Source organism: Klebsiella sp. RIT-PI-d, assembly GCF_001187865.1.
GTDB lineage: Bacteria > Pseudomonadota > Gammaproteobacteria > Enterobacterales > Enterobacteriaceae > Superficieibacter.
Genome location: NZ_LGIT01000004.1, coordinates 1 through 56,320 on the forward strand (window position 1 = coordinate 1; position 56,320 = coordinate 56,320).

Sequence of the window (56,320 nt, forward strand, 5' to 3'; positions counted from 1 at the left end):
ATTCAACGTGAGAGGTGTTGATGGTGATACCACGAGCTTTTTCTTCCGGCGCGTTATCGATCTGATCGAATGCGCGAGCAGCACCGCCGTAGGTCTTAGCCAGTACGGTAGTGATTGCAGCGGTCAGGGTAGTTTTACCGTGGTCGACGTGGCCGATGGTGCCAACGTTGACGTGCGGTTTTGTACGTTCAAATTTTTCTTTAGACACGGCTATATTCCTTACTATAGCGCCCCCTCTTTGAGGGGGCACGGGACATTGGTTTTAACCCTGCGGCTTATTTACCGCGGGCTTCGATTACGGCCTGAGCAACGTTGTTCGGCGCATCATCATACTTCAGGAATTCCATGGAGTAAGATGCACGACCTTTGGTCAGTGAACGCAGCTGAGTTGCATATCCAAACATTTCAGACAGCGGAACTTCAGCATGGATCTGAACACCAGTAGCGTTAGATTCCTGACCTTTCAACTGACCACGACGACGGCTAAGGTCACCGATGACGTCACCAGTGTTCTCTTCCGGCGTTTCTACTTCAACCTTCATGATCGGCTCAAGCAGAACTGGTTTCGCTTTCTTAAAGCCATCTTTAAAGGCGATAGAAGCGGCCAGTTTAAACGCCAGCTCAGAGGAGTCAACGTCATGGTAAGAACCGAAGTGCAGACGCACGCCCAGATCAACAACCGGATAGCCAGCCAGCGGGCCAGATTTCAGCTGTTCCTGGATGCCTTTATCAACGGCAGGGATGTATTCGCCAGGAATTACACCACCTTTGATGTCGTTGACGAACTCGTAGCCTTTCGGGTTTGAACCCGGCTCCAGTGGGTACATGTCGATGATAACATGACCATACTGACCGCGACCACCTGACTGCTTCGCGTGTTTACCTTCGATATCGGTAACTTTCGCACGAATCGCTTCGCGGTAAGCAACCTGAGGTTTACCGACGTTCGCTTCAACGTTGAATTCACGCTTCATGCGGTCAACGATGATGTCGAGGTGCAGCTCACCCATACCAGCGATAATGGTCTGGTTAGATTCTTCGTCGGTCCATACGCGGAATGACGGGTCTTCTTTAGCCAGACGGCCCAGAGCCAGACCCATTTTTTCCTGGTCAGCTTTGGTTTTCGGTTCTACCGCGATGGAGATTACCGGCTCCGGGAATTCCATACGCTCAAGAATGATCACGTTGTCCGGATCACAGATGGTGTCACCTGTAGTCACGTCTTTCAGGCCGATTGCCGCAGCAATGTCGCCCGCGCGAACTTCTTTGATCTCTTCACGCTTGTTAGCGTGCATCTGAACGATACGACCAAAACGCTCACGAGCAGATTTAACCGGGTTGTATACGGTATCACCAGAGTTAACCACGCCAGAGTACACGCGGAAGAACGTCAGGTTACCTACAAACGGGTCGGTAGCGATTTTGAATGCCAGTGCAGCAAACGGCTCATCATCACTTGCGTGACGCTCAGACGGGGTATCTTTACCGTCGTCCAGCATACCGTTGATCGCAGGAACATCAGTCGGCGCCGGCAGGTAATCAATTACCGCATCCAGCATCGCCTGAACGCCTTTGTTCTTAAACGCAGAACCACAGGTTACCAGGATGATTTCGTTGTTCAGAACGCGCTGACGAAGAGCAGTTTTGATCTCTTCTTCAGTCAGTTCTTCACCGCCGAGATATTTTTCCATCAGCTCTTCAGAAGCTTCAGCTGCGGACTCGATCAGGTTCTGGTGCCATTCTTCAGCCAGGTCCTGCATGTCAGCCGGGATATCTTCGTATTCGAAGGTAACGCCCTGATCTGCATCGTTCCAGTTGATGGCTTTCATTTTCACCAGGTCGATAACACCGGTGAAACCTTCTTCAGCACCAATTGCCAACTGCAGCGGAACCGGGTTCGCGCCCAGACGGGATTTGATCTGACCAACAACTTTCAGGAAGTTAGCACCCATACGGTCCATTTTGTTAACGAACGCGATGCGTGGAACTTTATATTTGTTTGCCTGACGCCATACGGTCTCAGACTGCGGCTGAACACCACCAACTGCGCAGTAAACCATTACCGCACCGTCAAGTACACGCATAGAGCGTTCTACTTCGATGGTGAAGTCAACGTGCCCCGGGGTGTCGATGATGTTTACGCGGTGCGGCTCATATTGCTTAGCCATACCAGACCAGAATGCAGTGGTCGCTGCGGAAGTGATAGTAATACCACGTTCCTGCTCCTGCTCCATCCAGTCCATGGTTGCCGCGCCGTCATGCACTTCACCGATTTTATGGTTTACACCGGTGTAGAACAGGATACGTTCGGTAGTTGTGGTCTTACCGGCGTCGATGTGCGCACTGATACCAATGTTACGGTAGCGTGCGATGGGTGTTGTACGAGCCATTTGATTCCTCGTTTATCTTTTTAGACGTTCAATTAAGTAGCCCAAAGCGGGCTGCTTCGCTGAAGCGCCCGCCTGGAAACTAATACTCCGAAGGGATTACCAACGGTAGTGTGCGAACGCCTTGTTGGCTTCTGCCATACGGTGAACGTCTTCACGTTTCTTAACTGCTGTACCTTTGTTGTCAGCAGCATCAGAAAGTTCGTTCGCCAGGCGAAGAGCCATGGATTTATCACCGCGTTTACGAGCAGCTTCTACGATCCAACGCATTGCCAGAGCATTACGACGAACCGGACGGACTTCTACTGGAACCTGATAAGTCGAACCACCAACGCGGCGAGACTTAACTTCGACAGTCGGACGCACGTTTTCGAGCGCGATTTCGAAAGATTCCAGTGCATCTTTACCAGCACGCTGAGCCAGGGTCTCCAGCGCGCTGTATACGATAGATTCTGCAGTAGATTTTTTACCATCTACCATCAGGATGTTAACAAATTTAGCCAGCAGTTCTGATCCGAACTTAGGATCCGGCAGGATTTTACGCTGACCAATGACGCGACGACGTGGCATGGAAATACTCCGTTGTTAATTCAGGATTGTCCAAAACTCAAAGAGTTAAGTTTGACATTAATATAAAACGTTTGGCCTTACTTAACGGAGAACCATTAAGCCTTAGGACGTTTCACGCCATACTTGGAGCGTGATTGCTTACGGTCTTTAACGCCGGAGCAGTCAAGCGCACCACGAACGGTGTGGTAACGAACACCCGGGAGGTCTTTTACACGACCGCCACGGATCAGGATCACGGAGTGCTCCTGCAGGTTGTGACCTTCACCACCAATGTAGGAAGTCACTTCAAAACCGTTGGTTAAACGAACACGGCAAACTTTACGCAGTGCGGAGTTCGGTTTTTTTGGAGTGGTAGTATATACACGAGTACATACGCCACGTTTCTGCGGGCATGCTTCCAGCGCAGGCACGTTGCTTTTTGCAACTTTGCGTGCGCGTGGTTTGCGTACCAGCTGGTTAACTGTTGCCATTAAATAGCTCCTGGTTTTAGCTTTTGCTTCGTAAACACGTAATAAATCGCCTCATGCAATATGAGGACGCGAAATTTTAGGGCTATGCCGAAAGGGTGTCAAGAAATATACAACGGTCTTGTCATTACCAGGCCAATTGGCCGGCATGTTTTAGCGTAAGCCTGACGAAACCAGTATAGTCAACCCTGAGGACGCTGTTCGAAATTTGAGCAGCAAATCCCCGGGCATTCATGTCTTCTTCAAGTACATAGAGAGATATGGGGGCCGTCTTCAGCATTTCAAGATAACGATTACCTTCAATGCCTGCCTGCACGCCATCGGAGATCAATAAAAGATCGTCACCGTCGCGCAGCATTCGCAATAAAGTCGTCATATCGCAATGCCAGGGAGAATGGCGCAGGGTATGCAGCATGTCAGCCTCAAAACGTCATGATGACGTCATAGTTATTCAATTTTTCACGTAGCGCGTCCGGCTCCAGCGCCTCAACGTCCAGTACCATAGAGGTTTGCGCGTTAAATCCGCGCTCGCGAAGCGATGCTGCACAAAGCCAGCAATTTTCGATGTCGTAAAGCGGAAGCACTTTAAACGTGGCGATATAATCCCGGGCCAGAATGGCCGCAGGCTGCTGACCTGCCAGCAGTTGCAGTACGCCGTCACCGACAAAAAATACGCCGATATCGTCCTTTAATGCCGAGGTTGCCAGCAGTGCGTCAAGCCCCTCTCGCCCGGCGGAAGAACCGTGCGGCGCAGAGGTGAAAACAAAAGCGATACGGTTCATCAGAATTGCACCACTCTGTCGCAGGTGAGCGCCGCCTCAGCCAGCGCACCCAGGCCGGTAAGCGAAAAACCGTCCGCCAGATTCGCGCAGGATCCTGCTACGTGTTCGGCGCTGGCGTCATCGGTGACTCCTCGACGCAGGGCCGCCGCCACGCAAATATGCAGCGCAACGCCCCGCTCCTGAGATAAACGCTGCCACGCGCGCACCAGATCGAATTCATCACTGGCCGGGGCAGTAAGCTGATTGGCGTTATAAACGCCCTCGCGATAGAAAAAAACGCTTTTCAGTTCATGACCTTCTGCCAGTAGCGCCTGGGCAAATTGCCATGCGCCTGACGCCTGCTGGGTGCCGTAGGCCGGTCCCGTGACCAGAAGGGCAAAGCGCATTACTTATCCTGCCCCAGAAAATCGCCGCTTTTAAACTGGCGGATGTAGAGATAAACCGTGTGCTTAGAAATATTAAGGCGGTCGGCGACCTGATTAATGGCATCTTTAATATCAAAGATACCTTTCTCATAAAGGTTCAGCACGATCTGACGGTTTTTGGCGTTGTTGGACACGTTGCGATCGGCATTCACTTCTTCGATAGTGAATTCAAGGGTCTGAGCGACCAGATCATCTACCGAAGAGGCAAAGTTAACGGATGAGCCTACGTCGGGTGTTTCCGGTGGAATAAAGGTATTCATGATCTGTGAGAACGGAACATCGAGGTTCATATTGATGCACAGAAGACCAATAACGCGTTGATCGCGATTGCGAATAGCAATGGTCAGCGACTTCATCAATACGCCACTTTTGGCCCGGGTAAAATAGCATTTTGATACGCTGCTATCTGCACCGGTCATATCGTGCAGCATGCGTAGCGCCAGATCGGTAATAGGAGAACCTACCTGCCGCCCGGTATGCTCGCCGTTGGCAATACGAATTGCCGAACACTTCAGGTCCTGCAATGAGTGCAGCACAATTTCACAGTGGGCACCAATAAGCATCGCTAACCCGTCCACTACCGCTTCGTAGGATTTCAGGATGTCGAAATCGGTCTGATCGAATGGACGTTGATCCAGTAAATCAAGCTCGCTGGTTTCGTTGGTTAAAAGCGACCTGGACATTAAAGAAAGCACTCCTTTTCAGGAACCTGTCGTTATGTTTTCAGGGCAGGCTCGATTAACACGGATAACTCTTCGCAAAATCTTTCAGGATGCGGCAAGGAAGTGAGCGCCGGGCGCTTACATGCGTTAGTCGTTAGATGAACGAGCGTAGCCAATGCAGGAGCAGCCTGAAGGATGACGAGTATAAACTAATACAGCGAAGGTTCCGCTTACCAGAATTAATTATAACGTCCTGCAATAAAAAACCGCCGCCTGAAGCGGCGGCGGTTAGCATTTTTTACTTTTTAGCCGCGTCTGCGGCTTTGGCATCTGCCGGGGCCTGCGCCGCGTCAGCGTTAGCAGCGGTCGCCGGTTTGATATCCAGCAGCTCTACGTCAAAGACCAGCGTAGAGTTAGCCGGGATACCCGGAACGCCGTTTTTACCGTAAGCCAGCGTCGGTGGGATAACCAGTTTGATTTTGCCGCCTTTCTTGATGTTTTTCAGACCTTCAGTCCAGCCTGGGATCACGCCATCAAGACGGAAAGACAGCGGCTCACCACGGGTGTAAGAGTTATCAAACTCTTTACCGTCGATCAGCGTACCTTTGTAGTTCACAACAACCGTATCGCTATCTTTCGGCGCATCGCCTGAGCCGGCTTTTTCTACTCTGTACAGCAGGCCGGTAGCGGATTTTTTCACGCCTTTTTCTTTAGCAAAAGCGTCGCGGAAGGTTTTACCTTTTGCGTCGTTTTCAGCTGCGTCTTTTTCCATCTTCGCCTGAGCGGAGGCTTTCACGCGGGTCTCAAACGTTTGCAGAGTCTGTTCAATTTCCTGATCGGACAGTTTGCTCTTGTCAGCAAACGCATCCTGCACACCAGCAATCAGCTGATCTTTATCCAGCTTGATGCCCAGCTTTTCCTGCTCTTTCAGAGAGTTTTCCATGTAACGGCCCAGCGATGCACCCAGCGCGTAAGCAGACTTCTGGTCGTCATTTTTGAAGTTTGCCTTGCTGTCAGCGGCTGGTGCAGTTGCTGGCGCAGCGGCAGTGGTTGCAGGTGCAGCAGCGGTCGCAGTTTCTGCGGCAAAGGTCAGCGGTGCGTTCAGCGCGACAGCCATTGTCGCTGCCAGCAGGGTAACTTTAAACAGTGATTTCATCCATATCTCCAGGGCCGGGGCATCTCACCCCAGGTTAACTTTCAAATAAGAAGCGTACTATAAAACGTTGCAGAACAAATCTACAGACGGACTCTCCTTAATTACCGATCTTTTCAGACTATTTTTGTTTAAATTAGTTTCCCGTTAATGACGTCAATGCTGCGCAGAGGACTAAAGTTAAGTAGAATCCGCCCGCCAGCTACTAAAAGTCGCAGAGAAGAGGTGAATTATGCAGGATAAAACAATGGAAGCGCGTCTGGCAGAACTGGAAAGCCGACTGGCATTTCAGGAGATCACGATTGAGGATCTTAACCAGACCGTCACCGCTCACGAGATGGAGATGGCGAAACTCCGTGAACATTTACGCCTGATGGCGGAAAAAATAAAGGCCAGCCAGCCGTCACAAATGGCATCGCCAACGGAAGAAACGCCACCGCCGCATTATTAAGACGTAAAAAAAGCGGGTTACCCCGCTTTAGCATGATACGACAATTAGTGACAGCCGCAGCCGCCGTTGCCGCCGCAACCACCTTTACCGTGGTCGTGATCGTGGTCATGGCCGTGACCGCCACAGCAGCCGTCATGGCCGTGATCGTGGTCATGATGATCATGTGCACCGTGTACGTGACCGTGCTCCAGCTCTTCAGCCGTTGCTTCACGAATAGCAACCACTTCTACGCTGAACTTCAGGTTCTGACCTGCCAGCATGTGATTACCGTCAACGACAACGTGATCGTCTTCAACGCCAGTGATTTCAACCGGTACCGGGCCCTGATCGGTTTCTGCCAGGAAACGCATACCGACCTGCAGTTCGTCAACGCCCATAAAGACGTCCTTAGGAACGCGCTGTACCAGGTTTTCATCGTACTGGCCGTAAGCGTCATTCGCTTCAACAGCAACGTCAAATTTGTCGCCTGGCTCATGACCGTCCAGGGCATTTTCCAGGCCTGAAATCAGGGAGCCGTGACCATGCAGATAATCCAGCGGCGCGCTTACCGGAGATTCATCAACCAATACACCGTCTTCTGTACGTACCTGATAGGCCAGGCTGACCACCAGGTCTTTTGCTACTTTCATGATATCTCCTGAGCAAGGAAAGAATAGTGGCGCAGATTGTAGCGGAATTCTGCACCTGTGTACCCCTTAGCGTAAAAAAAGCTGCCCGATCTCGCTAGTCCGGATGAAAAATACCGATCACCTGCTCTTCTTTGCGAACATGATCGCGGGCGTCTTTATCGACTTCACGCATCTGGTGACCACATTTAACACATTCAACGATATCAATATTATTTTCCCGCCACATCGCCAGCGTATCCTGAGCCTGACAGGAGGGACATTTTGCGCCTGCAATAAAACGTTTACGGACTGACATCATTTACTCCTGATCAAATTCATCCCAGCCGTCAAGCTGGTGGCGTTCCAGATGCATTTCGCGCTGGAAGATCTCCTCCAGTTCACGTCGTGCTTCCTGGACGCGCGAAATCTGCACCGTATCGGTATGAACTGGCATTAGCTCGCGCAACATACGCATATCCAGGCGGCGGAAATGAAGCTGGGCGCGATGCGCCTGATGCGGATGAACACCCAGTGAAATTAACGCCTTACGGCCTAACTCCAGCGCACTGGAAAACGTCTCACGCGAGAACTGCGTTACGCCCGCCTGGAGCAATTCATGAGCCTCAACACGACCGCGCGCGCGGGCCATAATGTGCAGCTGCGGAAAATGCTGCTGACAAATTTCCACCAGTTTCATGGTGTCTTCCGGCTCGTTACAGGTGATGACAATGGATTGCGCCTGCGCCGCGCCCGCCGCGTGCAATAAATCCACCTGCGTGGCATCGCCATAATACACTTTGTAACCATATTTACGCATCAGGCCGACCGCGCTGATATCACGCTCCAGAACCGTAATGCGCATTTTGTTGGCCATCAGTAAACGGCCAATAACCTGACCAAAGCGACCGAATCCAACGATAATAACCTGCGGTTTATCATCATCGACCCACGGTTTTTCGTCCTCATCATCCGGGCCGTTAAACTGGCGCGATAGCCGTTTATCAATGACTTTCATCAATAGCGGCGTGGTCATCATCGACAACGTAACCGTAACCAGCAGCAGCGCCATCTGATCGTTCTGGAACAGTTTTTGTGACGATGCCGTAGAGAACAGAACAAAAGCAAACTCCCCGCCCTGACTGAGTACGCCAGCAAACTGCACGCGCTCGGAGCTACGCAGGCCGTAAATGCGTGCCAGTAAATACAGCACCATCATTTTGACGGCGACCAGCGCGAATACGCTGAACACCACCCACAGGAGATGCGTATAAAGTACGCCAAGGTTGAGCGCCATGCCAACTGAGATAAAGAACAGTCCCAGCAGCAGACCTTTAAACGGTTCGATAGAGGATTCAAGCTCGTGACGATATTCGCTTTCCGCCAGCAGTATCCCGGCGATAAAGGTGCCGAGCGCCATCGACAATCCCAGCGCATCCATAAACAGCGCCGATCCCAGCACCAGCAGCAGCGTGGCGGCGGTAAAGACTTCACGTACGCCAGATGCGGCGATAAAGCGAAAAACCGGCCGCAGCAGGTAGCGTCCACCAATCAGCATCCCGGCAAACGCCAGCACTTTCATGCCGATTTTGATCCAGTCAAAATGATCGTCGCCGGAGCCTGCCAGCAGAGGCACCATCGCCAGCGCCGGGATCACCGCTAAATCCTGAAACAGCAGTACCGAAAACCCAAGTTGTCCGGACTCGCTGCGATTCATGCCCTTTTCGCGCATCAACTGGAGCGCCATCGCCGTTGAGGACATCGCAAGGCCAATACCGCCGACAACCGCCGCTTGCCATGAGAAGTCGGTCAGCATCAGCAACCCGCCAAGTATTGCTGCGCTGAAGATGACCTGCGCCGCGCCAACGCCAAAAATCGAGCGCCGTAGCTGCCAGAGTTTACCGGGGTTCAGTTCCAGCCCGATGATAAACATCAGGAACACCACGCCCAGCTCGGAGAAATGCAGGATCTCGTCGACGTCGCTGATAAATCCCAGCCCCCATGGGCCAATGGCAATGCCTGCCAGCAAATACCCCAGTACCGCGCCAATGCCTAAACGTGCCGCCAGCGGTACAGCGACCACCGCCGCAAAGAGAAACAGGACACCCGCCAGTAACAGATCGGAACCTTCCATTACTGACCTCCATGAATAACAGGTGATGCCAGCCATTCTGCGTAAGCGTTGGCCTGGCTTGCCAGCTCAACCGGCGTTTGCCGTCTTGCCCAGTAAACAATCATAGGATTAAGCCAGTGCATACGGCACATCGCTGCGGTTAACTCAAAAGGGCGTAAAATATCGCTCATCGGATAACGATTGAGCGCGTCATGCCGGTAAGCGCTTTCTGGCTCGCCGGTCGTTATTACACTTCGCCAGTACTTTCCCGCCAGCTGGTTTCCACCCGGTCCGCTGGAAAATCCGCGGCTTAATACCCGATCAAGCCACTCTTTAAGCAGTGCCGGACAGCTATAGGTATAAAGCGGGTGCTGAAACACGATGACATCGTGCTCAAGCAGCAGCGCCTGTTCGCGCGGAATATCGATAAAAAAATCGGGATAATGTGCATAAAGATCGTGCACAGTAACATTTTGCAGCTGCGTGGCCGGTTTAAGCAGAACCCGGTTGGCTACCGAGTCCTGTGATTCCGGATGGGCATACAGCAGCAGGACTTTCGCTGTCTGCGACATCATTCCCCTCCCGGGTTTGTCGTTCTGTCTCGTTCAGGCCACATTGCGACCAGAATGATTTTGTCTATCGTCTTCATTATGGGCTACCATTGCGGCCCGGTGCGGCATTTTGCCAGCAACCTACATTATCATAATGACAAATTAACATAGTCTGAACATACGGCACCTTATGATTGTTTTCTCCTCGTTACAAATTCGCCGCGGTGTGCATGTCCTGCTGGATAACGCTACGGCCACCATTAATCCAGGCCAAAAAGTGGGCCTGGTGGGTAAAAACGGCTGTGGTAAATCCACACTGCTGGCCCTGCTTAAAAATGAACTGAGCGCCGATGCCGGAAGTTTTACCTTCCCGGGCAACTGGCAGCTGGCGTGGGTCAATCAGGAAACGCCTGCGCTACAACAACCCGCGCTGGATTATGTTATCGACGGAGATCGGGAATTTCGCCAGCTCGAAGTCCAGTTACAGGCCGCAAATGATGCCAACGATGGCCACGCGATAGCGACCATTCACGGTAAACTGGACGCCGTCGACGCCTGGACCATCCGCTCGCGCGCGTCCAGTCTGCTGCACGGGCTGGGTTTTAGCAGCGAACAGCTTGATCGTCCGGTAAGCGATTTTTCCGGCGGCTGGCGTATGCGTCTCAACCTCGCGCAGGCGCTAATTTGTCGCTCCGATTTACTGCTGCTTGATGAACCGACCAACCACCTCGATCTGGATGCGGTGATCTGGCTGGAGCGCTGGCTGAAAAGTTATCAGGGGACGCTGATCCTGATTTCCCACGACCGCGATTTTCTCGACCCGGTAGTGGACAAAATTATTCATATTGAGCAGCAGTCGATGTTTGAATACACCGGCAACTACAGCTCATTTGAACGCCAGCGTGCCACGCGCCTTGCCCAACAGCAGGCAACCTACGAAGGCCAGCAGCAGCGCGTGGCGCATCTGCAAAGCTTTATCGATCGCTTCAAGGCGAAAGCCAGCAAGGCAAAACAGGCGCAAAGCCGCGTGAAGATGCTGGAACGAATGGAGCTTATCGCCCCGGCACATGTCGATAACCCCTTCCATTTTAGTTTCCGCCTGCCGGAGAGCCTGCCTAATCCACTGTTAAAAATGGAGAAAGTCAGCGCAGGCTACGGTGAGCGCACCATCCTTGATTCTATTAAGCTCAACCTGGTTCCCGGTTCGCGCATTGGTCTTCTGGGGCGTAATGGCGCGGGTAAATCAACGCTGATTAAACTGCTGGCCGGTGAACTTGATCCCACCAGCGGAGAAATTGGTCTGGCGAAAGGGATCAAACTGGGATACTTCGCCCAGCATCAGCTCGAGTTTTTGCGCGCCGACGAGTCGCCATTACAGCATATGGCACGCCTTGCACCGCAGGAGCTGGAACAGAAACTGCGTGATTATCTTGGTGGTTTCGGCTTTCGGGGTGATAAAGTCACCGAGGAAACCAGACGTTTCTCCGGCGGCGAAAAGGCGCGGCTGGTACTGGCATTGATTGTCTGGCAGCGGCCAAATCTGCTGCTGCTTGATGAACCGACCAACCACCTCGATCTTGACATGCGCCAGGCCCTGACCGAAGCGCTGATTGAGTTTGAAGGCGCGCTGGTTGTCGTGTCGCACGACCGGCATTTGCTGCGTTCCACTACCGACGATCTGTATCTGGTGCACGACGGCAAAGTTGAACCTTTTGATGGCGATCTGGAAGATTATCAGAAATGGCTAAGTGACGTGCAGAAGCAGGAGAGCCAGCCGGAGGACACGACTAAAGACAACGCCAACAGCGCGCAGTCGCGTAAAGATCAGAAGCGTCGCGATGCGGAATTACGTACGCTGACCCAGCCTCTGCGTAAAGAGATCGCCCGTCTGGAAAAAGAGATGGAAAAACTCAACGCTCAACTGGCGAAAGCCGAAGAGATGCTGGGTGATAGCGGACTATACGATCAGAGCCGTAAAGCCGAGCTGACGGCCTGTTTGCAGCAGCAGGCCAGCGCAAAATCAGGCCTTGAAGCGTGCGAGATGGCCTGGCTGGACGCGCATGAACAGCTGGAAGCCATGACCCAGGGCGAATAATTTTTATCATCCGGAGCGGATAGCCATGATCCCGAGTATCTCCAGCGACATTACCTTTCGCAAGCTCGCTATCTTCATGACGTTTATGGAGAAAGGCACTATCGCCCGTACTGCCGAGGCGCTGGCGCTCAGCGGCGTCAGCGTCCATCGTGCTCTGCATACGCTGGAAGAGAATGTACGCTGTCCGCTATTTATTCACAAAGGCCGTAATCTGATCGCGCTTCCGGCAGCGTTGACGCTGCTGGAATACTGTCAGGAAGTGACGCAGCTTATGGCGCGAGGGCTGGAAGAAACGCGTAAAACCGCAGGTGTCGGGCAGGGACGCCTGCGGGTGGGCACGCTCTACTCGCTGACGCTGGAAACCGTTCCGCGCCTGATTATGGGCATGAAACTGCGGCGTCCGGAGCTGGAAATGGATTTGACGATGGGCTCCAATGCGGCGCTGCTGCGGATGCTGGAAGATGGCATGCTTGATGCGATCCTGATCTCTATTTCTGAAAGCGATATTGATCGTAATAGCCTGGAAGTCCTGCCGCTATTTCATGATGATATTTACCTTGCAGCCCCTGCCAGCGCCTCGCTGGATACGTCTACGCTTGCCGATCTACGCGATTACAGCGACCAGAAATTTGTCTCGCTGGCGGAAGGTTTTGCCACTTACGTGGGCTTTCAGGACGCGTTTCATATCGCCGGTTTTGAGCCAGAAATCGTGACCCGGGTGAATGATATTTTTTCTATGCTCAGTCTGGTGCAGGCGGGCGTCGGCTTCACGTTAATGCCTGGCCGTATGAAGAAAATGTATGAAGGGTCGGTGAAACTGCAAAAATTGTCGCAGCCCTACCAGATGCAGCAGCTTATCGCCATTGTCTTTGCCCGCAATCGCGAGCTGGACCCCGGTCTGTTAGCGCTGGCCGCAGAGGGCCGAATGTATGCCAGAAGTCTACAGGAGTCGGGGTAAATGGCTGCGGTGTCAGAAGGTAATCCCTGGCGCCGCAATGCCGGGTATTAGCTCTGCACTTGCAGACGGTTTGCCAGGTGTACCGCGACCTCAATACCGCTACGCTCCAGCGAAATCGAATCGCCCTCCCAGGCAGCCTGCCGGGTAAGACAGGTTAATACCCCGCCTGGCGGCATTTCGATAGCCAGCCGGGATTCGCGTTCATTGGCAGCAATGACCGCTTCCTGCCAGCGTACCGTGCGGGCCATGTTCATCGCCAAATCATCCGCGATTTTTTCCGGCTGCCATAATACGCGTCCGGTACTGCCGCTAAGATAGGCGCAGCGCGGGCGAGCAAGGGTCACACCCGCAAACGCCGCCACTAACTTCTGCGCGGGTTCCGCTAATAGCGCGCAGTGTGAGGGCACGCTGACCGCCAGACGATGTACTTTGTTGGCCCCTTTCGCAAGCGCACGCTTCGCAACATCGGCCATCGCTTCATCGCTCCCGGCAATCACGATTTGCGTTTCGGCATTCAGATTAGCAATATAGGTCCCGCTGCCTTCGGTCAGGGCTTCCACCTGGCTCAGCGTTAGCCCCATGATGGCCGTCAGGCCGTAGCCGTGAGGGTAGGCCTGCTCCATGACATCACCACGCAGCGCCACCAGTCTTAGCGCGTCGGCAAAATCCAGCGCGCCCGCGACTACCGCAGCTGGATACGCGCCGATAGACAGGCCGCTGACAATATCCGGCTCGATACCGCGCCGCTGCAACTCTCGCCCCCAGGCTACGCCGCAAATTAACAGCGCAAGCTGGACCGCCCGGGTATGACGCAGTGCCTCTGGCGAATCGAGCGTCAGGGCTTCGTCGCCTAACACCGCGTGCGCCTGCGCCATTTCATCGCCGGGAAGCTGTTGTAGCATACCGGGACGCTGTGTCCCCTGCCCCGGAAAGGTAAACAGAATTTTCATGATCCCTCCCTGTGCCACGGGTCGCGAACCAGAAGCGGCCCCCGGCTGGTTTTCAGCAATACTTTGCCGTCGCGTAACCACTCCGCCAGCGCGAAACCGCCGTTGGGCGTCTCGACCTGGGTGTCCGCACGGCAAAGGACTGTCGTTAATTGTTGCTGCCAGCGTTCCAGTTGCTGGCGTGGCAGCTGTTGTGGTGCCCGGATCAGCAGATCCAAATCGCTTTGAGCATGGATAACCGGGATACCGGTCGCCAGCGCATACGCCACGCTGCCCGTAATTCCCCACTGCCACGGCCATGCCTGCTGCGCAAGCTGAAGCGCGACCTGCACCGGCGGCTGCGAGATAAACGGTGAACGTATTAAGGTCTGCGGATTGACCAGATCTTCTGGCGCAATGCTGCGTACAACATCGCCAGGGTTTACCCAGCCCGCCGCACGCTGGTCGCGACGCATTCCGCGCACGCCTGCGGGAATACGTCCCTGAACATCAACATCGCGCCGCACCACAACCGGCAAACCGGTATGCCAGACGTCATCCACCCACGATTCTGTAATATCTTCCAGTGCGTTTCGGGTGGTCAGCCAGATAAGCTCGTGCGGGCGTGATGTTGAAGTCATGATTACATTCCTGAAGTCAGCGAGATAAACAGCGGCAGCGACAGGATACACAATACAGAACTGAGCAGCAGTACGGCTTCTGCATCCGGCGACTGCACACCAAAGCGGTTACCGAATACCACGCCGAAGAAACCGGCAGACAGCGCGATCATCAGAATTGCCGTAATGGCCACTGAACCATGCAGACCAAATGCCAGCACCAGACCCCAGGCAATCGCGGGTTGGATCAGCAGCTTCGCAATGGTCGAGGTAATGACCATAGTGTTGATTTTCAGTTTACGCGCAGACAGGATAACCCCGGTCAGGAACAGCGCTGCAGCCGTGGCAGCCAGACCCAGCGGTTTAATTGCCGCCAGTAACAGCTCGGGCATCTTGATACCGATAGCCGAAAGGATCACCCCCAGCAGCGGCCCCATGACGATCGGCTTCTTGATTGAACGCCACATCAGCACCGGCAGCATTGACAGCGTAGAACCGGTATTGCCGCCCTCGCTACGCGCTTTTTCGCGCTCGAGGATCAGCAGGCAGAACGGCGTCATCAGCACGGAACCGCAGGCAATTGAGACGGCAACAGAAAGTGACGTAGACGGACCTTCACCCAGCACGCTACCCAGAATCGGCAGACCGAGCGCAGCATAGTTTGGCAGCGCAACCGTCAAAGTCAGTACCGCAGCATCCTGCGACGATTTTTTAAATACGCTGGTGGCGAGGAAATAAATTGCGGCATAAGTGATCCACATGGCCAGCGTCAGTACCAGAACCAGCGGCGACTGCGCCACAATTCCCGTCCACGGCGTTTGCACCGTGGCGCTGAACAGCGCCGCTGGCAGTGCAAAATCCATTACAAAAATGTTCAGCAGGGAAACGTTCTTGTTGTCTACCATTTTGGCCTTTCCGGCCCAGAACCCCAGCAGCATAATCAGGAAAATCGGTGCAAGAGCATGAACGATCACGTAAGTCATAAATCACCTGTAGTTTAAAAGAAAAATCACGGCATTCTTCCGGCGACCGTTCCCTGAGTCGGCAGAAGAATGTGTGTTTAGTACTGGCGCGATGATTATTATTTTTCGCTTGCCTGCTCAACGGCAGGCAATCCGGCAGGTCTCGCTTACTTACCAGCTTGCTCGCATACGTTCACGTACCAGAGCAGAGCTGCGACGGTTATCGGCACCCAAACGGTTTTTAAGCGTAGGGTCCTGACGCGCGTCATTAATGGCCTGTTGCAGCGTGGTGGTCACCTGCTCCAGATCGGTTGTAGTCGGGGCATCCGGGTTAGTGATGTCCAGCAGATCCGCAAGCAGCCCCAGCGTGGCGTAGTTATCAATGTCATAGGCCATCGGCGGGATCGTCGCGGCCAGTTTTTCCAGTGACTCTACGGAGCGCAGCGTGATACGCGCGGCGGATTCTTTCCCCATCGCATGGATCAGTACGCCTTTGTCGTTAAAGGCGATCAGACGGTTGGCCTGATAACCGTGCGCCAGAAATGCACCGGACATCGCTTTACCGACGATAAGGCCGATGACCGGATGCCCTGCCAGACGTGCATTAGCGTACGCGGCGGCGGCACCCGCCAGCGCCTGATGGATCCCAAAACCTTCTTCACGACGGCCGTATGCCTGGCTTGGTACATCAATAACCGCCACAATCGGACGTTTGACGGCTTTATCGGCATCAGCAGCGATGGTTTCAGAAACCACTTTTGCCAGCGTCCAGCCTTCGAGCAGACCGACTTCACCGCCAGCGGCGCGCGGGAAATGGTTATTGGCATCGGGAACCACGGCGATGAAACGCACGGTTTCGCCATTCAGTTCGCCATCAGCGGCCTGCACTGACGGGCAAAGACCTTCCAGACGTTTTGCATTCGGCGCCAGCGTTTTTAGCCATACTTCGCCGCGATGTGTTGAGTTGCTCATCATTTCACCTCCCGGGCGAAAAGCGTTTTGATTTGTTCGGCATCGGCCTGATTGCGGGTGTCGAAGCGGGTCAGACGCGTTAAATAATCGTCATAGTTATCGGTACGGTGTTTAGCCGGAACGCCTTTTGCGATGGCGTCATTCATGGCCTCTTTCACCGCATTGATGCCGTCGACGACTAAGGCATCCACCAGCCCGCTTTGATAGCGCACTTCACCCCCGGTCATGCTCCAGATAAACGGACGGTCGCGGGAGTCATACTCTTCAATCCCGGCTTCCTGTTCGATAACCTGCGGACCGTTCAGACCCAGACGCGCTTCGCGGGTCACAATCAGATAGCTGCACAGCGCGGCGGCAATAGACATCCCGCCGAAGCAGCCTACGGTTCCGGCGACGATCCCGACTACAGGCGTGTAACGACGCAGGTCAACAATGGCCGCGTGAATATCAGCGATGGCCGCAAGACCGAGGTTAGCTTCTTGTAAACGTACGCCACCGGTTTCGAGACATAAAACCGCCTGCGTCGGAATACCGTTGCGGTTGTCTTCTGCTGCCAGTTCAAGCGCCGCTGCCATTTTGGCACCGGACACTTCGCCCATACTGCCGCCCTGGAAAGCGCCTTCAATCGCCACGACCACAGCGGGTTTACCGTTGATCGTGCCTTTCGCCACGACCATGCCATCGTCGGCCTGAGGAACAATCCCCTGTGCGCCCAGCCACGGCGACATGATGCCTTCGAACGGGTCGAGCAGTTCGCGGTAGCTGCCGTCATCCAGCAACGCTTGTGCGCGCTGGCGCGCTTTTAATTCGATAAAACTGCGATCGTCACGCATAGCTCACCTCTTCAAAAACCTGTTCGATACGGATGCGCGCCACGCCGGGCGTTGCGCCGAAATCGTGGATCGTTAGTTTGCCTGCAGGCAGCGTGCTGACCGTTTGTAAACGGCTGAACAACGCTTCCCAGCGGCTACGGCTGTTATCGACAGAAGTGGTGATATCAATGGTTAACGTCTGGCCCTGGTCGGCGGTGAATAACACCTCCATATCTCCGGAGCCAACAACGCCTGCCAGCGATTTACCGTGTAAGGTACGGCTGGCCGGTACGGTTAACGTAATATGTTCCATAACATCCTCTTAATGCTTTAAATATACACGTTGTACTTCAAGTTACAGATGCGTTGGCTACGCTCGTTCACCCCAGTCACGTACTCATGTACGCTCCTGGGGATTCACTCTCTTGCCGCCTTCCTGCAACTCGAATTACTTTGTGTATAGGGCGATTCGATACGATCGAGAAACAGGGTGGCAGCAAGCAGATCTGCCGCACCGCCTGGCGATGCGTTAAGGGCCAGCATGTGGCGGTCTAACATCGCCAGCGCCAGCTGTCCTGCCGGATGCGCGCTTCCGCCCGCTTTCAACACGGCGCGTGCGCCAAGCTGCATGGCATCAAGCCCCTCCATTCCGGCGCGAGAAAGTACGCAGGTGTCGGTCAATGAGGTCATGATGGCCATCAGCGCATCCAGACGAGCATTCGTTTCATTACTGCCGTTCAATCGACTCTGACGAAGCTGCGGTAACGCACGCTGCACTACGTGAGGAAACGCCTGCTGCGCCTCTTCACGCGCCCCGGGTACCCGATAACGATGGGTCGCGCGAAGCCCTTTACTAAAGGCTTTCGGTGCCGCCTCATCCGGCAGTTTTGCCAGATCCGCAGCGGTACTGGCGACCTGTTGCGCGGTACCCACGCCACCGTGCATCGCCACGGCGCTCACCAGCAGCCCCAGCGCCCAAATCGCGCCGCGGTGGGTATTTACGCCTTGCGTCGCGGCCATCATCTGCTGCTCGCCTGCGCGACCAAGTCGCCCTATGGTTTGTCTAAGTGCAATATCCGCCGGACGTCGCCAGCTTTGTTGCGCCAGCGCCTGAAACGTAGAGGTCAGGCTATGCGCGGAACGCTCCATCAGTGCAAGCGTGAGATCGTGGTGCGCGCCGTTCCCCCGACTGTCCACCAGACCGGGTTTCGGGCTTAATCGTGCTTCGTCAATCAGACACTGCGTGGCGGTTCGCGCCAGCCATTCCGCACCGCCTTCAACCTGAATCTGGGGCAGACGTTTCATTACCAGCTCCGGAATTTTGCAGGTGGGTTGTAGAGACCGCCGGACCATTCAACCAGTTCCGAGACGCTCCCGGCCGCCAGCAGCGAACGGGTGGCATCGGTACGACGAATGCCAATATCTTCCGGGTAGACCACTTTTCCACTCTGGCGCAGCGCGGCAACGCGTTTAGCATCAACGCCCAGACCGATATCGGTGATCCCGGCCACTGCCGCAACCATCGCCCGGCGCTCTTCAAGACTCTCGGCCCGATAAAGGTAAGCAATACCCTCTTCGGTCAACACGTGAGTCACGTCATCGCCGTAAATCATGACCGGTGCCAGCGGCATTCCGGACGATTTAGCCACGTCGACCGCATCGAGTTTTTCTACGAAGGTAGGCTTAACACCGGCCTGGAAGGTTTCCACCATCTGTACAACCAGTTTTTTACCCCGCTGCAGTGGGTCAGGCTCGGTAATCATGTTCAGCCAGGCAGGCGTAGCATGGCGACGACCGTGCGGATCGTGACCCATATTCGGCGCACCGCCGAAGCCGGAGAGACGACCACGCGTTACCGTTGAAGAGTTAGCGTAACCATCAACCTGTAATGTGGAGCCGATAAACATATCCACCGCGTACTGGCCTGCCAGCTGGCAGAACGCACGGTTAGAACGCATGGAGCCATCAGCCCCGGTAAAGAACACATCAGGACGAGCGCGAATGTACTCTTCCATCCCCAGCTCGCCGCCGAAGCAGTGCACGCTTTCCACCCAGCCGCTTTCAATTGCCGGGATCAGCGTCGGATGCGGGTTCAGCGTCCAGTGTTTACAGATTTTGCCTTTCAAACCGAGCTGTTCGCCGTAGGTCGGCAGCAGCAGCTCAATGGCAGCGGTATTAAAACCGATACCGTGGTTCAGCGACTGCACCTGATGCTCCGCGTAGATGCCTTTAATCGCCATCATCGCCATCAGAATATGTTCTTGTTTAATCAGGCGCGGATCGCGGGTAAACAGCGGCTCGATAAAGAACGGCTTGTCAGCAACGACGACGTAGTCGATCCATGAGCCAGGAATATCGACGCGCGGCAGATCGCATTCGTCATCCACCAGTTCATTAACCTGAGCAATAACAATACCGTCATGGAACGCGGCGGCTTCAACCAGCGCCGGGGTATCTTCGGTACTGGCTCCGGTGTAAAGGTTACCTTTGCGGTCGGCTTTAAAACCGGCAATCAGCGCAACATTTGGCGAAAGGTCAACATACAGGCGGGAATACAATTCGATATAAGTATGGATGGCACCGATTTCCAGCTGGCCATCTTCCAGCAGCTGCGAAATACGCAGGCTTTGCGTACCCGAGAAAGAGAAGTCCAGCTTACGGGCGATCCCTTTTTCAAAAATGTCCAGGTGTTCACTGCGTCCAACGCTCGGCATGATCATATGCAGATCGTGCACAACGTCAGGGTTTACCTCAGCCAGCATGCGGGATAAGAAATCAGCCTGCTTCTGGTTGTTACCTTCGAGTACGACGCGATCGCCCGGTGCGATCAGTTTTTCAAGCATGGCGGCCAGGTCTGCGGTCGGCAGTACCTTGCCCTGCACCGGTACGGAAGCCAGACGCCGCTGTTTCTCGGTGCGGCGCGTGTTCCAGACTCGTGCTGGCGTTTGTCCAGATAACATTATTAACCTCCTGATTCAGCTAATCAGTTTGATTGGCTTAACACTGTAGAGAGTGTGAACGTTGGTGAGAAATGCATCAATTAAGCAGAGGACAGAATCATTAGCCTGAGAGTAATGATTATAGTGAGTGATGTTTGACGGGGATCAATTTGATCGCTTTAGAAGAATTTACTGGAACATATTATTGTCATTGCAGATGACAATAATATGAACTTGCTGATTAAACAGCCGGGCAAGGCGCAACCGCCACCCGGCATATCAGACAGGGGGTTAATCTTGCGCGGCAAGACGCTGGCGGATTTGCTCGAAATGCTCGCGGTTGAGAAGTTTACCATCCAGGAAACGGGTTTTAAGCTCGCCTTCCTGCTCCTGCGCCCAGGTCTGTTCATCGTGAAGCACCAGTTCGCCCTGGGCATCGCGCTCAACGCGGAGCAGACCGCGGGCGGAGCGTTTCATACCGTTATCAGTTTTAGGCTCTTTGAAGATCGTGCGCCCTTCGCCATTAACCTGGCCCCACGTGGCTTTCATCGCAAAACCGAAGGTATCGCGGGTGTTGTACTGATAGGTAAATGAACCAATGCCAAATACCACATTCGAGCTGGCAAAGCCTTTCGCTTCCAGACGACGCAGGATCGTATTGGCTCGCTCAAGAGTAATTGAATCGCCATAAATTAAACCGACATGCGGATCGAGAACTTTATATCCTTTGTCATTTACCGTACCGCCAAAAATCTCCCACAGCACTTCAACGGATCCTTTCTCTTCCGGGCTACGATCCGCGCGCGTATCATCGTCCGCTCCGGTCCCGCACAAAATGTCGACCGGATCGCCACTGTCCGGACGAAATACCACACGCCCTTCACGGTTCATAATCGACGCTTTCAATTCCCGGGTATATTCAGTCAATACGCGCCAGTAATCCCAGGTGTCTGAAACAATCGACACAAATCCCTGCGGGTAAAGATCGACAATTAAACGACGGAACGTTTCAATTTCGCCTTCATGCTGGCCCATACACATCACGCTGTGTTCGGTGGCCGGAATACTGGCGCCGATAAAATATTCTTCGCCATCGGTATAGTAATCACGCGCATACAGAATAGAAGGAATACTGTCGGTGCCTTTAAAACTGAGCAGATGACCACCGCCTGCCTGCATGGTGTCCTGTAAGCCTGCCATGCCGCGAAAAGAGAAATCGTGGCACTGAAAATCCAGATGCGAAAGATCGCTACAGGTCTTATCCGCCCACGTCGCACAAATTTTACGATAGTGGTGGGCGATGGTGGCATTGGTAGAGGCTTTCCACAGCTCGGCAGAGAGTACTGTCTCCAGGTAGTTAACCAGCCAGAACGCATCCTCGCGAGTATTGGTAATCGTCAATACCGGCACTTTCATAGGCACTTTGCTGCCTTCATCCAGCGCTTTGATGTGTAACGGAAGGTAGCCTGTCCGGTGCAGCGTGCGGATATGGTCGACGGCAACGGCATCGCGTCCCAGATAGCTATCCATAATCTGCTTGTATTCATTCACCACGTCGTCTTCCGGGCGGGCGAAAAACGCGTCATTAAACAGATCGACCAAAAACCATTGCATAAAGCCCTGTAAGCCGAAGAACACCAGTTTGCCGTCGGCAAGCGGAGACTGAAAGAAACGATCGCTACGCGGTGTAAAGTTGGAATAGACTTTAGTGGTGCCCTGCGGATACTGAACACGGTGCGACACTTTATAGCCGTCGATAGCCAGAATAGGGTTCATTTTCATCATGTTTTCTCCATTAAGCCGCGTAGATATCGTTAATATCAATCAGTTCAAGATTCGGATGGGCCAGCGCAGGCGATGCCAAAGAGGTCGTGGTATAAAGCGCATCTATGCCGTTTGAAAGCAAATTTTCTACCCCCTTAGAAAAGATACCGTGCGTAACGTACAGGCTAACGCTGCGTGCTCCTGCTTCGCGCAAAACGCTGGCAGAGCCGATAAATGTCCCGCCGGCATCGCATAAATCATCGACAATCAGCAGATCCCGTCCTTTTACGTCCCCGGAGACCAGTGCAAAACCCGTCAGATTGCCGCTCGCGACATCGCGTTTTTTGGTTAATACCGCATAGTCGGCGGTCCCTGCCGCTCTGGCCACCGCATCAATTTTCTTCAGCGCACCGGCATCGGGAGCGACCAGCATCAGGGCCTGCTGCTGAAATTGACGTGCCAGCGTCCGACTGTGCAGCAGGCACGCGTCTTGCGGGACAGTAATAAAATTGTCGATGGCTGCCGCTGCCGCGTCGCTGTGCGGGTCAAGCACTTTGACTTTATCGAACCCGAGCAGATTGAGTTGCCGGGCAAAAACTTTCAATGCGAAGCTGTCGCCGGCCACCATATGGCGATCCTGACGCGCCCACGGCAGCCAGGGAAGTTCAAGATGGCTAACCAGAACATCGGTAGTATGGCGTACAGCATCAACTAACTGAGCCAGCAACATAAAATCATTCATGTCGCACAGGGCTGCGGCGCGAATACGCATTAAATGGGCGCTGGCAGGCAATTCACCCGTGACTTTCAGCCAGACCGCGCCATCAGGAAAAACGCCGGTGGTTAAAGCAACGTCCTGATTATCGATAAATAACTGCAATCTCATTGCCATTTCTTTGCCCTCTCAGCCAGTTATTGTCCCTAAGACAATTTAATAATGTCTCTAAGACACAAATAGTACAAGCTATTTTTTAACCAAAATCATAAAATAGCGATAACTGGCTGATATTGAAAATAAAAAAAGCGTGTTTTTTGTGCACAGCCGGACTGGTAAACTAGAGTCCCCTGTAACTGAGAGTGGCGACAGTTAATGACGACAGAAGCGGAATATCTGAAAAACTACGATGCCAGCCGTTTTCCATCGCCGCTGGTGACTGTGGATAGCGTACTGTTTACGCTACATCAGGGCGAACTTTGCGTATTGCTGGTAGAGCGTGCCAGTCAGCCACATCAGGGACGCTGGGGACTGCCGGGCGGCTTCATTGACCTGAAGCACGATGGCTCTACCCGCGATACCGCGCTGCGCAAACTTACCGAAAAGACCGGCGTATCGCCTTCCTGGCTGGAGGAGCTGCAAACGTTTTCCGGCCCGGATCGCGATCCGCGCGGCTGGAGTCTGACGATCGGCTGGTTTGCACTGATATCGTGGGTGGACTGCGCACCGCATATCGACAGCGTCAGCGAAGCTAAATGGCTTCCGGTGCAGCGGCTTACTGATTATGCACTGGCGTTTGATCATGCCAACATTGTGCAGATTGCCCTGCATCGCCTGCGTCAAAAAACCAAATATTCGTTGCTGCCGGTTTACTGCTTGCCTGAGGTCTTTACTCATGCGCAACTCCAGGAGGCAACAGAAATTATTCTTGGGCAACCGATCCAGCGCAAAAGTCTGATCCGGCGTATTGAAGCATCGGGAATGCTGGAAGAAACCGGCGAGAGCATCGCGACCGGCGCGCGTAAAGCCCGGCTATGGCGACGCAAGCCCGGCGTGGATATTCATCTTTTTTCGCGTAATCTGCTGGCCGAGCAAGGAATCGCCCCTTAAATGAATAAACTGTAATCATGATTACAGGTTATATTACGGCGCAACTTTCTTAATTTATCCTCAGTCATGGCTCACATTTCATCTGAACAATCGCCTGTCGGGCACCACGATTCGCATTTTTTTCGCCCCATGCCCGGGGCGCGGAATCCCCATCTGCAAACCATGCTGCCGCGCCTGCTGCGCCGTCGGGTTCAATTTACGCCGGTCTGGCAGCGCCTGGATCTGCCGGATGGTGATTTTATCGATCTGGCGTGGAGCGAAGATCCCCATCAGGCCAGGCATAAACCCAGGCTGGTGGTTTTTCACGGGCTTGAAGGCAGCCTGCACAGTCCTTACGCACATGGTCTGATCCATGCTGCAAAAGCCCGTGGCTGGCTTGGGGTGGTCATGCATTTTCGCGGCTGTAGCGGCGAGCCGAATCGGCTTAACCGCATTTATCACTCAGGTGAAACTGAAGACGGTACCTGGTTTTTACACTGGCTGAAGCGCGAATTTGGCAATGCGCCCACTGCGGCGGTTGGCTACTCGCTGGGGGGGAATATGCTCGCCTGCCTGCTGGCCAAAGAAGGCGATAACGCACCGCTGAATGCCGCCGCTATCGTCTCTGCTCCTTTTGTACTGGAAGCCTGTAGTTATCATATGGAAAAAGGCTTCTCCCGGGTGTATCAGCGCTATTTGCTTAATCTGCTGAAGGGCAATGCAACGCGCAAGCTGAAAGCCTTTCCCGGCACTCTGCCAATCGAGCTGGCACAATTAAAGCAGGTACGACGTTTGCGCGAGTTTGACGATTTAATTACGGCGCGCATTCACGGCTTTACCGACGCTATCGACTATTATCGTAAGTGCAGCGCGATGCCGTTGCTCAGTCAGATAGCTAAACCGACGCTTATCATTCATGCTAAAGATGATCCGTTTATGGATCATCACGTTATTCCTGAGCCAGGCACGCTACCGCCGCAGGTCGAGTATCAGCTCACCGAACACGGTGGTCATGTCGGATTCGTGGGCGGTACGCTGCGACATCCGGAAATGTGGCTGGAAAAACGCATACCCGACTGGCTAACTACATACCTCGGAGCTTAAGGTGATTATTCCCTGGCAGGATCTCGACCCAGATACTCTCTATAGCCTGATCGAAAGCTTTGTCTTGCGTGAAGGTACTGATTATGGTGAACATGAGCGTTCACTTGAGCAAAAAGTCGCCGACGTTAAACACCAGCTCCAGACAGGCGAAGCCGTACTGGTGTGGTCAGAACTGCATGAGACGGTCAATATCATGCCTCGCACGCAGTTCCGCGGCTAATTTACTGATTCTTCAGGGAGTTGCTATGTCTGCCAAACATCCAGTGATTGCGGTAACAGGGTCCAGCGGCGCGGGGACCACGACGACCAGTCTCGCGTTTCGCAAGATTTTTGCCCAGCTTAATCTGCATGCAGCGGAAGTCGAAGGCGATAGCTTTCATCGCTATACTCGCCCGGAAATGGACATGGCCATTCGCAAAGCCCGGGATGCCGGACGGCATATCAGCTATTTTGGCCCGGAGGCGAATGACTTCAATCTGCTGGAGCAGACATTTATTGAATATGGACAGTCGGGAACCGGTCAGGCGCGCAAATATTTGCATACGTACGATGAAGCCGTACCGTGGGATCAGGTGCCAGGAACGTTTACCCCCTGGCAACCGCTGCCGGAGCCGACCGACGTATTATTTTACGAAGGTTTGCACGGCGGCGTTGTCACCCCCCAGCATGACGTCGCGCGTCATGTCGATTTACTGGTTGGCGTAGTGCCGATTGTGAACCTGGAGTGGATACAAAAATTAATTCGCGACACCGGCGAGCGCGGCCATTCACGCGAAGCCGTCATGGACTCCGTGGTTCGCTCAATGGATGACTATATTAATTTTATTACCCCCCAATTTTCCCGGACCCATATTAACTTCCAGCGCGTACCCACCGTCGACACCTCCAACCCATTTGCGGCAAAAAGCATTCCCTCGCTGGACGAAAGTTTCGTGGTTATTCACTTTCGTAATCTGGAAGGGATCGACTATCCCTGGTTGCTGGCCATGCTTCAGGGTTCGTTTATTTCTCACATTAATACATTAGTGGTGCCGGGCGGGAAAATGGGCCTGGCAATGGAGCTGATCATGCTGCCGCTGGTTCAGCGTCTGATGGAAGGTAAGACAATTGAGTAAAAGGTGCGCAAGTGCCCGACAGCAAAGGCTTATCGGGCAAGATTATTATGCGGCAATCACTTCGTATGAATGGGTGATATTGACGGCTTTACCCAGCATAAGCGCTACAGAACAATATTTCTCGGCAGAGAGATCGACGGCGCGCGAGACGGCCGCATCTTTCAGATCGTTACCCGTGACGATAAAATGCAAATTGATATGCGTGAACAGACGCGGCGCTTCTTCCCGGCGCTCAGAGGTCAGTTTAACCTCGCAATTTGTGACGTCCTGACGCCCTTTTTGCAGGATAGACACCACATCGATCGCGCTACATCCACCTGCGGCCATCAGCACCATTTCCATCGGGCTGGGCGCTTTATCACCAGAGTTACCATCCATTAACACCTGATGCCCGGAAGCCGACTCACCTAAAAACGTTAACCCCTCGACCCACTTGACGCGTGCTTGCATAACATCCACTCCAGCGTTGAAATTTTCTCCACAGATTACGCGCACATAACAATTCTCGCAACGGAAGACGACCTGCGTCATGCTGAAGCGAGACACCAGGAGACAGGCGGCAAAAGCTATGTTAAAACAGATCAGATACCGCAGTGATACATTGACTTTGACGCATGTATGCAAAGGAATTAGATTTGGCTGCGGAACATACCGACAGTCAACTTCCTCGCTGAGGGACAAACACGATTGCAACCCGGAGGCAGTACCCTTTCGCCGCCGGAGATAGCTTATAACAGAGGATAATCGCGCATGGTGCTTGGCAAACCACAAACAGACCCGACTCTCGAATGGTTCTTGTCTCATTGCCACATTCATAAGTACCCATCAAAGAGCACGCTAATTCACCAGGGTGAAAAAGCAGAGACGCTGTATTACATCGTCAAAGGCTCGGTGGCAGTGCTCATTAAGGATGAAGAAGGGAAAGAAATGATCCTTTCTTATCTCAACCAGGGCGATTTTATCGGTGAACTGGGCCTTTTCGAAGAAGGTCAGGAACGTAGTGCCTGGGTACGTGCAAAAACCGCCTGTGAAGTTGCGGAAATCTCCTACAAAAAATTCCGTCAGCTGATCCAGGTAAATCCGGACATCCTGATGCGCCTTTCTTCACAAATGGCGCGTCGTTTACAGGTGACATCCGAAAAAGTGGGCAACCTCGCCTTCCTCGACGTGACCGGCCGTATTGCGCAGACGCTGCTTAACCTGGCTAAACAGCCAGATGCCATGACGCACCCGGACGGTATGCAAATCAAAATCACCCGTCAGGAGATCGGCCAGATCGTAGGCTGCTCTCGCGAAACGGTGGGACGTATCCTGAAAATGCTGGAAGATCAGAGCCTGATCTCCGCGCACGGTAAAACTATCGTCGTTTACGGCACCCGCTAGAGTCGACACGCGGCGCATTCCCAGTAATGCGCCGATGCTGTTATCGCTATGTGGCGCAGGCTGATTTATCACCCGGAAATAAACTACGCACTTCGGCAAACGCTGGTGCTCTGTTTGCCCGTGGCTATCGGCCTGTTGCTCGGCCAGCTTCAGTACGGCCTGCTTTTTTCCCTCGTTCCCGCCTGCTGTAATATTGCCGGTCTTGATACGCCGCATAAGCGCTTTTTTAAGCGGCTGACGATCGGCGGCGCGATGTTCGCGGGCAGTAGTCTGGCGGTTCAGCTTCTGCTGGCGCAGGGTGCGCCGCTGCCGCTGGTGCTGACCGCGCTGGCAATGGTACTCGGCGTGACAGCGGAAATCGGCCCGCTTCATGCCCGCCTGCTTCCGGCATCCTTAATTGCAGCCATCTTTACCCTGAGCCTTGCCGGTTCTGTGCCTGTCTGGCAGCCAATGCTGCTGTATGCCATGGGCACGCTCTGGTATGGACTCTTTAACTGGTTCTGGTTCTGGCTATGGCGCGAACAGCCGTTGCGGGAATCATTAAGTCTGCTCTATCGCCAGCTGGCAGACTATTGTGAAGCAAAATACAGCCTGTTGACCCAGCATACCGCGCCGGAAAAGGCGCTGCCCCCGCTGTTGGTACGTCAGCAGAAAACGGTGGATTTAATTACCCAGTGCTATCAGCAGCTGTATATGCTGTCGGAAAAAAAACACGAAAACTACAAGCGTCTGCGCTGGATGTTCCAGATGGCGCTGGATTTACAGGAGCATATTTCGGTTAGCCTCCACCAGCCGGAAGAGGTGCAAAAGCTGGTGGAACAGAGTCATGCTGAAGCCGTGATCCGCTGGAATGCCCGGACCATTGCCGCCCGCTTACGCGTGATGGCAGATGATATCCTTTATCATCATTACTCTGGCCGTTTTACGATGGACAAGCAGCTTGAGGCGCTGGAAAAAATTGCCCGCCAGAATCCGGATAATCCGGTCGGCCAGTTTTGCACCTGGCATTTTAGCCGCATCGCCCGCGTGCTGCGTACGCTTCGCCCACTCTACCCGCGCGATCTGATGGCCGATCGTCAGCGTCGTCCACCGCTGTGGTCGGCGCTCAAAAGCTACCTCTCATTCAAGTCGCCTGCCTTACGCACCGCCGCCCGAATTAGCGTGATGCTCAGTATCGCCAGCCTGGCAGGCAGCGTTTTACATCTCACTAAACCCTACTGGGTGCTGATGACCATCATGTTCGTGACGCAAAACGGCTATGGTGCAACGCGGGTGCGTATTCTTCATCGTGCGCTTGGCACGCTGGTAGGGCTGGTGATTGCAGGCGTAACGCTGCACCTGAAGGTGCCTGACGGTTATACGCTTTGTGCAATGCTGTTGATCACCCTGATTAGCTATCTGATCCTGCGAAAAAATTATGGCTGGGCGACGATCGGTTTCACCGTAACGGCCGTATATACCCTTCAGCTGATTAACCTTAACGGCGAGCAGTTTATTCTGCCGCGTATGATTGATACCGCGCTCGGCTGTCTTATCGCCTTTGGCGGTATGGTCTGGCTATGGCCGCAGTGGCAAAGTGGTCTGTTACGTCAGAACGCGTGGGCAGCGCTGGAAGCCGACCAGGATGCACTGCGTCTGATTTTAAGCAACGATCCGCAGGCCCCGACACTCGCGTATCAGCGTATGCGCGTAAACCAGGCGCATAACACCCTGTTCAACTCATTAAATCAGGCGATGCAGGAGCCTGGCTTTAACTCGCAGTATCTGGCAGATATGAAGCTGTGGGTCACCCACAGTCAGTTTATCGTCGAGCACATTAATGCGATGACCACGCTGGCGCGGGAGCATAATATGCTGACGCCGGATCTGGCGGTACAGTATCTGCAGTCCTGTGAAATTGCCCTGCAGCGCTGTCAGCAGCGGCTGGAATCGGAAGGTCCGGGAAGCACGGGTGATGTGAATATTCTGCAAGCGCCGGACGGCGGTGCGCTCCATGGACCGTTAAGCACCATGGAGCGCCACCTTGAGCGCATTATCGGCCATCTGAACACCATGCATACTATTTCATCGGTAGCATGGCGTCAGCGCCCGCATCATGGAAGCTGGCTGAACAAAAAATTCGGCCGCGCTAACGGTTGAGGACGTTAGCGACCGCCTGTGCAAACCGTTTCATGCCTTCATCAATATCGGCCTCTTCCACCACTAGCGAAGGGGCGAAACGCAGCACGTCCGGTCCGGCATTAAGCACCATCAGGCCCTCTTCAGCGGCAGCAGTGAGGAAATCACGCGCGCGGCCCTTGAGCTGGGTTTGTAATTCAGCGCCGATTAATAGCCCCATGCCGCGAATGTCGCTGAACAGCGCGTATTTTTCATTGATCTGCTGAAGGTGATTAACAAAGCGCTGACGTTTAACATTAACGCCGCTCAGCACCTCAGGCGTATTAATGATATCGAATGCGGCCCCTGCCACGGCGCAGGCCAGCGGATTGCCGCCGTAGGTCGAGCCGTGCGATCCGGCATGAAAGGCGCTGGCAATTTCATGGGTGGTAAGCATCGCGCTAATTGGGAAGCCGCCGCCCAGTGCTTTAGCACTGGTAAGAATGTCCGGCGTCACGCCATACTGCATATACGCAAACAAATCGCCGGTACGCCCCATGCCGCACTGAACTTCATCAAATACCAGTAGCGCCTGATGCTGATCGCACAGCTCACGCAGCCCCTGCAGGAATTCCGGCGTTGCCGCCGTTACGCCACCCTCTCCCTGGATAGGCTCAACGACCACGGCGCAGGTATGATCGTCCATTACCGCTTTCACCGCGTGTAAATCATTGAATGGAACATGAATGATATCTGCCGGTTTTGGTCCAAAGCCGTCGGAATATTTTGGCTGACCACCGACAGAGACGGTAAATAGTGAACGTCCATGAAACGCGTTATGAAAGGCAATAATCTTCGTTTTATAAGGACTGTGGCGAACGCAGGCATAGTGCCGCGCCAGCTTGAAGGCGGTTTCATTAGCTTCGGTGCCGGAGTTCATAAATACTACGCGCTCGGCGAACGTGGCCTCAACAATCTTACGTCCCAGACGCAGTGCCGGCTCGTTAGTAAATACGTTACTGGTGTGCCACAACATTTCACCCTGCGCTTTTAGCGCATCAACCAGCGCCGGATGGCAGTGCCCCAGCGCGGTAACGGCAATGCCACCAGCAAAATCAATGTACTCTGTCCCCTGCTGATCCCATACCCGGCTCCCTGATCCTTTAACCGGAATAAACTCAGCCGGTGCATAAATCGGCAGGATAACGTCATCAAACGTTGCGCGTGTTATTGCCGGTTGTTCAGTTGCCATGTCGTGCCCACCCTTCTTTATGCAAAAGCGAATGTGATAATATAATCACAAAATATGCATAAAAAATCAATTAAAGGCAACTATAAATCAGCGATGCAGAAAATTAGCCAGCAGTTGATGCCCCTGCTCGCTAAGAATACTTTCCGGGTGAAACTGTACTCCTTCCAGATCCCATTCCCGGTGGCGGATAGCCATAATTTCCTGTGTGTCGCTCCAGGCGGTTACCTCAAAGCATTCTGGCAGCGTCGGCGGATCAATGACCAACGAATGATAGCGAGTGACGGTTAGGGGATTATTTAGCGCGTGAAAGACGCCGCCGCCGTTATGACTTACTGGCGATGTTTTACCGTGCATCACTTTAGCAGCCCTGACGATAGTCGCGCCAAAGGCCTGGGCGATAGCCTGATGCCCAAGGCAAACGCCAAGAACCGGCCGCTTTCCCGCATACTGGCGAATAACATCCAGCGAAATGCCTGCGTCATCCGGCGTACACGGTCCGGGAGAGATCACAATTTTATGCGGATTAAGCCCGGCGATATCTGCCAGGGTTATGTCGTCATTGCGACGAACCAGCACATCCGCGCCCAGCTCGCTGAAATATTGAAATAAGTTCCAGGTGAAAGAGTCGTAGTTATCGATGAGCAGCAGCATAGTTTATAACGCTAAGGGATGAGGCGGACAGGTTAACAAATTGCGGGTCATACTGGAATTAGGGTTCACAGACTCGCACGGCCCGGCAACTGTCAGACCGTGCGAAGTCTTAATAAGCTTTATGCCTCGCTTACCACATCAGCAAAAATAGCTTGTAGCGGAGCGAGATCGCCCATCGCACCGCGTTGATTCGCCTGCCGCCAGGCCTCAACGTCAATGCTGCGCCAGTCGAGCAGGTAACCCGCATGAATGGCCAGCTGCTCGAAGAAAATGCGCTGTGCCAGACCGTTACCGAGACGGAAGGGATGCAGGACGTTAATTTCGCAATAATAGTGTGCCAGGCGGGCAATAAAGGCTTCTTTCTCCAGCCCGGCGAGGTACTCTTCCTCTTCAAGGGCCTGCATCAGGGCATTACCTTCATTTTCGATATACTGAAAATTACAAAAACGGGTATCGTCCTTATAGATATCAATTTCTCGTAGCTGACCTGCCCAGTCAAAAATATCCTGATAAAGCTGGCGATGAATAGCGCACAGGTGCGGTAAGCCGCGGGTCTGCGGGCCGAGATCGATTGTCGCCGCGCGGAGCGCGGTCAGTTCGTAAGCCGCCTCTTCCAGACGTTTTTCCTGGCGAATGCCGAGTCGATTGCGCAGCACATTTATGCCGGGATAAAGATAAGGATCGCGCCCGTCACCGAATTTATCGCTCATGGTGCCTCCTGAGTTCGTCGAGACGGGCCATTGCATCTTCAGCGGTCAGCGACTGCAGCGGAATATCGACGCCTTCAAGTCGGCGGCTGGCCTGAAAATTTTCATTACGTAGATTTTCCCAGAGACGGGTTTTTTGCTTGTCAGTGAGCTTTTTCATACTGACCTCCCTGAAGTGTGCCCTTATGTGCTTCAAGTATAAGCATCATTTTCGGGTTACGCAGGGACGCGACGCGGATCGGGCGATCCGCGTCAGAGACGATTACGGTAGAACTTTCGCCGACAGGATCACAATCGGTTTGGTCGGTACGTTCTGATAAGGTCCAACATCGTGCGACTGGGCCTGAGAAATTTTATCCGCAACATCCATTCCTTTTACGACCTTAGCAAAGACGGCATAGCCAAAATCGCGCTGGCCATGATCGAGGAAAGCGTTGTCTGCAACGTTAATAAAGAACTGGCTGGTCGCGCTATCTTTGTCGGCAGTACGCGCCATAGCAACGGTTCCACGGGTGTTGCGCAAACCATTGTCAGCTTCGTTTTTGATCGGCGGATTCGGTTTTTTCTGCTGCATCTGCTCATTAAAGCCGCCGCCCTGCACCATAAAGCCCGGGATCACACGGTGAAAGGTGGTGTTGTTATAGAAACCGCTGTTAACGTAATCGACAAAGTTTTTAACCGAAACAGGCGCTTTCTGGCTATCCAGCTCCAGTTCAATATTTCCCGCCGACGTGGTCAATAATACGTGCGGGTCGCCCTTTGCAGCCAGCGCGGCCGGAGAGAGAACGGAGAGGGTGAAGACGGTAACAACCGCAGCCAGAGTGGTTTTGAGCATGTGATTTCCTTAACGGGGAGCAGCAACGAAAGCAAGTGGCTTGATTCTAAAGAGGCTTTCCCCCCCAGGCCAGCCTTTTACTTAATTTTACGCTGCTGAAACAGTTGTAACGGCCGCTCTTCTATCGATAAGCGCCGATATAGTGTGAGTAACATCACGATAACGAATGTATCCATGCAAACTTTTTGTAATAAACATTTAAATGCATCACTCAATTGCATAAAATCTACTCGCCCGGCGCAAAGTCAATGCGCTTTACATATTTATTCACAGGCCAGTCATGACTAACAGCAATCGAATTAAGCTCACATGGATAAGCTTCTTCTCTTACGCCCTTACAGGTGCGTTAGTGATCGTCACCGGGGTGGTGATGGGCGATATCGCCAGCTATTTTAACCTGCCCGTTTCCAGCATGAGTAACACCTTCACCTTTCTTAACGCGGGAATATTGATTTCAATTTTCCTGAACGCCTGGCTGATGGAAATCGTGCCGCTGAAAACGCAGCTGCGTTTCGGCTTTTTACTCATGGTCGTCGCCGTGGCCGGACTGATGCTCAGTCACAGCCTTGCGTTGTTCTCGGCCGCCATGTTTGTCCTTGGACTGGTAAGCGGGATCACCATGTCTATCGGGACATTCCTCGTTACACAGATGTACGAAGGCCGCCAGCGCGGTTCACGTCTGCTGTTTACTGACTCTTTCTTCAGTATGGCAGGTATGATATTCCCGATGGTTGCAGCTTATTTGCTGGCGCGGAGCATTGAATGGTACTGGGTCTATGCCTGTATCGGCCTGGTCTACGTCGCTATTTTTATCCTGACTTTTGGCTGCGAATTTCCGGCACTGGGTAAACATGCACCGAAAGAGAGCCAGCCGGTAACCCGTGAAAAATGGGGTATTGGTGTGCTGTTCCTTTCTATTGCCGCCCTGTGCTACATCCTCGGCCAACTTGGTTTCATCTCCTGGGTGCCCGAATATGCGAAAGCCCTGGGAATGAACCTCAATGACGGCAGCAAGCTGGTAAGCGATTTCTGGATGTCCTACATGGTGGGTATGTGGGTATTCAGCTTTGTTCTGCGCTTCTTCGATCTGCAGCGTATCCTGGTGGTTCTTGCAGCTCTGGCGACGCTCCTGATGTATTTCTTCATCAAAGCCCAGCCCGAACATATGGCATGGTTTATTCTGTCGCTCGGTTTCTTCTCCAGCGCCATCTACACCACCATCATTACCCTTGGCTCGCAGCAAACTAAACTGCCTTCGCCAAAACTGGTTAACTTCATTCTGACCTGCGGCACCATCGGTACCATGCTGACATTTATCGTCACTGGCCCTATCGTTGCGCGCAGCGGTCCTCAGGCGGCGCTACTGACCGCTAACGGCCTTTATGCGGTAGTATTCGTCATGTGCGTGGCGCTGGGTTTTGTTTCCCGTCATCGCCAGCATTCTGTTGCTCCCAAAGCGTAATCTCGCTCACCCCTTTTCACACTGAAAAGGGGTTTTATTTCTCCCCCTCCAAATGTGTACTTCCTGTTAGCCAGGGGAGTAGCCGCCATTGTCTAAAAACCCTACACTTTGCCTGTAAATTAATCAAAATGGAAAAGCCAGGCTTTTCCGTAACTTATAAAAATACTGTCAAATCAATCATCTACTCATTAAGGGGTAGTGATGAGCGAATTTGATTTATATCAATAAGTGCAGTTGCTGAATCGTTAAGGTAGACGTATTAGAATAGAAATCGAGGCAAAAATGAGCAAAGTCAGACTCGCAATTATTGGTAATGGCATGGTCGGCCATCGCTTTATTGAAGATCTTCTTGATAAAGCCCCGGCGGAGCAGTTCGACATTACCGTTTTCTGTGAAGAACCCCGCATCGCCTACGACCGCGTCCACCTGTCATCTTATTTTTCACATCATACCGCTGAAGAACTTTCGCTGGTTCGCGAAGGCTTTTATGAAAAACATGGCATTAACGTGCTGATTGGCGAACGAGCCATCACCATTAACCGCCAGGAAAAAGTGATCCATTCGAGCGCCGGGCGTAGCGTATTTTACGACAAGCTGATCATGGCTACCGGCTCTTATCCGTGGATCCCCCCCATTAAAGGCTCGGAAACGCAGGACTGCTTTGTTTACCGGACCATTGAAGATCTGAATGCTATCGAATCCTGCGCCCGCCGCAGTAAACGCGGCGCCGTTGTCGGCGGTGGTTTACTGGGTCTGGAAGCGGCTGGCGCGCTAAAAAACCTTGGCGTCGAAACACACGTTATCGAGTTTGCGCCAATGCTGATGGCAGAACAGCTCGATCAGATGGGCGGCGAACAGCTTCGCCGGAAGATCGAAAGCATGGGTGTACGGGTTCATACCAGTAAAAACACTCAGGAGATCGTGCAGGAAGGCGTTGAAGCACGTAAAACCATGCGCTTTACCGACGGCAGCGCTCTGGAAGTCGATTTTATTGTTTTTTCAACCGGTATTCGTCCGCGTGACAAACTGGCGACCCAGTGCGGACTGGCAACAGGTCAGCGCGGCGGCATCATTATCAACGATACCTGCCAGACTTCCGATCCGGATATTTATGCTATCGGTGAATGTGCCAGCTGGACTAACCGCGTATATGGTCTGGTTGCGCCGGGCTACAAAATGGCCCAGGTGGCCGTGGATCATATCCTCGGTAAAGCGAATCAGTTTGAAGGCGCTGACCTTAGCGCCAAACTGAAATTACTGGGCGTGGACGTGGGGGGTATTGGTGACGCCCATGGCCGCACGCCGGGTGCACGTAGCTACGTCTATCTTGATGAGAATAAAGAAGTTTACAAACGGCTTATTGTCAGCCCGGATAACAAAACGCTGCTTGGTGCAGTACTGGTTGGCGATACCAGCGATTTCGGCAACCTGCTTCAGCTGGTACTCAACGCCATCGAATTGCCGGAAAATCCGGATGCGCTAATTCTTCCGGCGCACGCGTCAGGCGGTAAACCGTCAATCGGCGTCGATAAACTGCCGGACAGCGCGCAAATTTGCTCCTGTTTTGACGTGACCAAAGGCATGCTAATTTCCGCGATCAATAAGGGCTGCCACACCGTTGCGGCGCTGAAAGCAGAAACCAAAGCCGGTACCGGCTGCGGGGGATGTATTCCACTGGTGACTCAGGTTCTGAATGCAGAGCTGGCGAAACAGGGTATCGAAGTAAACCATAATCTGTGCGAACACTTTGCGTTTTCCCGTCAGGAGCTATACCACCTGATCCGCGTTGAAGGGATCACGTCGTTTGATGAACTGCTGAAGAAGTACGGTAAAGGCTACGGCTGTGAAGTATGTAAACCGACGGTCGGATCGCTTCTGGCCTCGTGCTGGAATGACTATATTCTGCAACCGGAGCATACCTCTTTGCAGGATACGAACGACAACTTCCTCGCCAACATCCAGAAAGACGGCACTTATTCGGTGATCCCACGCTCCGCCGGCGGCGAAATTACCCCGGAAGGCCTGATGGAAGTGGGGCGGATCGCGCGCGAATATAACCTGTATACCAAAATTACCGGTTCACAGCGTATTGGCCTGTTCGGCGCGCAGAAAGACGATCTGCCGGAAATCTGGCGTCAGCTAATCGAGGCGGGCTTTGAAACGGGTCATGCATACGCGAAAGCGCTGCGCATGGCTAAAACCTGCGTCGGCAGCACCTGGTGCCGTTACGGCGTTGGCGACAGCGTGGGTTTCGGCGTTGAGCTGGAAAATCGTTATAAAGGTATTCGCACCCCGCACAAAATGAAATTTGGCGTTTCCGGCTGTACCCGCGAATGCGCAGAAGCGCAGGGTAAAGACGTAGGCATTATCGCTACTGAAAAAGGCTGGAACCTGTATGTCTGCGGCAACGGCGGGATGAAACCACGTCATGCGGATCTGCTGGCGGCCGATCTTGATCGCGAAACGCTGCTGAACTATCTCGACCGTTTCATGATGTTCTACATCCGCACTGCCGATAAGCTGACCCGTACTGCCTCCTGGCTGGAAAGCCTTGAAGGTGGCATCGACTATTTACGCAGTGTGATTATTGACGACAAGCTCAACATTAATCAGCAGCTTGAGGCGGAAATGGCCCGCCTGCGTGAGGCGGTGATCTGCGAATGGACGCAGACGGTAAACACCCCGGCAGCGCAGGTTCGTTTTAAACACTTTATCAATAGCGACCAGCGCGACCCGAACGTCCAGGTGGTACCAGAACGCGAACAGCATCGCCCGGCCACCCCATATGAGCGTATTCCGGTAACCCTGGTGGAGGAGACCGCATGAGCCAGTGGCATACAATCTGCAAACTTGATGACATCATTCCCGCAACCGGCGTCTGCGCACTAGCGGGATCGGAACAGGTTGCTATTTTCCGTCCACGCGCGGATGACCAGGTGTTTGCTATCAGCAATATTGACCCTTTTTTTAACGCCAGCGTACTGTCACGCGGCCTGATTGCGGAACATCAACAGGACTTGTGGGTGGCAAGCCCGCTGAAGAAACAACGCTTCCGTCTGCGTGACGGGCTGTGTATGGAAGATGAAAGCCAGTCGGTCAAACATTATGATACGCGCGTTAAAGAGGGCGAGATTCAAATCAGGCTGTAAGACGTCCCTCCTCACCGCTGCCCTCTCCCTCAGAGAGAGGGCTGTTTCACACTTATTATTTTTAACTATTTCAGGATAATCAATATGTTTACCGACACCATTAGTAAGTGTGCGGCAAATGCTGCGCGCATCGCACGCCTGAACAGCCATAGTCCTTTAGGCTTCTGGATAAGCTCGGCCATGGCGGGTGCCTATGTGGGGCTGGGGATTATCCTCATATTTACCCTCGGTAATTTGCTGGATCCTGCCGTGCGCCCGCTGGTGATGGGGGCCACATTTGGCATCGCACTCACGCTGGTAATTATTGCTGGCTCTGAGCTCTTTACCGGCCATACGATGTTTTTGACGCTCGGCGTCAAAGCAGGCACCATCAGCCAGCGTCAGATGTGGACTATTCTGCCGCAAACCTGGCTTGGCAACTTAATCGGCTCTGTTTTAGTCGCGTTATTTTACCATTGGGGTGGCGGGAGCCTGCTGCCGGCCGATACCAGTCTGGTGCATACTGTTGCGCTGGCCAAAACCGCTGCCCCGGCATCGGTGCTATTTTTCAAAGGCGCATTGTGTAACTGGCTGGTATGCCTTGCTATCTGGATGGCAATCCGTACTGAAGGTGCAGCGAAATTTCTCGCTATCTGGTGGTGCCTGCTGGCATTTATCGCCTCCGGTTACGAACACTCGGTGGCTAATATGACCCTGTTTGCCCTCTCCTGGTTTGGTCATCATAGCGAGGCCTATACCCTCTCAGGTATCGGGCATAACCTGTTGTGGGTCACGCTCGGTAATACTTTCTCTGGCGCCGTATTTATGGGCCTGGGTTACTGGTATGCTACGCCGCGCGCTGAACGTCCCGCACCTGCCACAGCACACTCGCAAGTAACCGTCAGCCAGTAAATAAGGAAACGCCGTGGATCATTTGCCTATTTTCTGCCAATTACGCCATCGCGCCTGTCTGCTCGTCGGCGGTGGTGATGTCGCTGAACGCAAAGCCCGTCTGCTGCTGGAGGCAGGCGCAGAGCTTACCGTTAATGCACTCAACTTTGTGCCGCAATTTATCATCTGGGAAAAGGCGGGAATGTTGACGCTGGCGGAGGGTGAGTTTACTGAGACGCTGCTGGATGAACGCTGGCTGGTGATTGCCGCAACGGATGATGCTGACGTTAATCAGCGCGTCAGCGATGCCGCTGAATCACGACGCATTTTCTGTAACGTCGTTGATGCACCAAAACAGGCCAGCTTTATTATGCCATCGATTATTGATCGTTCACCGCTGATGGTGGCCGTTTCCTCCGGTGGCACATCTCCCGTCCTGGCGCGCCTGCTGCGTGAAAAACTGGAATCGCTGTTACCGCAGCATCTGGGACAAGTGGCGAAATATGCCGGTCAGCTACGCTCGCGAGTGAAAAAACAGTTCGCGACCATGAGTGAACGTCGTCGATTTTGGGAAAAATTCTTTGTAAACGACAGGCTGGCGCAATCGCTGGCAAACCAGGACAGTCAGGCAATAAATGCCACCACTGAACAGTTGCTGAATGAACCGCTGGATCATCGTGGCGAGGTGGTGCTGGTGGGTGCAGGCCCGGGCGATCCCGGTCTGCTGACGCTTAAGGGGTTACAACAGATCCAGAAGGCGGACATAGTGGTTTATGACCGCCTGGTTTCCGATGAGATTATGAATCTGGTACGTCGCGATGCAGATCGGGTCTTCGTGGGTAAACGTGCGGGCTACCATTGTGTACCGCAAGAAGAGATTAACCAGATCCTCCTGCGCGAGGCGCAAAAAGGCAAACGCGTGGTGCGTCTTAAGGGTGGCGATCCGTTCATCTTCGGGCGCGGCGGTGAGGAGCTGGAAACTTTGTGTCAGGCGAATATTCCCTTCTCAGTTGTGCCGGGAATAACCGCTGCCTCCGGTTGCTCTGCGTATGCCGGTATTCCTTTGACTCATCGCGATTATGCTCAAAGCGTACGGCTGGTCACCGGACACCTGAAAACAGACAGTGAACTGGACTGGCAAAATCTGGCCGCTGAAAAGCAAACGCTGGTATTTTACATGGGGCTGAGTCAGGCCCCGCATATTCAGCAAAACTTGCTTAAATTTGGTATGTCCGCCGCGATGCCGGTTGCGCTGGTCGAGAATGGGACCGCGCTAAAACAGCGCGTGGTTAGCGGTGTACTTTCCGATCTGAGCGAGCTGGCCGGGCAGGTTGCCAGCCCGTCGTTAATTATTATTGGCCATGTTGTTGCGCTGCGCGATAAGCTTAACTGGTTCTCACATCATTAAGACGAGCCGTATCTGAAGTATATTCTTATATAAATAATGAGAGTGAATAAAAGCCTGGCAATATATATGTCAGGCTTTTTATTGCCGAAAATATTCTCGCCTGAACGCATACCCTCAGAAAAAGTAAAGTCTTTATCAGGACTATTGTTAGCCTGCTTTAATTGATATCGTAACAATACGAAATGAAATTATTTCCTTCCTGTAGTTATATCATCAACAAGGACTTTGATATGTTTAAGTTTGCAAAAATCGCCATTGTTGCAGGGATCCTGGCAACGCTGACCGCATGTACGGGTCACATCGAAAACAAAAAAAATAACTGTAGCTACGATTACCTGCTGCATCCGGCAATTTCTATCTCTAAAATTATTGGCGGCTGCGGCCCTGCGGCTAATCAGTAACAGTCGTATTTACTCTCTAATAAAAAACCGGGACATTCCCGGTTTTTTATTACTGAAAAATACTTACGCTGTATTTATTTCACGGTCTGGCAACAAATCCGATAGCTTCATACACTTTTTTCAGCGTCTCAGATGCGCGTGCGCTGGCTTTCTCCGCACCCTCTTTCATCACTTTCTGCAGGAATGTTTCGTCATTGCGGAAACGATAATAACGCTCCTGCAACCCGATCAGCATACCTGAAACGGCTTCGGCCACTTCGCCCTTAAGATGGCCATACATCTTGCCTTCAAAATGCTGCTCAAGTTCAGCAATACTCTGACCCGTCACGCCAGCCAGAATATCCAGCAGGTTTGATACCCCCGCTTTATTCTGCACGTCATAGCGTACCACCGGCGGCTCTTCGGAATCCGTCACCGCGCGTTTGATTTTCTTCACCACGGATTTCGGATCTTCCAGCAGACCGATAACGTTATTGCGGTTATCGTCCGACTTGGACATTTTCTTCGTCGGATCGAGCAGCGACATTACGCGTGCGCCTGATTTTGGAATAAACGGTTCCGGCACTTTAAAGACATCGCCATATAGCGCGTTAAAACGGGAGGCGATATCACGACTCAGCTCAAGATGCTGCTTCTGATCTTCACCTACCGGCACCTGATTGGTCTGATAAAGTAAAATATCAGCCGCCATCAGCACTGGATAATCAAACAGGCCGGCATTAATGTTTTCAGCATAGCGGGCAGACTTGTCTTTGAACTGCGTCATGCGGCTCAACTCACCAAAATAGGTATAGCAGTTCAGCGCCCAGCCAAGTTGCGCGTGTTCAGAAACATGAGACTGAACAAAAATAGTGCTTTTTTCCGGATCGATACCGCATGCCAGATACAGCGCCAGCGTATCCAGCGTGGCTTTACGCAGCTTTTCAGCATCCTGTCGTGCGGTAATAGCATGGAGGTCAACGATGCAATAGATGCAGTGATAGTCATCCTGCATGTTCACCCATTGACGCAGCGCACCCATGTAATTACCAATAGTCAATTCACCTGAGGGCTGTGCGCCACTAAAGACGATGGGCTTAGTCATGTGTTTTTAATTCCTGGTTTTCACTGTGCAAAAGCCCTAGAGCGGGCAGAAGTTCATTGAAGCGATCAAAAATGACGTCTGGTGAGCTCGACGCAATCGCTTCGCCGTAGTTATAGCCGTAGGTCAGCCCGACAGAGGGACAACCTGCCGCGGCGGCAGCCTGAATGTCATTGCGTGAATCCCCGACAAAAAGCAGAGACTGTGGCGTAATACCCAGTCGGCTGGCGACCAGCAGTAACGGCTCCGGATGCGGCTTTTTATTCTGTACATCGTCACCGCCGATGACGACGGTAAAATAGTGGGCAATCCCCAGCGCGTTCAGCAGCGGCGCAACAAACGGCGTCGGTTTATTAGTCACCAGTGCCAGCGGCAGGCCGTTGGTATGCAGAGCATTTAACGTATCGGCAACATCAGGGAACAGAAAGCTGCCCTCTTCGGCAAATTGCGCATAGTAACGATTAAACAAAGCGCGCAGAACGCTGGCCTGTTCCTCTTGAGGAATGTCGTCATCCTCAACAGATGGTTTGCCCGAGGCGGCACGCTGCGCTGCGCGCTCCTGCCGTGCCCAGGTCAGTGCACGCTCCATCAGCTTGTCGGCGCCATTACCTATCCACGTAATAACCCGCGCTTCACCGGCCTGCGGTAATTCGAGCGCGTACAGGGCGCTGTCGACAGCAGACGTCAGGCCTGGTGCACTGTCTACCAGCGTGCCGTCAAGATCGAATGCTACGCCCTGAATCGCATTTAGCTTATCCATGCTTCACCTGCGCCAGTTCGCGACGCATCTCATCGATAACCTGTTTGTAATCGGGCTGGTTAAAAATCGCCGAGCCGGCAACGAACATGTCTGCGCCTGCCGCCGCAATCTCTGCAATATTGTCGACCTTCACGCCGCCATCCACTTCAAGGCGGATATCCAGGCCTGAGGCATCGATACGGCGACGAACTTCGCGCAATTTGTCCAGCGTCTGAGGAATAAACGATTGACCACCAAAGCCGGGATTCACTGACATCAGCAGGATCACGTCCAGCTTGTCCATCACGTAATCAAGGTAGTTGAGCGACGTCGCCGGATTAAACACCAGCCCTGCTTTACAGCCATGTTCTTTGATCAGTTGCAGAGTACGGTCAACGTGCTCAGACGCTTCTGGATGGAAAGTAATAATGCTGGCACCTGCTGCCGCAAAATCCGGTATCAGACGATCGACTGGTTTTACCATCAGGTGAACGTCAATTGGGGCGCTAATGCCATAATCGCGTAAGGATTTAAGTACCATTGGCCCGATAGTCAGGTTAGGTACATAGTGGTTGTCCATAACATCAAAATGAACAACGTCTGCGCCTGCCGCCAGCGCTTTTTCGGTATCTTCGCCCAGGCGAGCAAAATCTGCTGACAAAATCGAAGGGGCAATTAAGTACTGGCTCATCCGCATCTCCTTGAAGTTTATTTGATATCAGGCAAAACAAGCTCTGGACGATATAACGCCAGCAGTTCGTTCACCTTCTTACGTGTTCCGCCGTTGCTGCTAATACTGCGACGCACTTTAATCACGGTCGTCTTCGTCGCCAGCTTGTACCATTCGCGCGTGAGCGCCGTCTCATGGTTGGAAATTAACACCGGGATTTGACGATTTACCAAACCTTCTGCCAGTACGGCAAGATCGGCCTGCTGTTGCAGACTAAAACTATTGGTATGGTAAGCGGTAAAATTCGCTGTGCCGGAAAGCGGCGCATAGGGAGGATCACAATAGATCACCGGATCATGAATATTATGCGCACGAGCCATGCTGGATTCGAATGTTTCGCACAGGAAAGTCGCGTTCTGAGCTTTTTCAGCAAAATGATATAGCTCGGCCTGTGGAAAATAAGGCTTTTTATAGCGACCAAAGGGAACATTGAACTCACCACGCAGGTTATAGCGGCACAGCCCATTGTATCCGTGACGATTCAGGTACAAAAAAAGCACTGACCGTCGGAACGTATCCTGACACTGGTTAAATTCGTTGCGATACTGATAATAACTCTCTGCCACATTATTCTCCGGGGAGAACATGTCTCGCGAGGCCGCCACATATTCGTCGGCCCGCGTCTTCACCGTATTATAGAGATCTATCAGGTCGCTATTGATATCCGAAAGGATATAACGTGAAAAGTCGGTGTTTAAAAACACCGACCCTGCACCCACAAAGGGTTCAATCAGGCATTCGCCGTGCGGCAAATGCTTTTTGATATCTTCGAGCAGGGAGAACTTCCCCCCTGCCCATTTCAGAAAAGCGCGATTCTTTTTCATGCTGGCTGATTACATTTTCTCCGGCTGTGGAGAACGCTCCGACAGCATACTGCGCTTTGTCTATGCCCAACCATTACTTCAGATCGGCCTGAACCTGATGCAGCGGTTTTGCCCACGGGTTTTTCGCTTGTACATCAGCGGGCAGTGCAGTTACCGCGCGTTTAGCGTCTTCTTTCGATGCGTAAACGCCACTTACCAGGACATACCACGGTTGCCCGTTACGGCTGGTCTGATATACCACGTAGCTTTTCAGATTTTCTTTCTTCGCCCAACCGTTCAGGTTGTCGTAGCTAGAAGAACTGCTAAGTTGCAGGGTGTAGTGGTTAGACGGTGCAGACTTCAGCGAACCTACATTGCCGGTTGATTTCACGCCTGCCGTAGCGGCAGGTGCGGTCGCGGCAGGTGCTGGCGTTGCGGCTGGCTTAGACGCTGCTACTGGCGCAGAAGTGGCCGGCGCGGTAGCTGCTGGCGTTGTGGTCTCCGGTGCTGTTCGGGTCGCTGTCGCTTTCGGTTCAGCCGTCGGCGCTTTCACCGGAGCCGTTGCTTCTGTACGCTTCGGCTGAGAAACAGTTTTCGGCTCGGTGACCGTTTGTCTGGCCGTTTGCTGCGGTTTGCTTTGCGGTTTAGGCTCAATGACAACCTGTTTACGCTCTGGGCGCGTAGTGGTGTTACGATGCTCCGTTGATTCGCCAGTAGTGGCCTGACGTGGGGCATTACCATTACGTACAGCAGCAACCGTAGCCGGTGCAGTCGGCAGCGTTGAGTTCACTGCGCTATCGACCTGGCCCTGCTGCTGAGTCAGAGCATTATTCAAATCACCCTGCACTTCAACACGCTGTTGATTATCCGGCGTCGCCGGAGCCTGACCTTCCGTTGGCGTGGAGGAGATCGGCGGTAAAGAAACGTCCTGTGGGGCCGTGTTCGCCGTCTGATCTGATGCCGGCTGAGTAGCGGTATCCTGATTGCCAGAAAGCGCGATATTCTTCTCTTCCGTTGAAGAGGATTCATTCTTTGACGGTGATTTCAGCGCTGAACCAATTCCTGCAATCAGCAGTAATAGCACAACAATACCGACACCCATCATAATATACTGACGGGAGGCAGGTTTACTTGCTGGCGCTTTTTTACGCTTGCGCGGGCGGCGCTCTACTACCGGCTCTTCGTCATCGAAAGCCTCATCGTCCGCTGCATATTCTTCGTCTTCACGCGCCCGACGCGTTGCACGCGTTGAACGAGGTTCATCAGCATCAAGCTCCACATCGTCAAAATTGATCTGCTGTTCATTATCACGATCGGAAGACTGCCGGGAACGACCAGTACGACGATCGCTGGGATCGGGTTTCAGCTCGTCTTCTGGTTTGAATTCATCCATTTACCACCCCACTAAAAGGCTTATGCCTGTTACAATTGCACATCGCCCGATGTTAAAACGCCACGCAAAACGTGGCAGACACTTCTTATTTATTACACTTACTCACAATCAGCAATAGCACTCAGCACAACATCATGTGATACGCCACCACGAACTTCACTTTTACCTATCGCCAGCGGCAATATTAGACGCATTTCGCCCGCCAGCACTTTTTTGTCGCGCAGCATGTGCGGCAAATAAGCTTCAGCAGACATTTCCCGCGGCCCGTGGATCGGCAAACCTGCCCGTTCCAGCAGGGTAATAATACGTTGCGTATCCCGCGCGTCGAATTGCCCCAGACGCTCGGACGTTCTTGCGGCCATCACCATACCCGCAGATACCGCCTCACCATGCAGCCAGTTACCGTAACCCATCTCGGCTTCGATAGCATGACCAAATGTGTGTCCAAGATTGAGTAGCGCACGCAGTCCCGTCTCACGCTCATCAGCCGCAACGACCTCTGCTTTGATTTCGCAGCAGCGACGAATGCAGTAAGCCATAGCCTTTTCATCAAGCGTCAGCAGCGCATCAATATTCTTTTCCAGCCAGCAGAAAAATTCGCCATCAAGAATGATGCCGTACTTGATGACCTCGGCCAGACCGGAAGATAGCTCACGCTCAGGTAACGTTTTCAGACAGTCGAGATCGACAACCACCGATGCCGGCTGCCAGAAAGCGCCAATCATATTTTTGCCGAGCGGATGATTGACTGCCGTTTTGCCGCCTACGGAGGAGTCAACTTGCGACAGTAACGTGGTGGGAACCTGAATAAAACGCACGCCCCGCTGATAGCTGGCGGCAGCAAAACCGGTAAGATCGCCTACAACACCGCCGCCAAGGGCAACCAGCGTCGTATCGCGACCGTGCGGTTTTTGCAGTAGCGCAGTAAAGACCGTATCCATTACCGCCAGGCTTTTATACTGCTCGCCATCGGGAAGGATTACGTTATCGACGTTAACACCCGCCTGCTGGAGGGACGAACTCACTTTGTCCAACCATAGCGGAGCCAGCGTTTCATTGGTGACCAGCATCACCTGATCGCCTGATTTGAGCGGCAAAAAGGAAGCTGGATCGTTAAACAAACCAGCCGCGATGGTAATCGGGTAACTACGTTCCCCGAGGGTAACAGTAAGCCTCTCCATAACGCGACGTCTACCTTAGTTGCTTATACTCGCTGGCCTGTATTAAGCCAGAATCAATTGCTTTCCAGCATATGAATAATCTGGTTTGCAACCACTTTAGCACTCTGATCGTCAGTGCGAATGGTTACATCAGCAATTTCTTCGTACAGTGGATTACGTTCATTCGCCAGTGCTTCCAGTACTTCACGCGGCGGCGTTTCTACCTGCAACAGGGGACGTTTTTTGTCTCGCTGTGTACGGGCAAGCTGCTTTTCGATAGTGGTTTCGAGATACACCACCACACCGCGAGCGGAGAGACGATTACGCGTTTCACGTGATTTCACCGAGCCGCCGCCTGTTGCCAGTACGATGCCCTGCTTTTCAGTCAGTTCATTGATGACTTTTTCTTCGCGATCGCGGAAACCTTCTTCACCTTCAACATCGAAGACCCAACCTACATCAGCGCCAGTACGTTTCTCGATTTCGTGGTCTGAATCGTAAAATTCCATATTAAGCTGTTGAGCTAACTGACGCCCAATAGTGCTTTTGCCGGCACCCATAGGCCCAACCAGAAAGATATTGCGTTTCTCTGCCATTTTTTCGGTACTACTAAGACTATTCGTTAATGATAAACCTGCTTTGCAGACTTCCAGCGGTGCAGGAAATGAACTGAAACCTCTTTATGCGATAGAGCGAGAGTCAGACTAAAAATTATCTCAATACTCTGACGGGTTTGGCAACTGAATAAATCACCTTGTCGAGGTAATCATACTTCTACTTACGCCGCGAGACAGACTCTCAAATCGGTACTCCTTGTATGCTAAATCCTCTCTCACGTCAAACGCCTGACGCTCATTTAACACAAAAGCGCCATCACAAAAAATCGTGTTCAGGCTCACAGAACCAGACGTGGAGTGATAAATACTACCAGTTCCCGACGTTCATTGTCTTTTCCATTATGACGAAAAAGTTGCCCGACCCAGGGAAGCTCGCCAAGTAGCGGGACACTATCCTGAGCCGATTTATTTTTTTGTGAGAAAATGCCACCTAATGCCAGGGTTTCTCCACTTTTCACTTCAACCTGCGTTTCAATTTCTTGTTTATCGATGGTCAGCACTTCGCCATCGGCCTGTTGCAGCACCTGACCTGGCATATCCTGGCTGATATGTAGCTTAAGACGGATTCGATCCTGCTGTAATACGGTTGGCGTCACTTCCATGCCCAAAACAGCTTCCTTAAATTCCACCGACGTCGCGCCGCTCTCTCCGCTGGAAACCTGATAAGGAATTTCACTCCCCTGCTTAATACTGGCAGGCTGCAGATGTGAGGCCAGTAACCGCGGGCTGGCGATAATATCCAGCTGCTGCTTTTGCTCCAGGGCTGACAGCTCCAGTTCCAGCAGCCTGCCGTTGATGCGTCCGATGTTAAAACCAGCGCGTGATGTGGCCGAACTGACGGATAAATCCGTGCCAAGACCGGTTATTTTGCCTGCGCCTGGCGCGCTGGCCGCCTCTGCCAGGGTCCATTTCACCCCCAGCTCACGCAGGCTTTTTTCGGTGATTGTCACGATATGCGCAGCCAGCTCCACCTGCGCTACCGGCAAGTCCATTTCCGCGGCCCACTGTTTTAGCGCCTCAAGGTTAGCGGCACTGTCGCGAAGCAGCAGCCGGTTCATGCGCTTATCGACAGTCATTATGCCGCGTGCACTGAGAAGCTTTGCGCCGGCTTTAGCCAGTTCTTCTGCATCAGCATACCGCAACACGATACTGTGTCCGATGAGCGGCAGATTTTGTTGCTGCTTAAGATGAATCGCTTCCTGCTGCGTCAGACGCGCGGCCTGCCATGCCTGCGAATGCACGTGCATTACTCTGCCCTCCGGCTGTGAAACCAGCCCGGCGCTATTGAGTACGGTCTGTAATGCCTGTTTCCAGGGCACGTTGACCAGCCGCAGCGACAGCGTTCCGGTAACGTCGGGGGCAATCACCAGATTTTGCTGCTCCAGATCGGCCAGCGTTTGCAGGACCTGTGCCACCGGAACGTCATCCACCACCAGCGTGACCGGCTGCGGCTTTTGTGCCCACGCCAGCGGCACTATTATGAGGAGTAAAATGCCGAGCCCTGCTTTCATGTTGTTCTCCTTGTCGTGACCATGACCAGCGAGCGGGATCGCATCCTGCCCCGGTTTCAATAACTAATTCCTGCGGGGTTAACTGAACTACCTGCCAGCCTGTGGGTAAATAACTGCCGGTTTGCACCCGGAGCCACACGCCCTGAGGATTGCGCAGCAGGCCTGTTCGTCCGGATGCTCGTTCAATGACGCCCTGATAACGCCACTGTGCGAGCTGTGCAGTCTGGCAACGATCTTCCGGCGGCAGAAAAGGATCGCGCATCGCCATGATCATCGGCAGCACGATGAGCAATAAGGCCCGGCGTTTATTACTCATCGTTTTTTTCCAGTTGCAGCGTAAAACGTAACCGTTCGCCAGATGGCTCCAGGGAGAATGCGGTGACCATCATGTCCTGCTGCGCCAGCGTGGCAAAAATGTCAGGCACCGGCTGCCAGTCGCTCTCCAGCACCAGCGTTCCTCCTTTTGCTGCTGGTTGCCAGTCGATCAGTCGGGTCGCCGCCGTCTGAAAATCCAGCGGCGAGAATAATGATGCCGGCGCATTGCCATCGTTCGGCAGTTCATGGGGAACTTTCAGCGGCAACACAGTACGCCAGCGTGTAACAAGTTGCTGACGCTGAAGGTGACTTTGCGCCTGCTGGATGGTCAGGGATTGCCGGAGCGGATGCAGCCAGAATGCCCATGACAGCACAGCCATCATGAAGGTAAAAAGGAGCCAGCACAGGACCCTGAGTGCAGGTGAAAGCGCACACCAGCGCTCAGGGCTGGGGAGCATCATCAGTCTCCTCCCAAATCAGCGGGTAGCTGAATTGCCAGCGGCCTTGTTCGTCGCGGCCCACGTTTCCGGGCAGTCCAGGGCGAAAGCCGGGCATGGTGTGCAGGAGCGCATTCACCGCTTTCAGGGCTGTGAATGTGTAGGCGCGTCCGGTCAGGGTCAGCGTTTTATGCTGAAGATTTAGCCGGGTAAGCCATGCCTGCGGCGGGAGACGCTGCGCAATTGCAGATAATGTCTGCTGCCAGCGCAGGGTCGTTGCGCGTCGTTTTTGTCGGATCTGACGCTGCGCCTGCGCTACCTGAAATGCTTTCCACTGTGCTTCTCGTTGTAACAGCGCTTTATCCAGTGCAGCGTCTCCCTGCTGCCAGCGCTGCGCAGTAACGCTGGTGATAGTAAGCTGCATCCGCAAGCAGAACACGACAGCGGCAATGCTCAGCGCGGCACCCGCGCAACAAAGCGTCCAGAAGCGCAGGCATCGCTGACGACGATGTTGCCGCCAGGGCAGAAAATTGACGGCGCCAGCCATGATTATCGCTCCCCTAGCGCCAGGCCCAGCGCCACGGCAAACGCGTCACTACACGCCGGTAGCGGTGGCTGCTGGAAACTCAACGTACACCATGGATCCAGATGCGGTGTAGCGATAGCTTGCGCAGTACACTGCACCACCTGCTCAGAGGAATAAGAAAGCGTGCTGGCAAGCTGTGATGCAGAGGGCGCGTCAGCGGTGCTACACGATCCCCAGGCGCTACGCGTAGCCCATAACCACCGTTCTCCATGGTACCAGGCAAGGCACTGTTCTTCGGCACTGAGCCACGGCAGGAAACCTTGCAGCGCACTCGCATCTGGCGTAATGGCCGACAGGTGTAAACGCAACATTTTCGCCAGCCGGGAGAGAAGGTTGACGTCGTGATGCCGGGCGGCAGTCACGCAATAAAGATTTTCATGCGCGTGTTCAAGATAATCAAAACAAAGCGTTTCAGGCTCCATATCCAGTGATTGCGCCATCGAATGGGTGATCCATTCGACCTGCTCACTCTCCCGCAGGCGAAGCGCCGGGCGAGAAAGCGTTTTTTGCAGCGTTTTTGAGGCAGGAAATGCGATGCGCACGCAGTGCTGTATTGGCAGTTCTCGCCGCCATTCGCGCAATGCATCAGCCAGCGCATCAAGGTGGATAATTTGCCCCTGTTGAACAATGCCGGAAACCAGCGGGATCTGCCACCAGCGGCGTAGAGACCAGCGGGAGCGAACATGCTCAAGCGCGATGATAACCACCTGATCCTGTTGAATATGCAAACCTGTTTGCCAAAGCCGAAATGCCATAAAAAGCGATCTCCTTATCTGCCGCCAATTGACGGCTATATCAATGCACCTGGCTTGCCTTTATACTACCGCGCGGTTGTTTATAAACTGCCCAGACCAAACTAAATGGGAAATCTCCGGTGAAGTTCGTAAAGTATTTATTCATCCTTGCAGTTTTTTGCATTCTGCTGGGAGCAGGCTCGATTTATGGCCTTTATAAATTTGTTGAGCCACAGTTGCCTGACGTTGCCACACTCAAAGATGTGCGCCTGCAAATTCCAATGCAGATCTATAGCGCTGATGGTGAACTGATGGCGCAATACGGAGAAAAACGCCGTATTCCGGTGACGCTCGACGACGTTCCGCCAGAAATGGTGAAGGCTTTTATCGCAACGGAAGACAGCCGTTTCTATGAGCATCACGGCGTCGATCCGGTAGGTATTTTCCGTGCGACCAGCGTGGCGCTGTTTTCAGGTCATGCCACTCAGGGTGCCAGTACGATTACTCAGCAATTAGCGCGTAACTTCTTCCTGAGTCCGGAACGCACATTGATGCGTAAAATTAAGGAAGTCTTTCTCGCCATCCGTATTGAACAGATGATGAGTAAAGATGAGATCCTCGAGCTTTATCTGAACAAGATTTATCTCGGTTATCGTGCGTATGGTGTCGGCTCCGCAGCGCAAGTGTACTTCGGTAAATCGGTGGATCAACTGACCTTAAGTGAAATGGCTACTATTGCTGGTCTGCCTAAAGCACCGTCAACCTTTAACCCACTTTATTCACTCGATCGTGCGACATCGCGCCGTAATGTGGTGTTATCGCGCATGTTGAGCGAAGGCTATATTACGCAAGAGCAGTACGATCAGGCGCGTAATGAATCGATTGATGCGAATTATCATGCCCCGGAAATTGCCTTTTCTGCACCTTATCTGACCGAGTTAGTCCGTCAGGATATGGTTGGCCGTTACGGTGAGAAAGCGTATGAAGACGGTTATCGCGTTTACACTACGATTAGCCGTAAAAACCAGCAGGCGGCGCAGGACGCCGTGCGCAATAACGTGATGGATTACGATATGCGTCATGGCTATCGTGGCCCGGCAAACGTGCTGTGGAAAAGCGGTGAAGCGCCGTGGGATACGCAAAAGATCGTCGATTCACTGAGAGCACTGCCGAACTATGGTCCGCTCGCTCCGGCGGCGATCGTCTCAGCATCACCTCAGGAAGCGACTGCGCTCCTTGGTAATGGAACCGCCGTTTCATTGCATCTTGATGGTGTTCGCTGGGCCCGCCCGTGGATCTCAGACACGCAGCAGGGTCGTACGCCAGGTAAAGTGACTGATGTAGTACAGGCTGGTCAGCAGGTGTGGGTACGTCAGGTGAACGATACCTGGTGGCTGGCGCAGGTGCCGGATGTTAACTCGGCGCTGGTGTCTATTAATCCGCAGGATGGCGCGATCCTTGCGCTGGTGGGCGGTTTTGATTTCAATCAGAGCAAATTTAACCGTGCGACCCAGGCGCTTCGTCAGGTAGGGTCGAACATTAAGCCGTTCCTCTACACCGCAGCAATGGATAAAGGCCTGACGCTGGCCAGTATTCTGAATGACGTGCCAATCTCGCGCTGGGATGCCGGTGCCGGTTCAGACTGGCGGCCTAAAAACTCACCGGCGCAATATGCCGGGCCTATTCGCCTGCGTCAGGGACTCGGGCAGTCGAAAAACGTGGTGATGGTGCGGGCGATGCGGGCGATGGGCGTCGATTATGCCGCCGAGTACCTGCAGCGTTTCGGCTTCCCGGCACAGAACATCGTGCATACGGAATCGCTGGCGCTTGGCTCCGCATCTTTTACGCCAATGCAGGTTGCGCGTGGCTACGCGGTAATGGCAAACGGCGGTTTTCTTGTCGATCCCTATTTCATTACCAAAATTGAAAATGACCAGGGTGGCATCGTTTTTACAGCGAATCCAAAAGTCGCCTGTGCTAACTGCGATATTCCGGTTATTTACGGCGAAACACAGAAGTCTGGCGTGCTGGAAAACAAGGATGTCGAAGACGTCGCCATGTCTCAGGAGCAAAAAAATCTGGCCGTGCCCATGCCGCAGCTGGAGCAGGCAAACCAGGATCTGGTCGCCCGCACCGGCAGTCAGCAATATGCGCCGCATGTGATCAACACGCCGCTGGCATTTTTGATTAAGAGCGCGCTGAACACTAACATTTTCGGTGAACCCGGCTGGCAAGGAACGGGCTGGCGTGCGGGGCGGGATCTACAGCGCCACGATATCGGCGGTAAAACCGGCACCACCAATAGCTCGAAGGACGCCTGGTTCTCCGGCTACGGTCCGGGCGCGGTGACGTCCGTGTGGATTGGCTTCGACGATCATCGTCGGGATCTGGGCCGTACCACGGCTTCCGGGGCGATTAAAGATCAGGTGTCAGGTTATGAGGGCGGGGCCAAAAGTGCTCAGCCTGCGTGGGATGCCTTTATGAAGTCGATCCTCGCGGGCGTACCGGAAGATCCGCTCACGCCGCCACCGGGCATAGTAACCGTGAATATCGATCGCAGTAGCGGGCAACTGGCTAACGGTGGCAACAGCCGTGCGGAGTATTTTATTGAAGGTACTCAGCCGACACAGCAGGCGGTGCATGAAGTGGGTACGACCATTATTGATAACGGTGAGACGCACGAGCTGTTTTAATGAATACCTGCCTGATGAAAGTCAGGCAGGGTTATCCGCCAGTCCCGACGTTAACGCTGACGGATGGCGCTTCGCTTATCTGACGTTGAAACGCTAAATGTCAAAGTACGGTGAAGGTCGGGCGCTACAGCCGGCCTTGCCCTTTCAGCCACTCACGAACTAAAAATAGCGCGCTCACATTGCGTGCTTCATTAAAATCCGGCTCTTCAAGCAGGTCCATCAAATGGGCCAGCGGCCAACGAACCTGTGGCAGAGGCTCAGGCTCGTCGCCTTCCAGTGACTCAGGGTAGAGATCTTCTGCAACCAGGATATTCATCCTGCTGGAAAAATAGGAGGGAGCCATGCTGAGTTTCTTCAGGAAGGTCAGGTTATTCGCCCCGAACCCTACCTCTTCTTTCAATTCACGATTACCCGCTTCAAAAACCGTTTCACCAGGATCGATCAGCCCTTTCGAAAACCCCAATTCGTAGGATTCGGTGCCCACCGCATATTCGTAGATCAGGATCAGATGCTCGTCCACGATGGGCACAATCATTACCGCCTCACGCGTGGAGGGACGCATCCTCTCATAGACGCGTTTTACGCCGTTACTGAATTCCAGATCGACGCTTTCGACGTTAAAAAGACGCGAACGGGCGACCGTTTCAATATTAAGGATGGCAGGTTTTTGTAATGGTTTACTCATGTGGCCGGATCTTTGCTGTGATGACAGAGGTTATTGTGCGACATGCCGCACGGTTTCGGCAATCCAAATTGCTGTTTCTTTACATTTTCGCAACCTCATGATGCTTCACCTGGTTTACCCACAAAAGTCAAGAGGTTGAATTGCAATTGAGAATTAACTGATACACGCTGTAAAATCACTTTGTTACCATCGCGCGTTGCATAATAGCGGGTTAATTCTTGCACGCTGCGTCGGATCTGCTGAGCGGCGACCCACTCACGTAAATTATTCATAAGACCTGTAAGAAAAGTAAGATAGGAAAAGCATGAGCACCTTTTTAATTTTTTTTGCTGCTGTGCTGGCCTGCGTGCTGCTTGCAGGATGGTTTTTCAGACATAAATTTCATCGCCATCATCTGCCCTGGCTACATAATTTCGCCAGTGCGACGACGCGTAAGCTGACAGCGGACGAGCAGAGTGCCGTAGAAAATTATCTGGATCGCCTCAGCCGTATCCAGCAATTACCAGTATCCGGTGCCAGTGCACCGCCCGTCTCGTTGAATCTCAGTGCGCAAAGCCATACTGTAATGGCCCTGACGCGCTCAATTACGCGCTACGGGATTTCCGCAGACGATCCGAATAAATGGCGCTATTTTCTCGACTCCGTTGAAGTCCATTTGCCTCCGTTCTGGGAGCAATATATTAATGATGAGAATAGCGTTGAGCTGATTTATACCAGCTCATTACCGTTAGTGATTTCGCTTAATGGTCATACGTTGAGTGAGTATATTCAGGAGGCGCACGGCCACATTTCGGAACGTATCCCCTCTTCAGGAACGTCGATTCGCGGAGAGGAGAGCGAGCAGATTGAACTGCTGAATATTCGCCAGCAGACACGTGAAGAATATGCCCTGACTCGTCCAAACCGGTTGCGCGAAGCATTTTTGATTATCGCCTCGTTTTTCTTTATGTATTTTGCTTTGATTGCGCCAGACGTTTTTTTACCCTGGCTCGTCGGTGGGGCGATTCTACTGCTGGTCGCGGGCATCTGGGGACTGGTTGCACCGCCGATGAAAAGCATGCGGCGTGAGATTCACTGTCTGCGCGGTACGCCCAAGCGCTGGGGTTTGTTTGGCGAAAATAATCTCGAGCAGATCAATAATATTTCGCTAGGCATTATCGATCTGATTTATCCGCGCCACTGGCAACCGTGGATCACGCAGGATTTAGGTCAACAAACCAATATTGATATCTATCTTGACCGCCACGTTGTGCGTCAGGGGCGGTTTTTATCGCTACATGATGAAGTTAAATATTATCCGCTTCAGCACTGGTTACGCAGCACGGTTATCGCCTCGGGTGCGCTTCTGGTGGTTATCATGTTGTACGCGACTGTGCCATTAGAGATGCCGTTTAAATTTACCGTTTCCTGGCTTAAGGGCGCACAAACCATTGAGGCCACCAGCGTTAAACAGCTGGAGGAACAACGTGTTCGTACCGGAGATACGTTACGAATTCAGGGTAACGGCATGTGTAATATCCATCCGGGCGGCAACTGGTCTCCCCGCTCAAGCTCGCCGTTTATGCCATTTGATTGCTCACAAATTGTCTGGAACGACGCGCCGCCGCTGCCATTGCCGGAATCGGAAACCGTCAACAATGCCACAGCCCTGATGCAGGCTATTAATCAGCAGTTGCATCCTGGCCCGGAAGAAGTCACGCGCGTTAGCCCGGCGCTACGTTCGGCAATTCAAAAGTCAGGAATGGTTTTGCTGGATGATTTTTCAGATATTGTATTGAAAACAAAACAGCTTTGCGCCTCTGCGGATGAGTGTGTAAGGCTTAAAAATGCGCTGGTTAATCTTGGCAATACCAAAGACTGGGATACGCTAACCAAACGCGCCAGCGCAGGCAGGCTGGACGGGATTAATGTTCTGCTGCGTCCGGTCAGCGCAGAATCACTGGAAAATATGGTGAAAACCACCGCTGCGCCGTTTGTGACGCGCGAAACCTCACGGGCGGCTCAGGCGCTTAACAGCCCGGCGCCCGGCGGTTTTCTCATCTCCAGCGACGAAGGCAGTGATTTGGTTAATCAGCCCTATCCACCGATTGCGCTTTATGATTATCCGGCCCATGAGCAATGGGGAGAGTTCCAGCGGCTGGCAGAAATGTTGATGCATACGCCGTTTACGGCGGAAGGTATTGTCACAAAACTGTTTACCGATGCCAACGGAACGCAGCACATCAGTTTGCACCGCATGCCCGATCGGGCAGAACTGTGGCGTTATATGGCGACCACGCTACTGATGCTGGCGATGATAATATGCGCGCTTTACAACGGTGCGCTGGCCCTTCGCCGTTATCAGCGCAACCGTACCCGGCTGGCGCAGATCCACAAGTATTACG

General features: G+C 53.1%; 60 protein-coding genes (1 of these 60 cut by a window edge). 17 read left to right on the top strand and 43 right to left on the bottom strand.

What is annotated here, in order from left to right; all coding sequences use genetic code 11:
• The 9 genes from AC791_RS03290 to fkpA form a co-directional block, all read right to left on the bottom strand.
• The coding region (locus AC791_RS03290; RefSeq protein ID WP_000031660.1) for a GTP-binding protein at positions 1-208 on the bottom strand (208 nt) is incomplete at its 3' end.
• Between the two features lie 67 nt (positions 209-275).
• Positions 276-2,390 carry an elongation factor G gene (gene fusA / locus AC791_RS03295; RefSeq protein ID WP_049839066.1) on the bottom strand — a complete coding sequence of 705 codons (2,115 nt, stop codon included), beginning with the start codon at positions 2,388-2,390 and terminating at the stop codon, positions 276-278.
• A 96-nt stretch (positions 2,391-2,486) separates the two neighbouring features.
• A complete protein-coding gene (gene rpsG, locus AC791_RS03300; protein ID WP_049839067.1) occupies positions 2,487-2,957 on the bottom strand; it encodes a 30S ribosomal protein S7 in 471 nt (156 codons plus the stop codon).
• A gap of 95 nt (positions 2,958-3,052) precedes the next feature.
• Positions 3,053-3,427: a 30S ribosomal protein S12 gene (gene rpsL, locus AC791_RS03305; protein WP_003023654.1), complete on the bottom strand. Its 375-nt coding sequence runs from the start codon at positions 3,425-3,427 to the stop codon at positions 3,053-3,055.
• A 124-nt stretch (positions 3,428-3,551) separates the two neighbouring features.
• Positions 3,552-3,839, bottom strand: coding sequence for a sulfurtransferase complex subunit TusB (gene tusB / locus AC791_RS03310; protein WP_049839068.1), 288 nt, complete (start codon positions 3,837-3,839; stop codon positions 3,552-3,554).
• Between the two features lie 7 nt (positions 3,840-3,846).
• The gene (tusC, locus tag AC791_RS03315; RefSeq protein WP_049839069.1) at positions 3,847-4,206 is read right to left on the bottom strand and encodes a sulfurtransferase complex subunit TusC; all 360 of its coding nucleotides are present in this window, start codon (positions 4,204-4,206) and stop codon (positions 3,847-3,849) included.
• The gene (gene tusD, locus AC791_RS03320; RefSeq protein ID WP_049839070.1) at positions 4,206-4,592 is read right to left on the bottom strand and encodes a sulfurtransferase complex subunit TusD; all 387 of its coding nucleotides are present in this window, start codon (positions 4,590-4,592) and stop codon (positions 4,206-4,208) included. The genes tusC and tusD overlap by 1 nt, the downstream gene beginning before the upstream one ends.
• On the bottom strand, positions 4,592-5,314 hold the full coding sequence (locus AC791_RS03325; protein ID WP_049839071.1) for a helix-turn-helix transcriptional regulator: 723 nt from the start codon (positions 5,312-5,314) through the stop codon (positions 4,592-4,594). The genes tusD and AC791_RS03325 overlap by 1 nt, the downstream gene beginning before the upstream one ends.
• Before the next feature lie 277 nt (positions 5,315-5,591).
• Positions 5,592-6,449: an FKBP-type peptidyl-prolyl cis-trans isomerase gene (gene fkpA, locus AC791_RS03330; protein ID WP_049839072.1), complete on the bottom strand. Its 858-nt coding sequence runs from the start codon at positions 6,447-6,449 to the stop codon at positions 5,592-5,594.
• 229 nt (positions 6,450-6,678) lie between these two features.
• Between fkpA and AC791_RS03335 the strand changes: the two genes are divergently transcribed.
• Complete coding sequence (locus AC791_RS03335) at positions 6,679-6,897, top strand: protein SlyX (RefSeq protein ID WP_049839073.1); 219 nt, start codon at positions 6,679-6,681, stop codon at positions 6,895-6,897.
• 44 nt (positions 6,898-6,941) lie between these two features.
• Here the strand turns inward: AC791_RS03335 and slyD are convergent, their stop codons facing one another.
• From slyD to kefG, 4 genes are all read right to left on the bottom strand, one after another.
• Complete coding sequence (gene slyD / locus AC791_RS03340; protein WP_049839074.1) at positions 6,942-7,526, bottom strand: peptidylprolyl isomerase; 585 nt, start codon at positions 7,524-7,526, stop codon at positions 6,942-6,944.
• Positions 7,527-7,620: 94 nt separating this feature from the next.
• Positions 7,621-7,821: a YheV family putative zinc ribbon protein gene (locus AC791_RS03345; RefSeq protein WP_049839075.1), complete on the bottom strand. Its 201-nt coding sequence runs from the start codon at positions 7,819-7,821 to the stop codon at positions 7,621-7,623.
• A gap of 3 nt (positions 7,822-7,824) precedes the next feature.
• Positions 7,825-9,636, bottom strand: a complete 1,812-nt coding sequence (gene kefB, locus AC791_RS03350; protein ID WP_049839076.1) for a glutathione-regulated potassium-efflux system protein KefB — start codon at positions 9,634-9,636, stop codon at positions 7,825-7,827.
• Positions 9,636-10,187: a glutathione-regulated potassium-efflux system ancillary protein KefG gene (gene kefG, locus AC791_RS03355; protein WP_049839468.1), complete on the bottom strand. Its 552-nt coding sequence runs from the start codon at positions 10,185-10,187 to the stop codon at positions 9,636-9,638. Before kefG ends, kefB begins: the two co-directional genes overlap by 1 nt.
• Positions 10,188-10,356: 169 nt before the next feature.
• On the opposite strand from kefG, the gene AC791_RS03360 reads away from it, so the two are divergent.
• Positions 10,357-12,261 (top strand): ABC transporter ATP-binding protein, encoded by a 1,905-nt coding sequence (locus tag AC791_RS03360; RefSeq protein WP_049839077.1) that lies wholly within the window; start codon positions 10,357-10,359, stop codon positions 12,259-12,261.
• A 25-nt stretch (positions 12,262-12,286) separates the two neighbouring features.
• A complete protein-coding gene (locus AC791_RS03365) occupies positions 12,287-13,219 on the top strand; it encodes a LysR substrate-binding domain-containing protein (protein WP_049839078.1) in 933 nt (310 codons plus the stop codon).
• A 47-nt stretch (positions 13,220-13,266) separates the two neighbouring features.
• On the opposite strand, the gene mdcH is transcribed toward AC791_RS03365, so the two are convergent.
• From mdcH to prs, 10 genes are all read right to left on the bottom strand, one after another.
• Positions 13,267-14,169, bottom strand: a complete 903-nt coding sequence (gene mdcH, locus AC791_RS03370) for a malonate decarboxylase subunit epsilon (RefSeq protein ID WP_049839079.1) — start codon at positions 14,167-14,169, stop codon at positions 13,267-13,269.
• Positions 14,166-14,786, bottom strand: coding sequence for a malonate decarboxylase holo-ACP synthase (locus AC791_RS03375; RefSeq protein WP_049839080.1), 621 nt, complete (start codon positions 14,784-14,786; stop codon positions 14,166-14,168). Before AC791_RS03375 ends, mdcH begins: the two co-directional genes overlap by 4 nt.
• A 2-nt stretch (positions 14,787-14,788) precedes the next feature.
• The gene (locus tag AC791_RS03380) at positions 14,789-15,748 is read right to left on the bottom strand and encodes an AEC family transporter (protein ID WP_049839081.1); all 960 of its coding nucleotides are present in this window, start codon (positions 15,746-15,748) and stop codon (positions 14,789-14,791) included.
• Positions 15,749-15,898: 150 nt separating this feature from the next.
• Complete coding sequence (gene mdcE, locus AC791_RS03385; RefSeq protein WP_049839082.1) at positions 15,899-16,699, bottom strand: biotin-independent malonate decarboxylase subunit gamma; 801 nt, start codon at positions 16,697-16,699, stop codon at positions 15,899-15,901.
• Positions 16,699-17,532, bottom strand: a complete 834-nt coding sequence (locus AC791_RS03390; RefSeq protein WP_049839083.1) for a biotin-independent malonate decarboxylase subunit beta — start codon at positions 17,530-17,532, stop codon at positions 16,699-16,701. Before AC791_RS03390 ends, mdcE begins: the two co-directional genes overlap by 1 nt.
• Positions 17,525-17,824 carry a malonate decarboxylase acyl carrier protein gene (mdcC, locus tag AC791_RS03395; RefSeq protein WP_049839084.1) on the bottom strand — a complete coding sequence of 100 codons (300 nt, stop codon included), beginning with the start codon at positions 17,822-17,824 and terminating at the stop codon, positions 17,525-17,527. Before mdcC ends, AC791_RS03390 begins: the two co-directional genes overlap by 8 nt.
• A gap of 104 nt (positions 17,825-17,928) precedes the next feature.
• Positions 17,929-18,816, bottom strand: a complete 888-nt coding sequence (locus AC791_RS03400; RefSeq protein WP_049839085.1) for a triphosphoribosyl-dephospho-CoA synthase — start codon at positions 18,814-18,816, stop codon at positions 17,929-17,931.
• Entirely contained in the window at positions 18,816-20,471 is a 1,656-nt protein-coding gene (gene mdcA / locus AC791_RS03405; RefSeq protein ID WP_049839086.1) for a malonate decarboxylase subunit alpha, read from the bottom strand. The genes AC791_RS03400 and mdcA overlap by 1 nt, the downstream gene beginning before the upstream one ends.
• Positions 20,472-20,741: 270 nt before the next feature.
• Positions 20,742-22,232 carry a nicotinate phosphoribosyltransferase gene (locus AC791_RS03410; protein WP_049839469.1) on the bottom strand — a complete coding sequence of 497 codons (1,491 nt, stop codon included), beginning with the start codon at positions 22,230-22,232 and terminating at the stop codon, positions 20,742-20,744.
• A 13-nt stretch (positions 22,233-22,245) separates the two neighbouring features.
• Positions 22,246-23,106: a ribose-phosphate diphosphokinase gene (gene prs / locus AC791_RS03415; protein ID WP_049839087.1), complete on the bottom strand. Its 861-nt coding sequence runs from the start codon at positions 23,104-23,106 to the stop codon at positions 22,246-22,248.
• 198 nt (positions 23,107-23,304) lie between these two features.
• Between prs and AC791_RS03420 the strand changes: the two genes are divergently transcribed.
• The 4 genes from AC791_RS03420 to AC791_RS03435 all read left to right on the top strand — a co-directional run bounded on the left by AC791_RS03420 (position 23,305) and on the right by AC791_RS03435 (position 26,237).
• The gene (locus tag AC791_RS03420) at positions 23,305-24,039 is read left to right on the top strand and encodes an NUDIX hydrolase (RefSeq protein WP_049839088.1); all 735 of its coding nucleotides are present in this window, start codon (positions 23,305-23,307) and stop codon (positions 24,037-24,039) included.
• Between the two features lie 66 nt (positions 24,040-24,105).
• On the top strand, positions 24,106-25,122 hold the full coding sequence (locus tag AC791_RS03425; RefSeq protein WP_072094280.1) for a hydrolase: 1,017 nt from the start codon (positions 24,106-24,108) through the stop codon (positions 25,120-25,122).
• 1 nt (position 25,123) lies between these two features.
• Positions 25,124-25,342 (top strand): YheU family protein, encoded by a 219-nt coding sequence (locus AC791_RS03430; RefSeq protein WP_049839090.1) that lies wholly within the window; start codon positions 25,124-25,126, stop codon positions 25,340-25,342.
• A 25-nt stretch (positions 25,343-25,367) separates the two neighbouring features.
• On the top strand, positions 25,368-26,237 hold the full coding sequence (locus tag AC791_RS03435; RefSeq protein WP_049839091.1) for a phosphoribulokinase: 870 nt from the start codon (positions 25,368-25,370) through the stop codon (positions 26,235-26,237).
• A gap of 45 nt (positions 26,238-26,282) precedes the next feature.
• Here AC791_RS03435 and AC791_RS03440 read toward each other — a convergent pair whose 3' ends face one another.
• A complete protein-coding gene (locus tag AC791_RS03440; RefSeq protein WP_049839092.1) occupies positions 26,283-26,687 on the bottom strand; it encodes an OsmC family protein in 405 nt (134 codons plus the stop codon).
• Positions 26,688-26,987: 300 nt separating this feature from the next.
• On the opposite strand from AC791_RS03440, the gene crp reads away from it, so the two are divergent.
• A complete protein-coding gene (gene crp, locus AC791_RS03445; protein ID WP_049839093.1) occupies positions 26,988-27,620 on the top strand; it encodes a cAMP-activated global transcriptional regulator CRP in 633 nt (210 codons plus the stop codon).
• A gap of 48 nt (positions 27,621-27,668) precedes the next feature.
• Positions 27,669-29,759, top strand: coding sequence for a YccS/YhfK family putative transporter (locus AC791_RS03450; RefSeq protein WP_049839094.1), 2,091 nt, complete (start codon positions 27,669-27,671; stop codon positions 29,757-29,759).
• On the opposite strand, the gene argD is transcribed toward AC791_RS03450, so the two are convergent.
• From argD to ppiA, 5 genes are all read right to left on the bottom strand, one after another.
• Complete coding sequence (gene argD / locus AC791_RS03455; RefSeq protein ID WP_049839095.1) at positions 29,749-30,969, bottom strand: bifunctional acetylornithine/succinyldiaminopimelate transaminase; 1,221 nt, start codon at positions 30,967-30,969, stop codon at positions 29,749-29,751. The two genes, AC791_RS03450 and argD, sit on opposite strands and share 11 nt — an antisense overlap.
• Before the next feature lie 87 nt (positions 30,970-31,056).
• On the bottom strand, positions 31,057-31,620 hold the full coding sequence (gene pabA, locus AC791_RS03460) for an aminodeoxychorismate synthase component 2 (protein WP_049839096.1): 564 nt from the start codon (positions 31,618-31,620) through the stop codon (positions 31,057-31,059).
• 119 nt (positions 31,621-31,739) lie between these two features.
• Positions 31,740-32,330, bottom strand: a complete 591-nt coding sequence (locus AC791_RS03465; protein WP_049839097.1) for a putative adenosine monophosphate-protein transferase Fic — start codon at positions 32,328-32,330, stop codon at positions 31,740-31,742.
• Positions 32,320-32,487: a YhfG family protein gene (locus AC791_RS19515; RefSeq protein ID WP_072094281.1), complete on the bottom strand. Its 168-nt coding sequence runs from the start codon at positions 32,485-32,487 to the stop codon at positions 32,320-32,322. The genes AC791_RS03465 and AC791_RS19515 overlap by 11 nt, the downstream gene beginning before the upstream one ends.
• Positions 32,488-32,589: 102 nt before the next feature.
• A complete protein-coding gene (gene ppiA / locus AC791_RS03470) occupies positions 32,590-33,162 on the bottom strand; it encodes a peptidylprolyl isomerase A (protein WP_049839098.1) in 573 nt (190 codons plus the stop codon).
• A gap of 280 nt (positions 33,163-33,442) precedes the next feature.
• Between ppiA and tsgA the strand changes: the two genes are divergently transcribed.
• From tsgA to AC791_RS19520, 6 genes are all read left to right on the top strand, one after another.
• A complete protein-coding gene (tsgA, locus tag AC791_RS03475) occupies positions 33,443-34,624 on the top strand; it encodes an MFS transporter TsgA (protein WP_049839099.1) in 1,182 nt (393 codons plus the stop codon).
• Between the two features lie 282 nt (positions 34,625-34,906).
• Entirely contained in the window at positions 34,907-37,450 is a 2,544-nt protein-coding gene (gene nirB / locus AC791_RS03480) for a nitrite reductase large subunit NirB (protein ID WP_049839100.1), read from the top strand.
• Positions 37,447-37,773 (top strand): nitrite reductase small subunit NirD, encoded by a 327-nt coding sequence (gene nirD / locus AC791_RS03485; RefSeq protein WP_049839101.1) that lies wholly within the window; start codon positions 37,447-37,449, stop codon positions 37,771-37,773. The genes nirB and nirD overlap by 4 nt, the downstream gene beginning before the upstream one ends.
• Before the next feature lie 84 nt (positions 37,774-37,857).
• Positions 37,858-38,664, top strand: coding sequence for a nitrite transporter NirC (nirC, locus tag AC791_RS03490; RefSeq protein ID WP_049839102.1), 807 nt, complete (start codon positions 37,858-37,860; stop codon positions 38,662-38,664).
• 13 nt (positions 38,665-38,677) lie between these two features.
• Positions 38,678-40,051 carry a siroheme synthase CysG gene (gene cysG / locus AC791_RS03495; protein WP_049839103.1) on the top strand — a complete coding sequence of 458 codons (1,374 nt, stop codon included), beginning with the start codon at positions 38,678-38,680 and terminating at the stop codon, positions 40,049-40,051.
• A gap of 230 nt (positions 40,052-40,281) precedes the next feature.
• Positions 40,282-40,452, top strand: a complete 171-nt coding sequence (locus AC791_RS19520) for a YhfL family protein (RefSeq protein WP_072094282.1) — start codon at positions 40,282-40,284, stop codon at positions 40,450-40,452.
• 79 nt (positions 40,453-40,531) lie between these two features.
• On the opposite strand, the gene trpS is transcribed toward AC791_RS19520, so the two are convergent.
• From trpS to AC791_RS03550, 12 genes are all read right to left on the bottom strand, one after another.
• Positions 40,532-41,536, bottom strand: a complete 1,005-nt coding sequence (gene trpS / locus AC791_RS03500) for a tryptophan--tRNA ligase (protein ID WP_049839104.1) — start codon at positions 41,534-41,536, stop codon at positions 40,532-40,534.
• Positions 41,529-42,293 (bottom strand): phosphoglycolate phosphatase, encoded by a 765-nt coding sequence (gene gph, locus AC791_RS03505; RefSeq protein ID WP_049839105.1) that lies wholly within the window; start codon positions 42,291-42,293, stop codon positions 41,529-41,531. Before gph ends, trpS begins: the two co-directional genes overlap by 8 nt.
• Positions 42,286-42,963 carry a ribulose-phosphate 3-epimerase gene (rpe, locus tag AC791_RS03510; protein WP_049839106.1) on the bottom strand — a complete coding sequence of 226 codons (678 nt, stop codon included), beginning with the start codon at positions 42,961-42,963 and terminating at the stop codon, positions 42,286-42,288. Before rpe ends, gph begins: the two co-directional genes overlap by 8 nt.
• Positions 42,964-42,980: 17 nt before the next feature.
• Positions 42,981-43,826 carry an adenine-specific DNA-methyltransferase gene (gene dam / locus AC791_RS03515; RefSeq protein WP_049839107.1) on the bottom strand — a complete coding sequence of 282 codons (846 nt, stop codon included), beginning with the start codon at positions 43,824-43,826 and terminating at the stop codon, positions 42,981-42,983.
• 73 nt (positions 43,827-43,899) lie between these two features.
• Positions 43,900-45,198, bottom strand: coding sequence for a cell division protein DamX (damX, locus tag AC791_RS03520; RefSeq protein ID WP_049839108.1), 1,299 nt, complete (start codon positions 45,196-45,198; stop codon positions 43,900-43,902).
• Positions 45,199-45,296: 98 nt separating this feature from the next.
• On the bottom strand, positions 45,297-46,379 hold the full coding sequence (aroB, locus tag AC791_RS03525; RefSeq protein WP_049839109.1) for a 3-dehydroquinate synthase: 1,083 nt from the start codon (positions 46,377-46,379) through the stop codon (positions 45,297-45,299).
• 53 nt (positions 46,380-46,432) lie between these two features.
• Positions 46,433-46,954 (bottom strand): shikimate kinase AroK, encoded by a 522-nt coding sequence (gene aroK, locus AC791_RS03530; RefSeq protein WP_049839110.1) that lies wholly within the window; start codon positions 46,952-46,954, stop codon positions 46,433-46,435.
• A gap of 299 nt (positions 46,955-47,253) precedes the next feature.
• The gene (gene hofQ / locus AC791_RS03535; protein WP_049839111.1) at positions 47,254-48,486 is read right to left on the bottom strand and encodes a DNA uptake porin HofQ; all 1,233 of its coding nucleotides are present in this window, start codon (positions 48,484-48,486) and stop codon (positions 47,254-47,256) included.
• Positions 48,398-48,802 (bottom strand): HofP DNA utilization family protein, encoded by a 405-nt coding sequence (locus AC791_RS19525; RefSeq protein ID WP_072094283.1) that lies wholly within the window; start codon positions 48,800-48,802, stop codon positions 48,398-48,400. The genes hofQ and AC791_RS19525 overlap by 89 nt, the downstream gene beginning before the upstream one ends.
• Positions 48,795-49,262 carry a hypothetical protein gene (locus AC791_RS03540; protein WP_148677750.1) on the bottom strand — a complete coding sequence of 156 codons (468 nt, stop codon included), beginning with the start codon at positions 49,260-49,262 and terminating at the stop codon, positions 48,795-48,797. The genes AC791_RS19525 and AC791_RS03540 overlap by 8 nt, the downstream gene beginning before the upstream one ends.
• Positions 49,243-49,785, bottom strand: coding sequence for a PilN domain-containing protein (locus AC791_RS03545; RefSeq protein ID WP_049839113.1), 543 nt, complete (start codon positions 49,783-49,785; stop codon positions 49,243-49,245). Before AC791_RS03545 ends, AC791_RS03540 begins: the two co-directional genes overlap by 20 nt.
• A gap of 2 nt (positions 49,786-49,787) precedes the next feature.
• Positions 49,788-50,579: a hypothetical protein gene (locus AC791_RS03550; protein ID WP_049839114.1), complete on the bottom strand. Its 792-nt coding sequence runs from the start codon at positions 50,577-50,579 to the stop codon at positions 49,788-49,790.
• Positions 50,580-50,698: 119 nt separating this feature from the next.
• Here AC791_RS03550 and mrcA point away from each other — a divergent pair, with 119 nt between their 5' ends.
• Positions 50,699-53,251, top strand: coding sequence for a peptidoglycan glycosyltransferase/peptidoglycan DD-transpeptidase MrcA (gene mrcA, locus AC791_RS03555; protein ID WP_049839115.1), 2,553 nt, complete (start codon positions 50,699-50,701; stop codon positions 53,249-53,251).
• Between the two features lie 124 nt (positions 53,252-53,375).
• Here the strand turns inward: mrcA and nudE are convergent, their stop codons facing one another.
• Both nudE and AC791_RS20540 read right to left on the bottom strand, forming a co-directional pair.
• Positions 53,376-53,936 carry an ADP compounds hydrolase NudE gene (gene nudE, locus AC791_RS03560; protein ID WP_049839116.1) on the bottom strand — a complete coding sequence of 187 codons (561 nt, stop codon included), beginning with the start codon at positions 53,934-53,936 and terminating at the stop codon, positions 53,376-53,378.
• A 95-nt stretch (positions 53,937-54,031) separates the two neighbouring features.
• Positions 54,032-54,208, bottom strand: coding sequence for a hypothetical protein (locus AC791_RS20540; protein WP_158443030.1), 177 nt, complete (start codon positions 54,206-54,208; stop codon positions 54,032-54,034).
• A 32-nt stretch (positions 54,209-54,240) separates the two neighbouring features.
• Between AC791_RS20540 and AC791_RS03565 the strand changes: the two genes are divergently transcribed.
• A protein-coding gene (locus AC791_RS03565; RefSeq protein WP_049839117.1) for an intracellular growth attenuator family protein crosses the window boundary here: on the top strand, positions 54,241-56,320 show its 5' portion. 50 nt of this gene lie beyond the right edge of the window; 2,080 of the gene's 2,130 nt are visible here — the first part of the coding sequence; its start codon is at positions 54,241-54,243; the stop codon falls past the right edge of the window.

What these genes read in the sequence shown, in the direction of transcription:
- AC791_RS03550 (WP_049839114.1), bottom strand. Translation starts at nt 50,579, where the DNA reads ATGGCATTTCGGCTTTGGCAAACAGGTTTGCATATTCAACAGGATCAG.
- tusD (WP_049839070.1), bottom strand. Translation starts at nt 4,592, where the DNA reads ATGCGCTTTGCCCTTCTGGTCACGGGACCGGCCTACGGCACCCAGCAG.
- AC791_RS03450 (WP_049839094.1), top strand. Translation starts at nt 27,669, where the DNA reads ATGTGGCGCAGGCTGATTTATCACCCGGAAATAAACTACGCACTTCGG.
- AC791_RS03365 (WP_049839078.1), top strand. Translation starts at nt 12,287, where the DNA reads ATGATCCCGAGTATCTCCAGCGACATTACCTTTCGCAAGCTCGCTATC.
- AC791_RS03440 (WP_049839092.1), bottom strand. Translation starts at nt 26,687, where the DNA reads ATGCAAGCACGCGTCAAGTGGGTCGAGGGGTTAACGTTTTTAGGTGAG.
- nirD (WP_049839101.1), top strand. Translation starts at nt 37,447, where the DNA reads ATGAGCCAGTGGCATACAATCTGCAAACTTGATGACATCATTCCCGCA.
- AC791_RS19515 (WP_072094281.1), bottom strand. Translation starts at nt 32,487, where the DNA reads ATGAAAAAGCTCACTGACAAGCAAAAAACCCGTCTCTGGGAAAATCTA.
- aroB (WP_049839109.1), bottom strand. Translation starts at nt 46,379, where the DNA reads ATGGAGAGGCTTACTGTTACCCTCGGGGAACGTAGTTACCCGATTACC.
- damX (WP_049839108.1), bottom strand. Translation starts at nt 45,198, where the DNA reads ATGGATGAATTCAAACCAGAAGACGAGCTGAAACCCGATCCCAGCGAT.
- AC791_RS03420 (WP_049839088.1), top strand. Translation starts at nt 23,305, where the DNA reads ATGACGACAGAAGCGGAATATCTGAAAAACTACGATGCCAGCCGTTTT.
- rpsL (WP_003023654.1), bottom strand. Translation starts at nt 3,427, where the DNA reads ATGGCAACAGTTAACCAGCTGGTACGCAAACCACGCGCACGCAAAGTT.
- AC791_RS03425 (WP_072094280.1), top strand. Translation starts at nt 24,106, where the DNA reads ATGGCTCACATTTCATCTGAACAATCGCCTGTCGGGCACCACGATTCG.
- fusA (WP_049839066.1), bottom strand. Translation starts at nt 2,390, where the DNA reads ATGGCTCGTACAACACCCATCGCACGCTACCGTAACATTGGTATCAGT.
- AC791_RS03375 (WP_049839080.1), bottom strand. Translation starts at nt 14,786, where the DNA reads ATGACTTCAACATCACGCCCGCACGAGCTTATCTGGCTGACCACCCGA.
- AC791_RS03545 (WP_049839113.1), bottom strand. Translation starts at nt 49,785, where the DNA reads ATGGCTGGCGCCGTCAATTTTCTGCCCTGGCGGCAACATCGTCGTCAG.
- AC791_RS03465 (WP_049839097.1), bottom strand. Translation starts at nt 32,330, where the DNA reads ATGAGCGATAAATTCGGTGACGGGCGCGATCCTTATCTTTATCCCGGC.
- nirB (WP_049839100.1), top strand. Translation starts at nt 34,907, where the DNA reads ATGAGCAAAGTCAGACTCGCAATTATTGGTAATGGCATGGTCGGCCAT.
- AC791_RS19520 (WP_072094282.1), top strand. Translation starts at nt 40,282, where the DNA reads ATGTTTAAGTTTGCAAAAATCGCCATTGTTGCAGGGATCCTGGCAACG.
- AC791_RS03325 (WP_049839071.1), bottom strand. Translation starts at nt 5,314, where the DNA reads ATGTCCAGGTCGCTTTTAACCAACGAAACCAGCGAGCTTGATTTACTG.
- nudE (WP_049839116.1), bottom strand. Translation starts at nt 53,936, where the DNA reads ATGAGTAAACCATTACAAAAACCTGCCATCCTTAATATTGAAACGGTC.
- AC791_RS03410 (WP_049839469.1), bottom strand. Translation starts at nt 22,232, where the DNA reads ATGAAAATGAACCCTATTCTGGCTATCGACGGCTATAAAGTGTCGCAC.
- tusB (WP_049839068.1), bottom strand. Translation starts at nt 3,839, where the DNA reads ATGCTGCATACCCTGCGCCATTCTCCCTGGCATTGCGATATGACGACT.
- ppiA (WP_049839098.1), bottom strand. Translation starts at nt 33,162, where the DNA reads ATGCTCAAAACCACTCTGGCTGCGGTTGTTACCGTCTTCACCCTCTCC.
- kefG (WP_049839468.1), bottom strand. Translation starts at nt 10,187, where the DNA reads ATGTCGCAGACAGCGAAAGTCCTGCTGCTGTATGCCCATCCGGAATCA.
- kefB (WP_049839076.1), bottom strand. Translation starts at nt 9,636, where the DNA reads ATGGAAGGTTCCGATCTGTTACTGGCGGGTGTCCTGTTTCTCTTTGCG.
- rpe (WP_049839106.1), bottom strand. Translation starts at nt 42,963, where the DNA reads ATGAGCCAGTACTTAATTGCCCCTTCGATTTTGTCAGCAGATTTTGCT.
- AC791_RS03360 (WP_049839077.1), top strand. Translation starts at nt 10,357, where the DNA reads ATGATTGTTTTCTCCTCGTTACAAATTCGCCGCGGTGTGCATGTCCTG.
- AC791_RS03390 (WP_049839083.1), bottom strand. Translation starts at nt 17,532, where the DNA reads ATGCGTGACGATCGCAGTTTTATCGAATTAAAAGCGCGCCAGCGCGCA.
- AC791_RS03345 (WP_049839075.1), bottom strand. Translation starts at nt 7,821, where the DNA reads ATGTCAGTCCGTAAACGTTTTATTGCAGGCGCAAAATGTCCCTCCTGT.
- crp (WP_049839093.1), top strand. Translation starts at nt 26,988, where the DNA reads ATGGTGCTTGGCAAACCACAAACAGACCCGACTCTCGAATGGTTCTTG.
- AC791_RS03400 (WP_049839085.1), bottom strand. Translation starts at nt 18,816, where the DNA reads ATGAAACGTCTGCCCCAGATTCAGGTTGAAGGCGGTGCGGAATGGCTG.
- hofQ (WP_049839111.1), bottom strand. Translation starts at nt 48,486, where the DNA reads ATGAAAGCAGGGCTCGGCATTTTACTCCTCATAATAGTGCCGCTGGCG.
- rpsG (WP_049839067.1), bottom strand. Translation starts at nt 2,957, where the DNA reads ATGCCACGTCGTCGCGTCATTGGTCAGCGTAAAATCCTGCCGGATCCT.
- AC791_RS03335 (WP_049839073.1), top strand. Translation starts at nt 6,679, where the DNA reads ATGCAGGATAAAACAATGGAAGCGCGTCTGGCAGAACTGGAAAGCCGA.
- mdcC (WP_049839084.1), bottom strand. Translation starts at nt 17,824, where the DNA reads ATGGAACATATTACGTTAACCGTACCGGCCAGCCGTACCTTACACGGT.
- tusC (WP_049839069.1), bottom strand. Translation starts at nt 4,206, where the DNA reads ATGAACCGTATCGCTTTTGTTTTCACCTCTGCGCCGCACGGTTCTTCC.
- mdcH (WP_049839079.1), bottom strand. Translation starts at nt 14,169, where the DNA reads ATGAAAATTCTGTTTACCTTTCCGGGGCAGGGGACACAGCGTCCCGGT.
- prs (WP_049839087.1), bottom strand. Translation starts at nt 23,106, where the DNA reads ATGGCAATGAGATTGCAGTTATTTATCGATAATCAGGACGTTGCTTTA.
- argD (WP_049839095.1), bottom strand. Translation starts at nt 30,969, where the DNA reads ATGGCAACTGAACAACCGGCAATAACACGCGCAACGTTTGATGACGTT.
- gph (WP_049839105.1), bottom strand. Translation starts at nt 42,293, where the DNA reads ATGGATAAGCTAAATGCGATTCAGGGCGTAGCATTCGATCTTGACGGC.
- nirC (WP_049839102.1), top strand. Translation starts at nt 37,858, where the DNA reads ATGTTTACCGACACCATTAGTAAGTGTGCGGCAAATGCTGCGCGCATC.
- trpS (WP_049839104.1), bottom strand. Translation starts at nt 41,536, where the DNA reads ATGACTAAGCCCATCGTCTTTAGTGGCGCACAGCCCTCAGGTGAATTG.
- dam (WP_049839107.1), bottom strand. Translation starts at nt 43,826, where the DNA reads ATGAAAAAGAATCGCGCTTTTCTGAAATGGGCAGGGGGGAAGTTCTCC.
- slyD (WP_049839074.1), bottom strand. Translation starts at nt 7,526, where the DNA reads ATGAAAGTAGCAAAAGACCTGGTGGTCAGCCTGGCCTATCAGGTACGT.
- mdcA (WP_049839086.1), bottom strand. Translation starts at nt 20,471, where the DNA reads ATGTTATCTGGACAAACGCCAGCACGAGTCTGGAACACGCGCCGCACC.
- pabA (WP_049839096.1), bottom strand. Translation starts at nt 31,620, where the DNA reads ATGCTGCTGCTCATCGATAACTACGACTCTTTCACCTGGAACTTATTT.
- AC791_RS03435 (WP_049839091.1), top strand. Translation starts at nt 25,368, where the DNA reads ATGTCTGCCAAACATCCAGTGATTGCGGTAACAGGGTCCAGCGGCGCG.
- mdcE (WP_049839082.1), bottom strand. Translation starts at nt 16,699, where the DNA reads ATGAGCAACTCAACACATCGCGGCGAAGTATGGCTAAAAACGCTGGCG.
- aroK (WP_049839110.1), bottom strand. Translation starts at nt 46,954, where the DNA reads ATGGCAGAGAAACGCAATATCTTTCTGGTTGGGCCTATGGGTGCCGGC.
- AC791_RS20540 (WP_158443030.1), bottom strand. Translation starts at nt 54,208, where the DNA reads ATGAATAATTTACGTGAGTGGGTCGCCGCTCAGCAGATCCGACGCAGC.
- AC791_RS19525 (WP_072094283.1), bottom strand. Translation starts at nt 48,802, where the DNA reads ATGAGTAATAAACGCCGGGCCTTATTGCTCATCGTGCTGCCGATGATC.
- tsgA (WP_049839099.1), top strand. Translation starts at nt 33,443, where the DNA reads ATGACTAACAGCAATCGAATTAAGCTCACATGGATAAGCTTCTTCTCT.
- AC791_RS03540 (WP_148677750.1), bottom strand. Translation starts at nt 49,262, where the DNA reads ATGATGCTCCCCAGCCCTGAGCGCTGGTGTGCGCTTTCACCTGCACTC.
- AC791_RS03380 (WP_049839081.1), bottom strand. Translation starts at nt 15,748, where the DNA reads ATGACTTACGTGATCGTTCATGCTCTTGCACCGATTTTCCTGATTATG.
- fkpA (WP_049839072.1), bottom strand. Translation starts at nt 6,449, where the DNA reads ATGAAATCACTGTTTAAAGTTACCCTGCTGGCAGCGACAATGGCTGTC.